Source organism: Flavobacterium cheniae (genome assembly GCF_004363695.1).
Lineage (GTDB): Bacteria > Bacteroidota > Bacteroidia > Flavobacteriales > Flavobacteriaceae > Flavobacterium > Flavobacterium cheniae.
Map to the genome: position 1 here is coordinate 57672 of NZ_SNZC01000006.1, position 55636 is coordinate 113307.

Below are 55636 nucleotides of genomic sequence, written 5' to 3' on the forward strand. Positions count from 1 at the left end.
ATTCTTGTTGTTTACATAAATTATTACCAGAAACATTAGAAATACATTCTCCAGGTTCAACTTCGTACTTAAGGCTTATTCCAGTATTAATTCTTGCGTAAGAAAAAAGTACAATTCCAGCAAATGAAAGGAACAACAACGCAAAATAAATTAATCTCTTCATTATTAATCTAATTAGGAGTATACATTTCCACTTTCCACTCGTCTGCTAACAAGTTTACATAGTGATAATGTACTTTATCATTTTTGTCAAATGCGCCGTTTTTGTTGATGTCTTCGATACATCTAAAATATAAACGGTTTTGTGCTTCAATAATGTTCCAATCTATTAATTCTTGAAATTCTTCTGAAAGTTTCGTGAGATTTTCGCCACTTGCCGTACTCAAATACAGTGATTTGATGTCGTTTTGATTGATTTTACCGTCTTTATTGGTATCCGCATCAACCAATGTATAAGCAATAATTTGTTTCTTGGTTTTTGAAGCAATTCCGTCTAAAAAAGTAGCAGTTTGAATTTGAATTTTTTTATCGGTTAAAGGTTTTACATTCGTAGAATCAATATGTTGAAAATTCAAATTATCAAAATATCCTGTAATTTCAAATCGGTTATAATTTGAAATCGCATAACTTACTTGGTTCGTTTTACTACTTCCGTATGCTCTACTATCGGTATCATACACACGAATATCGCCTACTGGATGAATCAAATATTTCGTTCCTTCCATCAAAATAGGCAAATCGGCAACTTTAAAAGACGTAGTATCTCTTGCGGTATTTTCTACCTTAGATTTTCCATCTTCGTAAATTACTTTTGGTGTTTCCTTTTCTTGCTTGCAACTGATAAGTGTAGTTAGCAAAACTATTGATGTGATAATGCGTTTCATGGAAAAGTATTTATAGTCAAATATACTAAAAAACATTGATTACAGCCTTGCAACCAATTTAATATTAAAAACTCGAGTGGTCATGTAATTTGGAATTCCGTATTGCGATTTCGTATACACATCGCGCACCCAAGTATTCGTAATGGCATTTTGATTGTTGAATAAATTGAAAATTTCTAATCCTAATGAAAATTCATTAAACGGTTTTAACCAAACTTTACTTGATTTGATTTTTTCATCTTTAAACACAAAAGAGAATCCAACATCGGCTCTGCGGTAATCATTCAAACGTAATTGATAAGCGTATGGGTCAGCATAAGCAGGCGAACCACCCGGCAATCCTGTATTATAAACCAAATTCAGATACAATCTCAAGTTTGGAATATTTGGCATATAATCTTGAAACAAAACTCCAAATTTTAATCGTTGATCAGTTGGGCGGGCAATAAAACCTTTTCCATCTTGATTTTCTTCGGTTTTTAAATAGCCAAAAGTAAACCACGATTCTGTTCCTGGTACAAATTCTCCGTTTAAACGAGCATCAAACCCATAAGCATAAGCTTCGGCATCGTTGTTGGCTCTGTAACGAATACGAACGTTATCAATTGTATACGTATTTACATCGGTAATATTTTTATAATACGCTTCAGAAACCAATTTAAACGGTCGTTTCCACATTTTAAAACTATAATCATTGCTCAAAACTACATGAACCGATTGCTGTGCTTTTACATTAGTTTGCACTACACCATCATAATCTCGTAATTCTCTATAAAACGGCGGTTGATGATACAATCCTCCTGATAATCGGAACAACATATCTTTATCCCAATTGGGCTTAAATGCAAACTGAACTCTTGGAGAAAACGTAATTTGGCTATCACCTTTTGGTCGCCCATCAGCATCAACTTGCCATTGATGTGCACGAATTCCAGCATTTACCCAATAGTCGTGTTCGCCTATATTTCCTCTGTAATTCCACTGTGCATAACCTGACAATCTATTGATTCTGGTGAAATTTGTAGCTCTTACATTTTGATAAGGTGCTAATGGACCAACATACGGATTGTAAGGTTGGTCATTTTGATAATCTAAAAGTGGGTTAGGTAATGAAAACCCAGCCGAATCTACAACTTCCCATTCTACAATTCTATCGCGAATATCTTCAAGTGTAAATTTTGCACCCCATTCAAATTGAGATTTTTCATTTAATTCGTGAAAACCTTTAACTTCTGCATTTACGATTAAAGCATCTAAATCGTTACGAGCATGATTTAACTGAGAACCAATTCCACGCGTAAAAACTACATCTCCAAAAGTTTCAGAACCAATATTAGCATCTACTTCACCTAGACGATATTGAGCCAAAATATCATAATATTCTTGTTCTTGTGTGTGATATCCTGAAAGGATAAACTTCAATTTATTTTTTTCGTTGTATTGATAAACGGCTTTTCCGGCACCAAAAAACGTTAGATATTTATCTTTTTCTTGTCCTTCATAAAAAACCAAAAGTGCAATTGGTTCATCGATAGTTCCAAAATTGGTTTGACGTGTTAAAGGTTCGTAATTGTATCTATTTTGCGAAATGTTTCCTAAAAAACTAAAATTCCATTTGGTTGAAGCATTGAAATTCAACAAAGTTTGAACATCAAAAAATGTGGGTCTAAAATTAGTTTCTGTTTCCTGACTGTTTACTAAAAGACTATTATCTCTATATCTAACACCAGTGATATTAGTCCATTTTTGATTTTTAGAAATTCCTTCTGCCGTTAAGCTTCCGCCCAATAAACTCGCTTCTAAACTTGCTGCAAATTGTTTTGGGTTTCGGTACGTGATATCTAAAACTGAAGACAATTTATCGCCATATTTCGATTGAAATCCTCCTGCGGAGAAATCCACATTTTGAACCATATCGGTATTCGTAAAACTCAAACCTTCTTGTTGACCAGAACGAATTAAAAACGGACGATAAACTTCAATTTCGTTTACATATACTAAGTTTTCATCGTAATTTCCTCCACGAACTGCATACGAAGTACTCAATTCATTATTAGAATAAACACCTGGAAGCGTTTTGATAATATTTTCGATTCCGGCATTAGCACCCGGAATTTTTCTAATGATTACAGGGTCAATTGTGGTGACACCCTCGATACGTTTTTTACTATTTCCTGTTACGAAAACTTCTCCAAACTCCTCTACTTTTGAATTCATAACCGGATTTAGCTCAAAATCTTCATTTGGCTTCAGATTCAATTCTAAAGTGATTTTTTTCAATGAAACGTGAGAAAAAGTTATGGTTACTTTTGTATTGGCTTCCAATTCCAAAAGGTAAAAACCATTTTCATTAGAAACAGTTCCCTTGTCTCCTACTTTTACAGTTACATTTTCAACAGGATTATTAAATTCGTCTAAAATAACACCTTTAACTCTGGCTTTTTGAGCCGAAACAGTCAAAGAAAACAAACCAATAATGAATACTAAAATTATATTTTTCAAAAGAATGGATTTTAATTATCTAAAAAAGTAAGATTCAAAGGTAGTAGAATTTTGTAAATTATCGGTAACAACAATCTTTAAATCGTTTCTACCTTCAACGCAAATTTTATCATCTAAATTGTGCACCAACTTTTTTGTTTTATAATCGTATTCTAATAAAATCCATTTTCCGTTCAAATAACCATTGTAAGTATTAATGTCAGATTGTAAATCGGTAACCGAAACACTTATTGTTTTTTGTGTTGACAAAGTTTTACCTTCTACAAAATTTACGTTGTAAATTCTTGGCGGTGTTACATCTTGAGCCAGTTTATATTTTCCTAATGTTTTGGTTTTTATTGAAAATGTATTTCCTTTTCGATACGTTTTATTGTAATCTAACTTATAACCATCTAATGTTGCGATATAGGTTTTTGCCAATTGTTCTTCCGATAACCCTTGTACATCATTAAAAGTAATTGTAATGTTTTTATGAACCGGAACACTATCATCATGCAACGTTAGGATATCGTTACTAACATCAAAATTTAAATAAAAATTAGAATAAAATGCATTTTCTGGAATTTGAACTGAAACATTATTTTTCTCAAAAATAGCTTCATTTTTAGCTTTTACGAAGTAAGGTGTTTTTTGAATCGCATTCTTAATTGTGGGTTGTGAATTAGCAAACTCTATTGGAATTACCAATTCTACTTTATTGCCATGAAAGTCGAATAACTCTACTCGATATGTATAATTTACACCAGGTTGTACTTTAATAATACCATCCTTTTTATTACCCGCTACGATAGAAAGTGGATAATCCGATATTTGAAATAATTTTTGTACACGTTGTCCCATCAAATGAAAACGTTCGTAATCGATAAAATTATTAATGTATCGTGATTCATCAAATGCAAAACCATCAAAACCATATTGGTACTGCAACACTCCGTTTAAATACGCTTTTACTTTGTATAATCCGTTTTTGTTGTAAGCATTGGTACAAAAATCGAAGGCGTTAATTCCAAAAGCAACTTTTCCGTTAGCCTTAACTTTCACTCCTAAATAACTTCCATCGGCTTGTTTAGAAAATGAAATATTAATGGGTTTTTGAGAATTATTAACCGTGGTTGAATCTAAAGGATAAGCTACAAGTCCTTGAATAACAGGTTTTCTTTCATCCTTAATGATTTTCTTGAAACCAAAATGCATCGGATTTAAAATTTCTTCCGATTTGGTGTTTCTAAATTCAAAATGCAAATGAGGACCGCCACTACCTCCTGTATTTCCAGAAAAAGCTATTACATCTCCTTTTTTTACTGGTAATTCTGTTGGGTACAAATACATTTCTACTTCATAAGATTGTTCTTTGTACTGTCTTGCTTTAATAAAAGATTCGATAGCACCATTGGCTTTTTGCAAATGTCCGTAAACTGATGTATAGCCATTTGGGTGCGTAACATAAATAGCTTTTCCGTAACCAAATGTTGAGATTTTAATTCTTGAAATATAACCATCACCTGCGGCATAAACTGGAAGACCTTCAACACCTTTTGTTTTAAAATCCAAACCGGAATGAAAGTGATTGCTTCGTAATTCACCAAAAGAACCTGATACATCAAGTGTTACATCTAAAGGTGATTGGAAATAATCTTGAGGATAATCCTGACTAAAAATTAAGAATGGGGTGAATAAAATGGCTAATACAAATCTCATAGTGCTTGTGTTTAGTGCTAAAATACTAAAATAATTTCATATAAAGTAAACAAAAACCATACCTATAATAATTATTTAATAATCAAATAGTTACAAATAATAAAAATTAATTCACAAAATTTAGTAAAAAGTATTGTTATTTTTGATTACTAATGCTAACTTTGTGAAATATTGAAATGAATTCTATCATTAATGAATGGATTATCTGAATTAATTGATTCTCTCGAAGTTAAATTTTTTAAGCTCAACCAGAAAGTGGCGCAGCTTGAAATGAAAAACCAAGAGTTGCAAGACGAATTGTTGCTTTCTAAAAAAAATCAACAAAAGCAATCAGGCGAAATTGAAACCCTGAAGAACCAATTAGATACTCTAAAAATGGTAAACTCATTACTAGGCAGTGAAGAAAATAAACGAGAAACGAAACTCAAAATAAATTCATTAATCAGAGAAATCGATTATTGTATAGCCCAACTTTCAGATTAGAAAGCTCATGAGTGAAAAACTGAAAATTAAAATATCAATAGCAGATCGTGTGTATCCCTTAACTGTGGAACCATCACAAGAAGAAGGACTAAGAAGTGCTTCAAAAAAAATAGATGCTATGATTAAACAGTTTGAACAAAGCTATGCCGTAAGAGACAAACAAGATGTTTTAGCCATGTGTGCTTTGCAATTTGCAGCACAAGTAGAGCAAAAACAAATTAGTAAATCTCAAGATAATGAAACTAACATAACCAGATTGCAAAATTTGGATAAAAAATTGAGCGAGTTACTCTCAAAATAAATACGTTCTTACATCATAAATACGATACTGCCTACATTAGTATATATTTGATAAACTCAACACTAACAAATTAAACGAGTGAATCTTTGCAACTATAACAGGCCCTTAAGTGGGAAGTTTGAACTGCAGGTTAGCTCAAATCTTGTATAACAGAGTTTATACAAACACCTAATGTAGGCTTTTTTTATATAATTTTTTAACACACATATGGACATACTAAGTATAATAATTGGAATTGTTGTTGGTCTTGCAGGAGGTTTTGGAATCGCTAAATTTTTAGAGAAAAGCAATGTTTCAAACCTTATTAAAAACGCAAAAAAAGAAGCAGGTTCAATTTTAAAAGATGCTAAAGCTGAAGCTGAAGCTACTAAAAAAGAGAAAATCCTACAAGCTAAAGAGAAGTTTTTAGAACTTAAAGCTGAACACGAACAAGTAATTTTAGCTAGAGATAAAAAAACTGCAGAGGCTGAAAAAAGAACAAGAGACAAAGAATCTCAAATTTCTAATGAATTAGCTAAAGCGAAAAAAGTAAATGACGAAGCCGAAGCTAAAATTGCTGAATACTCTAGTAAAATTGAGCTTTTAGACAAAAAACAACAAGAAATAGACAAACTTCACAAAAGTCAAGTAGAACAGTTAGAAGTAATTTCTGGTTTATCTGCTGAGGAAGCTAAAGAACAATTGGTAGAAAGCTTAAAAGCGGAAGCCAAAACAAATGCTATGTCATTCATCCAAGATACGGTTGAAGAAGCAAAAATGACAGCACACCAAGAAGCTAAGAAAATAATCATTAGCACCATTCAACGTGTAGGTACTGAAGAAGCAGTAGAAAACTGTGTATCGGTATTTAACATTGAATCTGATGATGTAAAAGGTAGAATTATTGGTCGTGAAGGTCGTAACATTAGAGCTTTAGAAGCTGCAACTGGAGTTGAAATCATTGTTGATGACACGCCAGAAGCTATCATCTTATCTTGTTTTGATCCGGTAAGAAGAGAAATCGCTCGTTTAGCATTACACAAATTAGTAACTGACGGACGTATTCACCCAGCTCGTATTGAAGAAGTTGTTGCAAAAACGGCTAAACAAATCGACGAGGAAATCATCGAAACTGGAAAACGTACGGTAATTGATTTAGGAATCCATGGATTACACCCTGAATTAATTAAAGTAGTAGGAAGAATGAAATATCGTTCATCTTACGGACAAAACTTGTTACAACACTCAAGAGAAGTAGCTAAGTTATGTGGTATCATGGCGGCTGAATTAGGATTAAACGTTAAATTAGCTAAAAGAGCTGGTTTATTACACGATATTGGAAAAGTACCAGATACTGAAAGTGAATTACCTCACGCAATCTTAGGTATGCAATGGGCTGAAAAATATGGTGAAAAAGAAGAAGTTTGTAACGCTATTGGAGCACACCACGACGAAATTGAAATGAAATCATTGATTTCTCCAATTATCCAAGTTTGCGATGCTATTTCTGGAGCTCGTCCTGGAGCAAGAAGACAAGTATTAGATTCATACATCCAACGTTTAAAAGATTTAGAAGATATTGCTTTCGGATTCAATGGAGTTAAAAACGCATATGCAATTCAGGCAGGTAGAGAATTACGTGTTATTGTAGAAAGTGAAAAAGTATCTGACGATGCAGCAGTAAACTTATCGTTCGATATTTCTCAAAAAATTCAAACTGAAATGACATATCCTGGTCAAGTTAAAATTACGGTTATTCGTGAAACTAGAGCTGTGAATATTGCAAAATAGTCTTAAGTTATAGAAAATTAAATGCCGTGTTAATTCATTTTAGCACGGTTTTTTTATGCCCATTTTTGTCATTCTGTTAGGAATCTCTTTAGTGAGTGATTATTGTTGTTTGTTTTAAACATATAAGTCATGTAAGTTTAATCTTGAACTAAATTCCGATTTGAAGTTCATAAAAGAGATGCTTTCAGCATGACAAACGTTGAGGAAAACTTAGCGACTTCGCGTCTTTGCGAGCAATACTCAAAAAAAGTAAAACGTCTCTGTGTAGCACTTAATCGACTCAAAGAAATTCAAAAAAACTCTGTGCATCTCTGTGTAAAAACAAACCCTACTTCCTCGGATGATAATTATTCAACACTTCCGAAAGGAATTTTCTATCCAAATGCATATACACTTCGGTTGTAGTAATCGATTCGTGACCGAGCATTAATTGTATGGAGCGTAAATCGGCTCCATTTTCCAATAAATGGGTCGCAAAAGAATGTCGGAATGTGTGTGGACTGATGGTTTTATTTAAGTTGATTTTTACTGCTAAATCTTTTATAATCGTAAAAACCATCGCTCGAGTTAATTGCCTTCCTCTCCTATTTAAAAAAAGCGTATCCTCATGCCCTTTTTGCACCGGATAATGCACTCGAATCAAATTTAAATAAGATGTAATATATTTGATTGTAGAGCCTCCTACAGGCACAAAACGTTGTTTATTTCCTTTTCCTGTGATTTTGATGAAACCTTCTTCAAAAAACAAATCAGAAATCTTTAAACCCACTAACTCAGAAACACGCAAACCACAACTGTATAACGTTTCTAACATAGCTCTGTTGCGTTCGCCTTCTGGAGTAGATAAATCTATTGCCGAAATTAACGCATCTATTTCCTCTGTGGCTAAAGTATCGGGTAATTTTCTACCGGTTTTAGGAACTTCAATTAATTCAAGCGGTGTGTCTTTTCGATAATCTTCGAAAACTAAGTAGTTGAAAAAACTTTTTAATCCAGAAATGACGCGTGATTGACTACGAGCATTGACTTTAGACGAAATTTCGTAAATAAATTGCTGAATAGTTTCTTCAGTAATAGTAATAGGAGAATCGGCAATATCGTGCTGATGTAAGAACAACACTAATTTTTCAATATCAAACGTGTAGTTTTCAATGGTATTCTTAGAAAGCCCACGCTCTAAACGCAGATAATTTTGATATTCTTTAATATACGATTGCCAAGTACTCATATTTCAAATGTAGGCAAATTATCGAAATAAAAAAACCCGAGCAATGCTCGGGCTAGGAATTATAATAAAAAACATGAAATTAGAATCTGTAACCTAAACTAAGTTGAAAAACGCTATTTTGTGCCTCAAAATCACCAGAATCTTCTAAAATATTTGACAACCCTAAATTATATCTTATTCCAGCAGAAACATTATCTGTAAAATTATAACCAAGACCAAAGTTCATTCCAAAATCAATCGATTTAAAATTATCTTTAACGTCAATTCCGTCTTCACTTTCAGAATAATCTACATCACCGTCTATGGTTTCTACATATTCATAATCCTCTTTAGCACTAACCAAAAAACCAATTTGTGGTCCTACCTCTAAACTAAACTTTGATGTAGCATAATATTTAGCCATTAAAGGTATATTCAAATAGGTAAGTTTTAAATTTGACTCTTCAGAAAATCCAAACTCAGTTCCACCAAAAATCTCTGATTCAGAATATTCATATTTAGCTCCTTGAGTTGAGATCAATAATTCAGGCTGGAATGAAAACTTCTCAGTAAATTTAATTTCAGCAAAAGCTCCAATGTGAAAACCAATTTTAGAATTTAAATCTTCAATATCTCCTGACAAAGTTGCTAAGTTTAAACCTGCTTTTGCTCCATATTTAACTTCTTGAGCTTGAGAAAATCCAAATGTTGCAATAGCAATTACGCTTAAAATAATTTTTTTCATAATATTTAAATAGTTTATATTTTTAACGCTACAAACATAAAATAAAAAAAACTCTCTAGTGTACGGATTTCCGTAAGGATAATTTATTTGTTATTCTAATAAGCATTAGAATATAAAAACATATACATTTAGAAAAAGATATAACAAAAAAATCCCGCCGAAGCGGGATTTTCTTTATTAAAAAGTTGAGATTAAAATCTATAACCTAAACCAATTTGAATACCTGCATTACCGAAGTCAGCTCCATCAATATCAGAAATATTAGATAAACCTAAGTTGTAACGAGCATCAAACATTAATCCGCTAGCTAATTCGTAACCAGCACCAAATCCTAAACCAAAATCCATTGATTTAACAGCTTCATCTGTAAAATCATCCTCAGCTGCAATTTTGAAAGCGATTTCTGGACCAGCTTGTAAAGAAAACCCTTCCGCTACATAATATTTAGCCATTACAGGAATTCTTAAATAATCTACACCTGCTTCATCAGCACCTTCAGTAGAGTACATTAACTCTGGTTGAACGTGAAATTTCTCAGATACAGCGAAATCTACTAAACCACCAATGTAAAAACCACCTCTAGCATCACCACCATCAGCATCACCTGTAAAGTTAGTTGAGCTATAACCAGCTTTAACACCAAATTTCATGTCCGTTGATCCTCCTTTAGAATCTTGTGCGTTAGCAAAACCAAAAGCTAATAATGCTACAGCAGATAATAAAACTTTTTTCATGTTACTATTTTTAAATGTTTGTCAAATGTAAGAAAACTTACTAATTAAGAAAATATATCCGATGAAATAAATAAAAAAATCGATAAACAGAAAAATCCCGCCGAAGCGGGATTTTTTACTTATTTGTTTTACAAATTAGAATTTGTAGTTAACTCCGAAAGTAACTGCTCTCCAATCACCTCCAAAAGAGAAAGTGTTAGTTTTGTCAGCACCATCTCCACCATTATCGTTAGAAGAGTAACCTAAAACAGCTACACCAGCTTCGATAGAGAAGTTAGAAGATACGAAGTAGTTCATACCAGCTCCTAATCCGAAACCAACTTCTTTGCTTTCAAAAGAACCTCCAGGAACGATGATAGATCCATCAGTGTCAATGAAATACTCATTGTCATAAGATGTATAATCTAATCCTAACTCAGCGAATAAAGAAAATTTACTAGCTGGAGTAAAGTAGTAACGTCCAAATGCACCTAATCCTAAACCAGAATTAGTTACATCATCACCACCTGCAGATAATTTGTCTGACATAAGACCAACTGAAGCACCAATAGCGATGTTCTCAGTTACAAAGTATCCAACTTTAGGAGCGATTTCAAAAGAATTTTCTTTGAAATCTCCAGTTTTAGCTGAGCTTAAAGTGAAAGCTCCTGAAACGAATACATCACCTTTAGCGAATCCACCGTTTCCTTTTTCTTCTTCTTGTGCGTTAGCAAAACCGAAAGCCAATAATGCTACAGCAGATAATAAAACTTTTTTCATGTTTAGTTTAAATTTAAAGTTAATAGGGCAAATTTATAGCATTTTTCTACACAAAATAACAAATTTTGTTATGTTATGAACAATTTTATTAACAAGTAAAATCGATATTGTTCATAATCAACAGGTTAAGAATTGTAAAAAATAAAAATTTAAAGTTTTTTTAATAAAAAAAACATCTCCAAAAAAAATGAAAAAAAACGCAAATAACTGATAATTAAATAATTCCAAAAAACGTTAAAATATGCATTTTGTCGTTAATTATACTAAAAAGCGCTAGCAAGCGTTACTTAAAAAAACAATTCGATATGAAAAGAACAATTGCAACATTGATTTTACTAGTTCTAGGAACTGGTTTTTCACAGGCTCAAATGCTGAAATTTGGTGTTAAAGGAGGTGTTAATTTTGCTAACTATACGGGTGGCGATATTTCAGGGGTAGATTTTAAAACTATAACCAGTTATCATGTTGGTGCCGTTATGGAGTTGAAAGTGTTTGAAAACTTTGCTATTCAACCTGAGCTTCTTTATTCTACTCAAGGTTCCGAATTAGAAAGTTTTGGCGACCAAATAAAAAATGAGCTTGGTTATTTATCTTTACCTGTATTGGCTAAATTTTATTTGACTTCTAATAAACTGAGTTTAGAGCTAGGGCCGCAAGCTTCTGTTTTAGTTAGCGAGCGCAATGAAGTTGACACAAACGACACTAATTCCTTTGATTTTGGCTTAGCCGGTGGATTAAGTTATAAAATAACAAATGGTTTATTTGTTTCAGGACGCTATGTAGCGGGATTAACTGAAGCCAAACAAGATGCCGATGTGAAAAACTCGGTAATTCAGTTTTCAGTGGGTTACATGTTTTAATACTAAAATTCACAATATTTTATTAAAACCATTCTCAAAAGGAATGGTTTTTTTATTTTTACAAAAACAATCTACATGAAAATCATCATTATAAACGGTCCCAATCTTAATCTATTAGGAAAAAGAGAACCTGAAGTATATGGAAATGAAACTTTTGAATCGTATTTCGAAAAATTACAAATTCAGTTTCCAACTATAACATTAGACTATTTTCAGAGTAATATAGAAGGAGAGATTATTTCTAAAATTCAAGAAACTAGTTTCGCTTACGATGGTATTGTTTTAAATGCTGGTGCTTACACACATACTTCTATAGGAATTGGTGATGCAGTAAAAGCCGTTACTACTCCAGTTATAGAAGTTCATATTTCCAATACTTTTTCTAGAGAATCTTTTCGTCATCAATCCTACATATCACCAAACGCAAAAGGTGTCATTATTGGCTTTGGATTGCAGAGTTATGAATTGGCTCTAAAATCTTTTGTCTAATACAACCTTTCTTTAGAAATAAACGTCTATTAAAATAAAAACCTCATGAATAAAATTTTATTTGTTTTATTTTTCGCTTTTTCAACTCTTTCTTTTGCTCAAATAAAAGGAACTATAAAAGACAAAGATGGAAATCCATTACCTTTTGTAAATATCTATATAGAGAACACCTATATAGGTACCACTTCAAACGAATTAGGTAAATACGAATTGAATACTAATGAGAAAGGTAACGTTCATTTAATTTTTCAGTATTTAGGATTTAAAACTCAGAAACATATTCTGGCTATTTCGCAATTTCCTTATGAATTTGATGTTGTGTTAATGGAAGAAGATTTTCAGTTAAAAGAAGTTGTTGTAATGAATGGCGAAAATCCAGCCAATGAAATTATTCGAAACGCTATAAAAAGTAAAAAGAAGAATGCTGCTAAAACCGATAAATTTGAAGCTGATTTTTACTCAAGAGGTGTTTTTAAAGCCAAAGACATTCCTAAAAAATTCATGGGCGTTGAAATTGGTGATTTAGAAGGTAACTTAGATTCTACCCGAAGTGGTATCATTTACCAATCGGAAACGGTTTCAAAAATTAAATTTCAAAAACCTGATAATTTAAAAGAAGAAATTATTGCCTCTAAAATTGCTGGTAACGACAACGGTTTTAGCTACAACACAGCACTAAATACCAATTATGATTTTTACGAAAATTATGTCGATTTCGGAATCAATATGGTCTCTCCTATTTCGGATAATGCGTTTAATTACTATAAATACAAATTAGAAAGTACGTTTTACGACGACAAAAACCAGTTAATCAATAAGATTTTGGTTACGCCTAAGCGCGATAAAGAACCTGTTTTTGAAGGTTACATTTATATAGTAGAAGACACTTGGGCAATTTATGGTATCAATTTAGATATCAAAGGCTATCGCATGCAACAGCCTATTTTAGAAACCATGAAACTGACACAAAATTTCAGTTACAATAGCGAGAATAAAATTTGGGCTAAAAACATCCAAACGTTAGATTTTAATGCTGGGATTTTCGGAATGAAATTCGCTGGAAAGTTCACCCATGTTTTCACCAATTATAATTTCAAAGATGCTTTTGAAAAGAAAACTTTTGGTAAAGAAGTCGTTACGTTTGCCGAAAACGCTAATAAAAAGGAAGCAACTTATTGGGAAACTTATCGCCCAGTTCCGTTAACGGAAGAAGAAACTACTAATTACGTTAAAAAAGATAGTATTCAAACCATTAGAAAATCTCAAGTATATTTAGACTCTATTGATTCCAAAGGCAATAAGTTTAAATTGCATAAAATCATTACGGGTTATAACTACAAAAACTCCTATAAAAATTGGAACTTCAACTATCAAGGATTAACCAATTTGAGCTCTTTCAGTTTTAATACAGTGCAAGGTTATAATTTAGATAGCGGGTTTTCTTTTAGAAAATGGAATGAAGAAACAGGAAAATTCACTTCTATTTCGTCAACCTTTAATTATGGCTTTGCTGAAGACAGACTTCGTGTAAACGGACGTTATTACCACCGATTTAACAACCGCAATAACGCATACATTAGTTTAACTGGTGGAAGCGCTATTAGTCAGTTTAACCCAAATGAACCAATTAGTAATTTGGTAAATTCGGTGGCGACTTTATTCTTTAAAAACAATTACATGAAATTGTATAATAAAGAATTTGCCGAAATTAACTATGGAAGAGAAGTTACCAATGGTATTTTTGCTTCAGGTAAATTATTGTACGAAAACCGAAGAGCGTTATTCAACAACACGGATTATACAATGATTAAAAATGATGATTTATATTTTTCTAATGATCCGCTGCAACCTGATAATTATACTTCGGTTCCGTTTGAAAAGCATCATATTATGAAAGCGAGTTTGGGAACGCGTATTCGTTTTGGTCAAAAATACATTTCGCGCCCTGATGGAAAGATTAATATTCAAAATGACGATTATCCAATATTGAGTTTCTATTACGAAAAAGCATTTGGTGCTTCTAACAGTAATTACCATTATGATTTTGTTACCGCAACCGTAGATTACAACAAAACCATTGGAAACAAAGGTGATTTTGGCTTACGATTTAAAGCGGGGAAATTCTTTAATGCCGATAAAATCTCATTCGTAGATTACAAACATTTCAATGGAAATCAAACACATGTGAATTTGTTGAACAATTCCTTGAACGCGTTTAATTTGCTTCCTTATTATACACATTCTACGAATGATGCGTATTTAGAAACCCATATTGAGCACAATTTTAAAGGCTACATTATGAATAAGATTCCGTTGTTGAACAAACTACAATGGAATTTAATAGGTGGTTTTCATCAGTTAAACATTCCTAATATGAAACCGTATCAAGAATTTACTGTTGGATTTGATAATATTGGTTGGGGTAAATTTAGATTCTTACGCGTTGATTATGTAAGAAGTTACCAAAACGGTTTTCAAGGTGATGGCGTGATGTTTGGTGTTAAATTCTAAAATAATAAGAAGCACTTCAATTAAAGGGGTGCTTTTTTATTTAAAAAACACATCATATCCAAAACGAATCAACGCTAATCCAACTACCAGTAAAAAGAAAACACGAATAAATCCGTTGCCTTGAGAAATAGCTAACTTAGCTCCAAGCCAAGCACCTATAATATTGCAAATTGCCATGGGTATGGCAACTGCCCAAATGATTTTTCCTTTAAGCACAAATAAAGTAATAGAACCAAAATTAGTAGCTAGATTAACTAATTTAGCATTAGCGTTGGCTTGTAAAAAGTCAAACCCAAGAACAGCAATAAAAGCCATAATTAATAAACTTCCAGTTCCTGGACCAATAAAACCATCATAAAAACCCAAAACAGCCACAATAAGTGATGCGTAAAGATAAAGTTGGTTTTTGGTTAAAATACTAATATGGAAATGACCAAAATCTTTCTTGTAATAGGTATAAATTAGCAATAGAATTAATATTACAAATAGAATTGGTTTCATGAAATCGTTTTTCATGACATTCAACAAACTTGATCCTAAAAAAGAAAAAGAGAACGAAATAATTGCCATAACAACAAACAACTTCCAATCAATTTTTACCTTTTTCAAATATTGATACGCTGCAATACTTGTTCCACTAAACCCTGGAATTTTCAATGTTCCTATAATAGACGCAACAGGTACATTAGGCAATAAAATTAAAGCTGCTGGTGTTTGAATTAGTCCACCACCACCCACAATAGCATCGATAAAACCGGCTACGAAGGAAGCAATGCAAAGAAAAATGATGATGTAGGTTTCCATTTTAAAATATCAAGTTCAAGGGCAAATTCAAATACAAAATCAAGTACAAAATTCAAATCTAAGCGCAAAAATAGGAACACTGATTGGAGAAATTGGTAAAATCTTAATAATTATTTTTAAATTGATAAATCAATAGCTCAAGAGATTCCTGACGGAATGACAAAGTTTGTGGAATATTTTGCTTTTATGGACTTTTTAAAGTAATTAACATGAACTTAAAACTTATGTGACTTATATGTTTAAATTTGAAGCTGAAACAAGTTCAGCTTGACAAAGCAGTAGTCATTTGGTTTATAATAAAAAAACCAAACTCCTTTTTACTTGGAATTTGGTTTTTCAGTTTTGAAATTTAAAATTATACTCTTACGATGTTAGCTCCAATTGCACGAAGTCTTTCGTCTATGCGCTCGTAACCTCTGTCGATTTGTTCGATATTTTGAATGGTTGACGTTCCTTTTGCAGTTAAAGCGGCAATTAATAATGAGATTCCAGCTCTAATATCTGGTGAACTCATCGTAGTTGCTTTTAATTGCGATTGGAAATTATGTCCCATAACTACAGCTCTGTGCGGATCACATAACATAATTTTTGCTCCCATATCAATTAATTTATCCACGAAGAACAAACGGCTTTCAAACATTTTTTGGTGAATTAAAACATCGCCTTTTGCTTGTGTACAAACTACCAAAACGATACTTAACAAGTCAGGTGTAAATCCTGGCCATGGCGCATCAGAAACAGTTAAGATAGAACCGTCGATATCGGTTTTGATTTCATATCCGTCTTTATGAGCTGGAATGTAAATATCATCGCCTTTTCTTTCTAAAGTAATCCCTAATTTTCTAAACACGTTTGGAATTTGTCCTAAGTTCTCCCAACTCACATTTTTAATCGTGATTTCACTTCTTGTCATAGCTGCAAGACCAATCCAAGAACCAATTTCTACCATGTCAGGTAAAATTCTGTGCTCGCATCCGCCTAACGTTTCAACTCCTTCAATCGTTAATAAGTTAGACCCTACTCCAGAAATTTTAGCTCCCATAGAGTTTAACATTTTACACAATTGTTGTAAGTAAGGTTCACAAGCAGCGTTATAAATCGTAGTTGTTCCTTCAGCTAAAACCGCTGCCATTACAATATTAGCAGTTCCGGTTACCGAAGCTTCGTCTAATAACATATAAGAACCTTGTAATCTTCCGTCGATTTCTACTCCATAGAAATGATCTTCTCTTTCGTATCTGAATTTAGCTCCTAGGTTAATAAAACCTTCAAAGTGCGTATCTAAACGACGACGCCCAATTTTATCACCTCCTGGCTTAGGAATGTATCCACAACCAAAACGCGCTAATAAAGGTCCAACAATCATAATAGAACCTCTTAAACTTCCACCTTCTTTTTTGAATGCTTCTGTTTTTAAGTAGTTTACATTTACCTCATCGGCTTGAAACGTGTAATCACCAGGTCCATTTTTTTGGATTTTAACTCCTAAATTACCTAAAAGCGTAATTAGTTTGTTAACATCAATAATATCTGGAATATTCGTTACTCTTACTTTTTCAGAAGTTAGCAAAACAGGACATAAAACTTGTAACGCTTCATTTTTTGCACCTTGTGGTGTAATATCTCCTTTTAATGCGATTCCTCCTTCGATTTTAAATGTTCCCATGCAACTGCCTATTTTTTAAATGTATTTTTATTTTGATTGTTCTTGTTCAAATGTCCTTTTGGATTGTTATTTTTCTTAATAATCCCCACTTTACTAGGACCAAATTGTGTTTTATTCGAAACTTTCTTATTCACTTTCATTAAATCGTGTGTATTCGAAAGCTCTTCATTTGATTTAGAAAGATTTAATTTTCCTCCCGAAAGTTCTAATAAATGTTCGAAAATCACCTCATCGGTTACCGTGTCTTTGTTCCAACTCAAGTAACATTTTTTCATGTGATTCGCAATTACTAAGACTAAAGCATTTTTTAAATCACTTTCTTCCCAGCTGTTTGCTACATCAATCATGTATTTGATGTTGTTTCCGTAGAAACGGTACTTTGGATAATTTTGAGGATATTTTAATCGCTCCGGTTTCTGAGTTAAAATATCTTTTGATGGAATTGGATAAGGCGAATCTACATCTAATTTAAAATCAGACATAATAAACAACTGATCCCAAAGTTTATGTTGAAAATCCAATACGTCTCTTAAATGCGGATTCAATGAACCCATAACCGAAATGATGTATTTTGCCGCTTTGTTTCGTTCTTCACGATCTTCAATTTCAGTGGCTTGGTCAATCAATTTCTGCAAATGTCTTCCGTATTCTGGAATAATCAAATGCGGACGTTCTGAATTATATTCTAAATAACTTACTTCTTCTTGCATGTTTTTTTTATAATGAAATGATGCCTTCGATATCCGAGACTTCAATGTATTTATCTATCACATTTTGAGGACTTGCCATAGTTACACTAATGGAAACACTGGTAAATTTCCCTGTTTTAGATTGTTGTGTAGTAATAACCGCGCCCATATCATTAAATGCCGCTTCTACCTTAGCAATACTATGCACATCAGAAGGCATAATAAACTTATACAAATACTCTGAAGGCCAAAGTGTTGAATTGGTTAACTCTTCTTTTAATCTTGCGTAAAAATCTTCTGTTTTCTTATCCATCATCATTTCGTATTGGAAAAGCAAATATACTTTTTTATGTTCAGAATTATATTGTAGTAACTTATAATTTTTTAAGTTGATTAGATTTTTAAAAAAACTTACTTTTGCGACTTAGTATTTCCAATATGAATAAAGAAATTGTGGTTTTAATTGGTGGACCAAGCTCTGGGAAAACCACCTTAATAGAGGCTTTAAAAGAAAAAGGACACACTTGTTATCCTGAAGTTTCACGTGAAGTAATTCGTGAAGCACAAGAGCAAGGAATAGAACAATTGTTCTTAGAAAAACCACTTTTATTCAGTGAGTTATTATTAGAAGGCCGAAAAAGACAATTCAAAGAAGCTTTAAATGAAGAAGCGAACATCGTTTTTTTAGACCGTGGTATTCCAGATGTTTTAGCCTACATGCATTACATTGGTGATTCGTACCCTGCGTTTTTTGATAAAGCTTGTCAAGATCATAAATACTCTGCCATTTTTGTTTTACCACCATGGAAAGAAATTTATGTAAGTGATGCGGAACGTTATGAAAATTACGAACAAGCAGTTTTGATTCACGAACATTTGATGGAAACTTATAAAAATTACGGCTATTCGATTACAGAAGTTCCAAAAGACACGGTTGAAAATCGTGTTGATTTTATTATGAAACATCTTGTTAAATAATTTTTTTGTATTTTAGTGTTTCTAAAAGCCAATTCACATGTCTGAAGCCTTACAAATTCTTCAAAAATATTGGAAACACGATAGTTTTAGAGAACCTCAAGAAGAAATCATTCAATCGGTTTTAAGTGGTAATGATACGTTTGCCCTTTTACCTACTGGAGGAGGAAAATCGGTATGTTTTCAAATTCCTGCTATTCAATTAAACGGAATTTGTTTGGTAATTTCTCCTTTGATTGCCTTGATGAAAGACCAAGTGCAGAATTTACAAAGCAAAAATATCAAAGCTATTGCCTTAACTGGTGGCGTTTCGCAAGATGATGTAATTGATATTTTAGACAATTGTCAATTCGGAAATTATAAATTCTTATATCTTTCTCCCGAACGTTTACAACACGACTGGATAGTTGAGCGCTTAAAACAATTACCCATAAACCTTATTGCTATTGACGAAGCGCATTGTGTGAGCCAATGGGGACATGATTTTAGACCGGCGTATTTGAAAATTTCGGCTTTAAAAGAACATTTTCCTACTACTCCATTTTTAGCATTGACGGCAACAGCCAATAAAAGAGTTCAGGAAGATATTTGTAAGAATTTAGCTTTGGTCAATCCAAAAGTATTTACAAAGTCATTTACTAGAGAAAATTTAGCTTATCATGTGATTAAAACAGAAGATAAGCTTTTCAAAATACAGCAGATTTTAACTAAAAATCCGCAATCTTCTATTATTTATGTCCGTAATCGTAAATCATGTGTTGAAACTTCACAACAGTTGAATCAATTGGGATTTAGTTGTACGTTTTATCACGGTGGATTACCTGCAAAAGAAAAAGAGAAAAACATGCAATCGTGGTTAGAGAATAAATCTCAAGTCATAGTAGCAACGAATGCTTTTGGAATGGGAATTGACAAACCCGATGTGAAAACGGTTATTCATATTCAACTTCCTGAAAACCTTGAAAACTATTATCAAGAAGCCGGAAGAGCTGGAAGAAATGGAGAAAAAGCATTTGGAATTATCTTAACCAATGCTACTGATATTGGTTACACCAAAGCACAATTTATTGATGTTTTGCCCGATAAAAAATTTGTTAGAGACGTTTACGTTAAACTGAATAATTACTTTCAAATTGCATACGGAGAAGGATATAACGAAAGTTTTGCTTTCAATTTGAACCAATTTTGTGCGCATTATCATTTTCCTGTAATCCCAACTTTCAATAGCTTACAATTTTTAGACCGACAAGGAATTCTGACGTTCCAAAGCGAATCTACAGAAAAAATAAGTTTGCAATTTATCATTCCAAGTAAAGAAGTGATTCGTTACATTAGTTTGCATCCACATGATGAACCCGTTATTACCACGATTTTAAGAACCTATTCTGGAATTTTTGAGGTAGAAACCACAATTAATCCGCACTTGGTAGCCAAAAAAGCGCACACTACTGAAGCACATGTGGAAGAAGTAATTGATAAACTAGCTGCAAGTCAATGTATAATTTTACACGCCAAAAACAACGACAGTAGCATCACTTTCAATGAAGTGCGAGAAGACGATTTGACAATTAATCGTGTAGCGAAATTTTTAGAACATCAAAACAAATTAAAACAAGATCAGTTTCAAAGAGTTGTACATTACATTTCTGACGAAAACACTTGTAAAAACAAAATGCTTTTGGCTTATTTTGATGAGATTACTAAAGAAGATTGTGGTATTTGTTCGTATTGCTTTTCAAAAAAAAAGGCTAATCCAACAGAAATTACTCAAAACGTAATTCAATTATTAAAAAAAGAGCCACTTTCCTCTAGAGAAATAGAAAACCAACTTCACATTTCTTCAGAAGCCACTATCTTTGCCATTCAATTATTATTGGAAAATAATCGAATCAAAATCAATTCAAACAATCAATATTACCTTATATAATGGAAAAACTTAGAATTGTATTCATGGGAACTCCCGATTTTGCTGTTGGAATTCTGGATACTATTTACAAAAACAACTATGATATTGTAGGCGTTATTACTGCTCCAGACAAACCAGCAGGTCGTGGACAAAAAGTAAGTATGAGTGCGGTTAAAGAATATGCTTTAGAAAAAAACTTACGCTTATTACAACCTACCAATTTAAAATCAGAAGAATTTTTAGCCGAATTAAAAAGTTTAGATGCCAATTTACAAGTCGTTGTTGCTTTTAGAATGTTGCCTGAAGTAGTTTGGAAAATGCCAAAATTAGGAACATTTAATCTTCACGCTTCTTTGTTACCTGAATATCGTGGGGCTGCGCCTATTAATTGGGCTATCATAAACGGAGAAACCAAAACAGGAGTTACTTCGTTCTTTATTGATGATAAAATTGATACGGGTGCGATGATTTTAAGTAAGGAAACAGAAATCGGAGCAAACGAAACTGCTGGCGAGTTACACGACCGCTTGATGCATTTAGGAAGTGAGACAGTTTTAGAAACATTACAATTAATTGAATCTGGAAAAGCGACCACTACATTACAGGAAAACAATCCTGATGTTAAAACGGCTTACAAATTAAATAAAGAGAATTGCAAAATTGATTGGTCGCAATCAGGAAATACGATATTTAATTTAATCAGAGGTTTATCTCCTTATCCAGCAGCTTGGACTTTTATAAAAGATGGTGACCAAGAATGGAATGTAAAAATCTATTTAGCGAATTTTGAAGAAAAAACACATTCGGAAACTATCGGAAAGATTACAACTACTAAAAAAGAGATTTTTATTGCTACAAAAGATGGTCTTTTAAAAATTGAAAGTTTACAATTCCCAGGAAAGAAAAGAATGTTGGCTCATGAATTATTAAATGGAATTTCGTTTTCAGAAAATGCGATAGCGCTTTAAGCCTTGAAAACACTATATTTAAGGATGAAAATTAAAAAAACAAACAATGTTATTAACATTTAATCTAATTTATCAACATTTTAGTCGAAAAATAGCACGAATACTTGCGTAGTTCAACAATACCGCTAAATTTGTGATAAATAATTAAGTTTAACCAATTATAAATAACTTTAATCATGAACAAATCAGAATTAATCGATGCAATGGCAGCTTCTGCTGGTATTACAAAAGCAGCTGCTAAATTAGCTTTAGAATCATTTTTAAGCAATGTTGAAGGAACTTTAAACAAAGGTGGAAGAGTGTCTTTAGTAGGTTTCGGATCTTGGTCAGTATCTAAAAGAGCTGCAAGAGATGGTAGAAATCCTCAAACTGGTAAAACTATCAAAATTGCTGCTAAAAACGTAGTAAAATTCAAAGCTGGTGCTGAATTAGAAGGTGCAGTAAACAAATAATATTTTTGTTACATCAAAATAAGAGAGTCTCGATGCAAATCGGGACTTTTTTTTGCATTTCATCGAGAATATTTTGAATTTGTAATTTTTTTTTGATAACTTTAATTAATTAACTACAGAAATATGATATCAACTTTACCAAAAAAAGGCCATCTGTTAATTGCAGAACCTTCGATTTTAGGAGATGTTTCTTTTAATCGCTCTGTGGTCTTATTAGCGGAACATAACGATGAAGGCTCAATTGGTTTTATCTTAAATAAACCTTTGAACTATACCATCAATGATTTGCTTCCGGAAATTGAAGCTTCTTTTAAAATATACAATGGCGGACCTGTTGAACAGGACAATCTGTATTTCATTCACAATATTCCAGATATTATCCCAAATAGTGTTGAAATTTCAAATGGAATTTATTGGGGTGGCGACTTTGAAACCACCAAACAATTGATAAACGAAGGAAGAATTACGAAAAATCATATTCGTTTTTTCCTTGGCTATAGTGGTTGGAGTGTTAACCAATTAGAAATGGAGATGCAAGAAAATTCGTGGATTGTAGCTGAGAATACACTCAAAAACAAACTACTTTCAAAAGCAAGCACTTTATTTTGGAAAGAAAAGATAATTGAACAAGGTGGTGAATACGTGTTATTTTCAAATGCACCGGAAAACCCAATGCTTAACTAAGTCGGATTTTAGCATTCAATCTTTTAAGTACATCTGAAGCAAATTCAGCAGTGTATTCTTTTTTACGGTATTTAGTTATAGGTTGAATTCCCGAAATTACATTGGTCAAGAATAACTCATCCGCTTTTTGCAAATCAAAAGGAGAAATAGAAGCTTCTTTAACTTCGATTCCTTCTATTTTTTTCAATAGTTCTAGTATTTGTTTGCGCATAATCCCGTTTAAACAACCATCAGAAACTGGTGGAGTTACTACTACATTACCCGTTTTCATAAACAAGTTACTTTGCAAAGCTTCCACCACATTCTTTTCGTCATTTAAAACCAAACAATTATCATAACCATTTTCGTCTGCAAAAATACTTCCGGTGATTTGAAGCATTTTATTATTGGTTTTTAAAGTGGAAAGTAATTGTTTTGAAACATAGAAATCTTTGTATAATTCAACTTCATAAGATTCTTTATCAATTGCATATAAATCGGAATTTAATGACGAAGCAGCAACTATAAATTGTACATTTCTCGTTTTTGGCAAATAAAAACCATCTGAATCTCTGTAAACAGAAAAGCGAACACGATATGAATTAGAATCTGAAAATGTAGCAATTAGTTTTAAAATTTGCTCTTCAAAATATTCCATGGTAAAATTCATAGGAATTTCCATGCGGCAAATTCTCATTGAAGCCATTAATCTAAAATAATGATCTTCAAGAAAAAGTACTTTATTATCTAATACTTTAATGGTTTCAAAAACACTATCTCCAAACAAAAAACCTCTGTTTGAATCAATAAGAATTGCGCTATTTTCCTGAATATTTCCGTTACAATTTACCATAAAAAATCCCGATTTTTAAATCGGGACAAATATAACTTATATAATTGATTTTTTAAACGGAACCTAACACATGTTTTAAGTCAGAAATTTGATTTTCCCACAATAATTTAGATTCGTCTAATTCATCTTCGTGAGCAAAATCTGAAATTACAATAGAAACGTCTTTAGTAATTTCATCTTCCATAATTTTTAGTTCAAAAAAGTAATCGGTTTCAGTATTATCTTCTTCTAACCATCTGAATTTAATACGTTCACCTGTTTTCTTAGAGGCTAATTTTGCTTTCTCTTCCGAGTCATCCCAAATAAAAGTAAAAAACTCACCTCTCGAATTTACGTTATCGGCAAACCATTCAGACAAACCTGATGGTGTAGAAATGTATTGATATAGTAGCTGTGGCGAAGATTGAATGGGGAATTCTAATTCATATTTTACTTTTGTACTCATTATTGTAATATTTAAGTTGGAAATATATATAGAATTAATTGAATATACAAAAAAACATTTTATTTATTTTTTTTACAAAATTATATTTGCAAAGAATAGAAATAGTTTTATATTTGCACCCGCATTCAACAAGGATGTCACACCGACCTTTGGCGAGGTAGCTCAGTTGGTTAGAGCGCAGGATTCATAACCCTGAGGTCACGGGTTCAACTCCCGTCCTCGCTACGAAAAACAAGTGTTTAAAAATCAACGGATTAGTGTTTACTAATCCGTTTTTTTTATGTCTAAATATTTCTTAGTTTTACAAACAGTAAACAAAACAGTAAACGATTTTACCTCTAAATCAGCGAATTTACTCACCATGAAAAGAAATTATTCTGAACCAAAAATTTATACTGGAGGTGTAGATGTAACCCAATGGAATAAACTTACATCTAAACAAAAAAAGGAAGCTTTAGAAAAAGATTGGTTTATCTATTACGGTTTTAGAGATGAAAAAACAGGCAAACTAAAAAGAATGCCTCATGTAAAAGCTGGCGCAAATCGTTACCACACAAAAGATGAAAGGCTAGAATATCTTAAAGTGATGAAAAAAGCACTAGAGGCTATTTTAGAAAAAGGACTAAACCCTTACGAAGATAATACTGCTAAAATAATTGAACTAAACCTACAACCCAACAAAAATAAAGTAGAAGAAACTATTGTAAATACTAATCTAAAAATTGTAACCGAAGAATCTAATGAATTAACCATTCAGGAAACTTTAGATTTTGTATTCAGATTAAAGAAAAAAACTTTGTCTGGCACTTCTTTTAGAAACTTTGAAAACAGAATAAATAAATTCGCTAGTAACTTTGATAAAAGTAGCCCTATTTCGTCTATAGATAGAAAGGCTGTTAATGATTACTTGAATGACATTCTAGTTAAAAACAGCGCACGAACAAGAAACAATCACAGAACCGATTTAAGTAGTTTTTTTCAAACTTTAGAAGATAACGACATTGTGGCAAGCAACTTTGTAAAAAAAATCAAAATACTTAGTTCAAAAGCAGAAAAAAACAAAACGTATACCTCCGAACAAGAAAAAGAAATTTTTGAATATTTAGAGAAAAACGATCCTTTACTCCTTTTGTACATCAAATTCATTAGCTTTAACTTTTTAAGACCAGTTGAAGTAAATAGATTATTAGTAAAAAGTATAAATTTAAAAGAGAAAAAATTATCTGTTAAAACCAAAACGAATAAATTAAAAACAAAGATAATTCCTGATATTTTGCTTCAAGAACTTCCAGATTTATCGCAACTAAATCAAGACAATTATTTGTTTACTCCTAATGGTTTAGGTTTAGAATGGGTAGCAGAAGAAAACAATAGAAGAGACAGCTTTTCAAAACGTTTTAAAACCGTAATTAAAGATCATTTCAATCTGGGTAGCGAATACGGATTGTATAGCTTTAGACACACCTTTATAACCAAACTGTATAGAAATTTAAGAGAAAACAAGTCTCCTCATGAAACCAAGGGCATTTTGATGAACATTACAGGGCACGTGACTATGGATGCGCTTGAAAAATACTTACGTGATATAGATGCTGAACTTCCAGAGGATTATTCTAATTTGTTTAGATAGTTACCTTTGTTTCCTAATCATATAATATAGAAATGGAAACAAAATTAATTCAAATTGAAACTGTAAGTGCTGAGGAATTTAAAACGGAAATTGTAAACGCAATTTTAGAGCAACTAAAGCCTTTATTACAAAAGGAAAAAATTGAAGACAATAAAAAAGAAATGATTACAAGAACCGAAGCGGCAGACTTATTAAATATCTCTTTGGTTAAGCTTTGGGAAATCACAAAGAATAATCTAATACCAAAATATAAAATTGGAGGCAAGGTATTACACAAGAAAATTGATGTTCAACGTTTTATAAACGAAAGTTTTAAATCTTAGTTGCAATTGGTTGCAACTAGTTGCAACCAAATATTTTAATTTAAATTAACAATGACTGATAAAACAGATTACATAGATAATATAAAATATTTAAAAGATAATCTTAATAGAATGATGCTTTACGGCTTCGTAAAAAAATCAATTTTTGATTCACATGTATTTAGTGACATAAAACCTAGTACTGAAGAGCCTATTGAAAAAATTAATCTTGTATTACGTACTAAAGATTTATCATTAAAAGACGATGTTAGCCTAGACGATTATTTAAATTTACTAGACAAACGGGAATTGTTAAGGTCTAATATATTTCGTCTTCTAAGTCTCCAAGAAAACTTAAATTCCAATTCATTTAATTTTTTAGTTAGTGAATACAAGAAATTTTTAGAAGATACTATAAAAAAAATAGACAAATTAAATAGAGATAACAAGTATACTGATTTAAAAAATTCCGATATTATTATAAAATATCTTGATTTACAGCAAGAATTACTGAATTCACATCTAGAAGAAATCAATAATATTTTTTTTTCTGCAAAATTCAAGTCCGAATTACCAAAATCTACAATTCCAATACAAGAATCTAAATCCAAACTGAAAGATTTAATTATTAAAGGAAATGCCGAAGCAATTGAAAAAGTTATAATAAATGAATTTAAAAACAGTAATAATATAACAATAAACAGAATGTTTACAGCCCTTAGTAGTCTAGGTTATATTATTGATGAATATGGTAATAAAAAAAAATTAATTGAATGCCTTAATAATAGTATTGGTTCTGAAAAATACATTTCTAGACTTGTTTTTATTAATAAAATTAATGTCTATAACGACAAAAAATACATTCAATTAAGAACCAAAATTTCCAACCTTCTTGAAAAACTATGATTTGTTTTTCAAGAAGTAATAATTCTTAAAAAGTAATCAAAACATATTTTTAATTTTTGAAAACAATACTGCTGGCTAAGGGAAAAATCCTACATAATCCTACATAATCCTACATAATCCTACATAATCCTACATAATCCTACATAATCCTACATAATCCTAAATCCATATTTTAGATTTAACTGAATTTTACCAAAAGAAATTCATTGTTATAAATAATTCAATTTGAAAGTTTCTGGAAAACCAGAAAGTAATTTGAAAGTTTTAATAAAAAACCAGATTTTCCTTGAAACTATCAGAAAGCAATTGAAAAATAATGAATTAACCAATTATCTAGAGTTTAATATAAAAACTCAAACTATACTTTTGGTCTTGTAAATTCATTGTTATGGAAAATTTGACGGAACTAAAAAACACCCTAATTAAAGAATTAGGCTCTGAAAATAAAAACAATCAATTCATTATCAAAACCGCTAATGAGTGGATTGAAGATGCAAAAGCCAGACCAATACCTAAAATGTTATTTGGTGAACTTTGGTTTGAAAATGAAGTTTGTATTCTTTTTGCAGACACCAATTTAGGTAAATCTATTTTAGCCGTTCAAGCTGGGGAAAGCATAGCTTCTGGAAAGTCTACATGTGGGCTAAAAAATGAAGTTGAAGCCCAAAAGGTGCTTTATTTCGATTTCGAACTATCTGACAAACAATTTGAAAATCGATATTCAAACGATTATTCAGAACATTACCAATTTCCATCAAACTTTATTCGTGCAGAAATAAACGACGAATTCATGTGCAATAACTTTGTAGATTTCGAAAAAGAATTTATAAAATCTTTAGAGGTTACAATTATTGAAAAAAACATTAAAATTATCATCATTGATAATCTTACCTACTTAAAAAACGAGACTGAAAAAGCTAAAGATGCTTTGTCTTTGATGAAAGAATTAAAAGCTTTAAAAAATAAGCACAATCTTTCCTTGCTAATTCTAGCTCACACTCCTAAAAGAGATTCATCAAAACCTCTAACCAAAAACGATTTATCAGGAAGTAAAATGTTGATTAACTTCTGTGATAGTGCTTTTGCTATTGGCGAAAGTGCAAGACAAAGCAAGTTGAAATATATCAAACAAATTAAGCATCGTAATACAGAACAACGCTATGGCACTGAAAATATAATCCTTTGTCAAATCGAAAAGATTAACAGCTTTTTACAATTTAGCTTTATTGATTTTGATAATGAATACGAACACCTCAAAACTGTTGAAATTGCAAGTAAAAGCGATAGAAACGATTTAATACTTGAACTTCACAATCAAGGAAAAAGTAATGTTGAAATTGCTAATGAATTAGGAATCGTTGAAGGTACTGTTCGATATGTATTAAACAAATTGAAATCCTAATTAAGCATCCATGAAAGCCAATGTTGCATATGAAGTATTTAAAGCTCTTTCCGATGAGGAAAAAGGGCACTTCATGACATTGGTTCAAAATGACGAATATAATCTGAGAATCGTCACTCCAAAAAATAAAAAGACTAAAAAAGTGTTGATTTCAAAACAAGAAGCCATTGAACTATTAATAAAAACTGTTTTCTCTAAACCTAAAAACCGCAATTCGTAAAAATCGTAAACATTTTTCTTTACGATTTTTACGAATGTAACGAACAAATACTATGAATTTTAAATTTTCACTTGATATTTCTAGTAAAAAATTCAATTGCCCTTCGTGTGCAAAAAAACGATTTGTGCGATATGTGGATAATGAAACGAAAAACTATCTCTCTGATGAATTTGGCAGATGTGATCGTGAAAGCAGTTGCGGTTATCACTTACCTCCTACTTCAAACCCAACTTTGGTTGACAGTTCTACAATAAAACCATTGCAACCGATTTCTACAATAGATTCAAGATTTGTTTCAGCCTCAGAAACTAAATATGATGAAAACTATTTATTCCAATACTTAACCCAACATTTTAAAAAGGAAGAAATTTTACAATGTTTCAAAAAATACAGAGTAGGAACCTCAAAACATTGGAAAGGTGCTACCGTTTTTTGGCAAATTGACCAAAACAACAAAGTACGTAGTGGTAAAATAATGCTAATTAACCCGAGGACTGGCAAACGAGTAAAAGAACCTTTTCCGCACATTAATTGGGTGCATAAAGTTTTAGGCTTGCAAGATTACAATTTAAAACAATGTTTATTTGGCGAACATCTAGTTGCGAAATCATTGCAACCCCTTGCAAATAAACCAACTATTGCCATTGTAGAATCGGAAAAGACGGCTATTACTATGAGTTTGTTTTTAAAAAACACGTTGTGGGTTGCAACTGGCAGCAAGCAAAATCTAAAACATGAATTACTTCAAAGCTTAAAAAATTACAACATTATTTTATTTCCTGACTGTGGCGAATATGAAGACTGGAATAAAAAAACATTGGAATTAACTAAACTGGGCTATACTATTAAATGCAGTAAGTTGTTAGAGGGTTGCAACTACACTACAGGAACAGATTTAGATGATATTTATTTTAATTTAAACGAAAAAAGTAAAACCGAAATTACAAACGAATTCCAATTATCAGAGACCGAAAAACAGTTGCAACGAATTGCAACGAAAAATCCACTCATCATTGAACTAATCAAAACCTTTGATTTAATTGACGAAAAAGGTGGAGGGATTAGAACCGATTTATTAACCTAAAAAACAAACCAGTAAACCTTAAATAAAAATTAGAGTCGAAATTCTATCCCATCTCAAAAACAAATTGCACTTTTTTAATTTTAATAACGATTTAATTTATTAAATCTAAACTGAAACAGAAGTTGCTATTCTTAATTACCAAATTATGGTTTTCATGATAAAAATCAGCAACTAAACGGAATGTTTTTTTTAAATTTGTTATAGCATGTTATGGTACTCTAAATTACTAAAAGTGAACCACAAAAGATGGTATTGGTAATTCTTAGAAACCATAAAAAGAAATATTAATGTTTATACAAAAAACATAACATGAAAAAACTATCCATTATAATGTTTCTCATTTGTATTAGTCATTTTCATTTGTTTGCACAAATAGGAACATATACAAAAGCCAAATCAGAGTTGATAGAACTCATCATTAGCAATAAAATTCGCGTAGATGAAAAAATAAACGCTACGACATTTAACTATTTGATTCAAATCGAAAAAGTTGAACTAAAGTATGATACCCTTATTATAGTTGCTAAACCCACAAAGTTTAAAGTGACTTTGAGTGGTAAGGCTAAAATCCTATCAGAGGGAGAAAAAGCTCCAACTAAAACTTTTAAAACCTCAATACTTAATAAATTTGAAGACTATTATCCAAAAAGTGTTGTTTTGGGAAATTTATCATTTAACGAACCTACTTTTGAAGAAGGTGAGAATTTGAAAAAATTTGCTGATAATATTGTAATTCTTAGAGAAAACTATAGCAAGGAAATAGAGAAAAATGAAAAGTCAAAATTCTTAGATAGTTTACTTATCGATTTTGAGAAAAAAATCCAAAATAACCAGAACCAAAAAAACAATTCAGAGGAAATCGAAAAACAAAGAGAATTAATGGTTCAAGCTAATTTGTTTTTTGATCAAAAGCAATACAACAAAGTAATTGAATTGTATGAAGAAGCTATCAATATCAACTTAAAGTCCTATCCTCCATTATACTACAACCTAGCATTGGTTTATGCTCTTACAGAAAATTACCAATTTGCTATTTATAACATGAAAAGATATTTAATTGTGGAGCCTAATGCAGAAGATAAAAAAGAAGTACAGGACAAGATAAGTGAGTGGAAAATAAATTTAAATAACTAGATATGAAAAAATCATCCTTTAAAAATAAAATATTTTGCATTTTAACCATCCTTAGTTTAATAATGCTTAATACAACTGACGTTTTTAGTCAGGTTCCACCTGTAAGTGGTGCTCAATGTGTTTCTTGTAAAATGATGAATGGGGCTCACGCTACCGACTGCCCATATAACAACAAAGGTAAACAACAAAAACAACCCGCATTACCAAGTTCAAATCAATCTCAAGAACAAAAAATGCTGTTTGATTTGTTATTCCAAATAAACAACGAAATAGATGCTTGGGTTGAGAAAGAGGAAGCTATACAAGCTTCAATTAACGAAACTCGTAAACAAACTAAACAGAAAGTACAAGATTCATTAGCAAAAATAAATCATAACACTACAAAACAACAGTTAAAAGGATTGCCAGTATCAAATAAATCAAGTGGGAATATTATAAAAAAAATTTCAGGCTGTAAAACTTCAGGAAATGGATTTAAAATTTATAGTGATGGGAGATGGAAAATTTACAATGATTGTTCAGAAATAAACAATATAAATTTTAAAGGCGGTGACAGTATTAAAACTGAACAAGGGACTGAATTAATTATTATGCTTGAAAATGAAAAAAAAGTAAAAATAAATCAAAGTACAACTTTTATTATTCCCGAAAACGAGCTAAATGTTTTAAAATTAATTAAAGGTGGATTGTGGGCTATAATAAGTAATGACCCTCAATTATTAAGAACTATTCAACGTAAGTTTTCTATAAGAACACCTACATGTGCTCTTGCTGAAAGAGGTACTATATATAAAGTTGAAATCAGCTCAAATAGTTATACTGAGGTATTTTTAATAGAAGGAGAACTTGAAGTAGAAACATTAAACAAAGAAGAAAAGGTAATTCTTACACCTGGCAAAAAAATTTCTATAACGTCAGAAGGAAAAATTGATGCTATTTCAAAATTAGATATAGAGACACTAAAAGAATTAATAAAAGAATTTAACAATCAAGATAAATAAATAGTATGTTTAGCTAATAGTTCGATTAGTCTTTCTAACCCACATTTTTGAAAACTACCTTAATCCCCAAACCTCTTTTAAACCACTTTAAAAGAGGTTTTTTATCCATAGATCATACCCTTTTTATAGAATAAAATTTTTTTTGTCTTTACGGATTTCCGTACGGATATGATTTTTTTTAATTTTAATATTGTGAAAGCATAAAAACAAATTATGTTATAATAATTGAAAAAAGTTTTTTTAAACTTTATTGTATAAATTTCATAGTTTATAACTTTAAGAAAACTAGTATTTATTTAAAGATATTTACTATTCATGCTTAATTTTAATAACCAATAAACCAAATAAATATGAACAAGATATTTTTTTCAACTCTGCTATACTTAACAATTACTACGATTGCACATTCGCAAACATTACACTTATATGGAGGAAAAAATCACGATGTATATTTAGGCTGTTTAAATTGTGATGAATACAATTCCGATTCTATTTGGAATACATACGGAACTTATGGTTCTAAATACAATACCAATTCTATTTGGAATGCATATGGCACTTATGGTTCTAAATATAATTTATACAGTCCTTGGAATGCATATTCAAGTGACCCTCCAGTTGTAGTTGACAAGGATGGAAAATTCTATGGTTACTTCACAGTAAATGCTTATAAAGAAAAACGAGCCGACTTTGATTTAGCTTTGACTATTTACAAGTATTATGATTTAATTATGGATGACGTATCAAAATGGTATGATAAAATTTTTGAATGATGATTATGAAAAATAACACATCAAGAACAGGCTTTTGAAATAAAAATTATACGGAATTTTAAAATCAGTAACATTAAATATTAATAAAATGAGTAACACATCAAAAATTTTAGTAACGATTGGTATTATTATTGGCTTTATTTTTTTCTTTGGTTTATTAACCGCATCAAGAAGTAGTAGCGGAAATAAAACACCTGGTATTTTTGGAATTATACTTCTTGTTGGAATGATTGCTGGCATCAAAGCTGTTTGGAAAAAAGAAAAAGATAATGACGATAATCATCAATTAGACAAGAAATAATGTTTGTTGATTATTATAAAATTCTTGAAATAGAAAAAAATTCTACTCAGCAAGAGATTAAAACTGCATTTAGAAAACAAGCTATAAAATGGCATCCAGATAAAAACCCAAATATAGATGTAAATGAAAAAATGCAACTTATAAATGAAGCCTATTTAATTTTAAAAGACGAAGAGGCAAGATACCATTATGATATTGAATATACAAAATTCTATGACTTTTATAATTCAAGAAAAGAACAGAAATCTGGTTCCGACTTTAGTAAAAAAGAAAAACAAAAAGTTTACGAGGAATACAATTTCGAAGATGAAACGCTAAAAAAGTGGATGCAAAATGCAAAAAAACAAGCTATAGACTTAGCCAGGCAAACAATCCGAGAAATGGGAGAATTAAGTTTGAAAGCTACTAAAGAAGCAGGTTCAAAAATGTTAGAAACATTTATTTACTATGCAATTGCAGGAATTATAATTATGTTGCTTTTAAAAGCTTGCAACTAACTAAAAAAAAAAAAAAAAAATGAAAAAAATTATTTTAATATCAGTCTTAGCATTTTTTGTTTCTTGTAAGAATGAAAATCATACCACTCAAATAGAAACTAAAGTGGATTTTACAGAAATTTTAAATTCAGAGGAACTTTTAAAAACTGGAAAATCTATTAGTGATCCAATCGAAAAATATAATTTTTACCAACATCTTTTCTTTGTTAATCAACTAGAAACCTTTGAAAAAAATGAAGATCAACAATTTGATTTTTTAAAAAAATACCCAAAAACTGTTATTCAAGATTTAACAAAAATTGTGGTTTCTGACTATACAAAAAAAATCACTGAAAAAGATTTGGACAAAAAAGTAGAATATGAAGATTTGACTCTAAGACAGAAAATTTCAACACTTGATAGTTTATTAGTAAAAAATGATGAACAGTTTGAAAATAAACTTTATGAGTTATTTGTAGGAACTTTAATGGGAGGAACTACAATTGAAACAATTGAAAACAATATTGCAACAATATATTCTGATTTTGGAAGTGCTGCAAGCATAAAAAGAAAATACATATTAATTGAAGACAACAAATTAACTGATTTAGGAAATGGATACGATAAACTATCTAAAATTGAATTCGAAAATTTGGAAAAAATCATTAAAACTAAAGTAAAAAATTATATGTGGATTTCAGGCAGATCAGGAACTGAATTCATAAGAAAACCAAATGGGAATTTTATTATTAAGTTTAATATTCTTGCTGATGAAGATTCCGAAGCTTCAGGAGGTAGTTATAACGTTAGTTATGAAACCAAAGATTTAAAAACATTTTTACCTTCAAGTGTTAAAGTAGAGAAAATCAATAATTAAATCTTAGGGTAACACAGAAAACTTTCACACAATCATTAATTTCTCAAAACAATCTTATAACCTCTTTTAAACCACTTTAAAAGAGGTTTGGGTTTTACATCAAGTTATAAAAATTAATTACCTAATAAAATTCTCAAAAAACCAATCCATTTAATTGCTCATCCCAATTAAATCAAATAAATTTGAAATCCACACAAAATACAAAACCAATCCAAAATGTCTGAAGACCAAAAACGAGTATTAGAACAACAACTATGGGGAATTGCCAACCTTTTACGTGGCAAAATCAGTGCAGACGACTACCGTGATTACATTCTAGGATTCATTTTTTACAAATACCTTTCCGAAAAACAATATTTATACGCTAACGACTTATTAGAAGGCGAAGAAGTAACCGATTACGCTAAAGTAACCGACAAAGAAACACTTCAAGCTATTGAAGAAGAATCGTTACTGAAACTAGGCTATTTCCTAAAGCCAACCGAACTATTCTCAGTAGTTGCCGCTAAAGGAAACGCCAATACCGAAGTACAAAGCAATTACATCATCGACGATTTAAAAGCCGTTTTAAATCACATTGAGTTGAGTACAATGGGAACCGAAAGCGAAGACGATTTCAATGCGTTGTTCGAAGATTTGGATTTGAATTCCACTAAAATTGGAAGAACGCCCGAAGCTCGAAACACGATTATCGTTCAAATTTTAAATCATTTAGACCAAATCGATTTCAAGCTAAAAGACATTGATTCGGATGTTTTGGGTGATGCTTACGAATACTTAATTGCAAAATTTGCCGCTGGTGCTGGAAAAAGTGCTGGCGAATTCTATACACCACAACAAGTGTCTAAAATTTTAGCACAAATTGTAACTACTGGAAAAACCAAAATCAAATCGGTTTATGATCCTACTTGTGGTTCGGGATCGTTGTTGTTGCGTGTGGCAAAAGAAGTGGAAGTAAGTGAGTTTTACGGACAAGAACAAAACCGTACGACCTACAACTTGGCTCGAATGAACATGATTTTGCACGATGTCCATTTTCGTGAATTTGACATCAAACATGAAGATACGCTAGAACATCCCAAGCATATAGACCTACGTTTTGAAGCGGTGGTAGCCAATCCTCCATTTTCGGCACATTGGAAAGGCGATGCTAGTCCGTTGTTTAGTACCGATGAACGTTTTAGCCAATACGGAAAGTTAGCCCCAAAAACCAAAGCCGATTATGCTTTTTTATTACACATGGTACATCAATTAGCCGATAATGGAATTATGGCAACCGTTGTGCCACATGGTGTTTTGTTTCGTGGTGCTGCCGAAGGTGTTATTCGTGAATATTTGATTAAAGAATTGAATTATTTGGATGCCGTAATTGGTTTACCTGCCAATATTTTCTACGGAACTTCTATCCCAACCTGTATTATGGTATTTAAAAAATGCCGTGAAAAAGACGATAGCATTTTATTTATTGATGCTAGTGGCGATGAAAATTTTGTAAAAGAAGGCAACCAAAATGTATTGCGTCATCAAGATGTAGAAAAAATAATTGCAACTTACCGCAACCGTACTGCAATTGATAAATACAGTTATGTTGCAACGCTTGACGAACTAAAAGAAAACGATTACAACCTGAACATTCCTCGTTATGTATATACGTTTGAAGAAGAAGACAGTATTGACTTAAATCAAGTTGCAACCGAATTAGTGAGCCTTGCAACCGATTTAAAAGCAAATGAAACTACTATTGCTGACTATTGCAATCAACTAAATATTAAAACGCCTTTTTAAGTATGGAAAAATTAGTTCCAAAACTACGTTTTCCTGAGTTTGATGGGAATTGGGAAATAAATCAATTAGGAAAAGTTACAGAGATTAATCCGAAAAACGGAATTTTACCTGATAATTTTATTTACATAGATTTAGAAAGTGTAAATAATGGAATTTTAGAAAAAGAAAATTATATATCAAAAGAAACTGCACCAAGTAGAGCTCAAAGAATATTAAAAAAAGATGATATACTATATCAAACAGTAAGACCTTACCAAAAAAATAATTTATATTTCGACAAAGGAACAGGTAATTATATTGCTTCTACAGGATATGCTCAATTAAGAACAAAAAATAATAGTAAATTTCTATATCAGTTTTTACATACAGATAAATTTGTTTCTAGAGTATTATTACATTGCACAGGAACAAGCTATCCATCAATAAATTCCTCAGATTTATCTGAAATTCAAATTTCATTACCAAAACCAGAAGAACAACAAAAAATCGCCTCCTTTTTAACTTCTGTAGATGAGCGTTTAACGCTTTTAGCCCAACAAAAAGAAAAATTAGAGTTGTACAAAAAAGGCGTTATGCAACAAATTTTCTCTCAAAAACTACGATTCAAAGATGAAAACGGGAATAATTATCCTGATTGGGAAGAGAAGAAATTGGGGGAGATTGGTAAATTTTATGCTGGAGGTGATTTAGATAAATTAAAATATAGCAAATTAAAGAATGATGAATTTGTTTATCCAATTTATGCTAATGGAGCTGGCGAAGGTATTTACGGATATGCAACAACTTATCAATATAAATCTAATAGCGTTACAGTCAGCGGAAGAGGTAATTTAGGATTTGCTAAAGTAAGAGAGCAAAAATTTAATGCAATTGTTAGATTAATAGTAATTGAACCTAATGAGAATATTAAACCTAAATTTTTAGAAGAAATAATTAATCAAACAAAATTTGCTATTGAGAGCACAGGTGTACCACAATTGACAGTTCCTCAAATTAAATCTTATAAAATAAACGTTCCATCTCTTATAGAACAGCAAAAAATTGCTTCATTTTTATCGGCTATCGATGTTCAAATTGAGGGTGTTAGCAAGAAAATAGAGCAAACGAAATTATTTAAAAAAGGGTTGTTGCAGCAAATGTTTGTGTAGGTCATATTCAATTTACACTCATTTTTTTACAAAACCACCGTTTTACACTCATTTTTTGAAACTTACACTTATTTTTTTAATTTTAGCGAATGACATCACAACCTGAACAAATATTAGAAAACAATCTTGTTGCACAATTAGTAAAACTAGGTTACAAAAAAGTCGAAATCAAAGATGAAACCGATTTGTTAGCCAATTTAAAAGTGCAACTGGAAATTCATAATAAAGTCACCTTAACCGATAGCAGTTTTCAGCAAATTTTAAACTACATCAACAAAGGAAACATTTACGAAAGAGCGCAAATCTTACGTGACCGTGTTCCTTATACTGATGAACATGGTGAAACCAAAACTATTGAGTTAATCAATCAAATTCACTGGTGTCAAAATCAATTCCAAGTTACCCAGCAGGTAAGCATGGAAGGAAAATATAAAAACCGTTACGATGTTACTATCTTAATCAACGGTTTGCCCCTAGCCCAAATTGAATTAAAACGAAGAGGATTAGAACTAAAAGAAGCATTTAACCAAATCAACCGCTACGAAAGACATTCGTTTACGGCTGGTTTTGGTTTATTTCAATTTGTGCAATTGTTTGTCATTAGCAACGGTGTAAACACTAAGTATTTTGCTAATGCACCCATAAAAGCACGTTCGTTCAAGCAAACTTTTTATTGGACAGACGTTAATAACAATCTAATTACTCAACTACCCGATTTTACCGATTTATTTTTAGAGCCGTGTCATTTATCCAAAATGATAACCAAGTACATTGTCTTAAATGAATCGTATCGCATGTTGATGGTTTTACGTCCGTACCAATTTTATGCTACCGAAGCCATTGTCGAACGAGTAAAAACAACTACTAAGTTTGGTTACATTTGGCATACAACAGGTTCAGGAAAAACGCTAACATCGTTTAAAACCGCCCAAATCTTAACCAATTTACCCGAAGTTTACAAAGTAGTTTTTGTAGTAGATAGAAAAGATTTGGATTACCAAACCACCAAAGAATTCAACAGTTTTTCCAAAGGTAGCATCGACGGAACCAACAACACCAATACGCTAGTAAATCAATTGGCTGATCAAACTAAATTGATTGTTACCACTATTCAAAAATTAAATACGGCTATTTCAAAAACAAATTATTTAAACCGTATTACTCATTTAAAAGACCAACGCATTGTTTTCATTTTTGATGAATGTCACCGTAGCCAATTTGGAAAAACGCATGACGACATCAAAAACTTCTTTACAGCAAGTCAAATGTTTGGTTTTACTGGAACACCTATTTTTGAAGAAAATGCGGGTTCTAATGAATTTGGTAAACGTACCACTGCAATGCTATTTGAAAAATGTTTGCACAAATATGTAATTACGAATGCCATTAAAGACGAAAACGTTTTAAAATTTTCGATAGAATACATTAGTACATTCAAAAGAAAAGACCAAATTTTAGACATTGAAGTGGAAGCCATTGACGAAGCCGAAGTAATGGAAGCACCGCAACGTTTAAACAACATTGTGGATTACATTATTGCAAATCATGGTCGTAAAACACATAACAAATCATTCACAGGAATGTTTTGTGTTTCAAGTGTCGAAACTTTAATCAAGTACTACCAATTGTTTCATCAAAAAAGACAAGAAGGCTTGCATAATCTAAAGGTTGCAACCATTTTTTCGTATGCAGCAAACGAAGACGATGCCGAAGCTAAAGGGCTTTTTATTGATGATGAATTTTCAGAGGAAAACCCAACAGAATTATTAATTGCAGCCGAACCAAAAACAGCTTACAATTCAAAACATACTAGAGAATATTTAGACGATTTTATTTCGCATTACAATAAAGATTTCAATACAAATTATTCAACAAAAGATAGTATTTCGTTTTACAACTACTACAACGATATTGCCAAACGAGTAAAAAACAAAGACATTGATATTTTGCTTGTCGTAAACATGTTTTTAACTGGATTTGACAGCAAAACATTAAACACACTATACGTAGATAAAAATTTAAAATATCACGGCTTAATTCAAGCGTTTTCGAGAACTAACCGAATTTTAGACGAAGTAAAATCGCAAGGAAATATAGTTTCATTCAGAAATTTAAAAAGAGCTACAGATGATGCCATTCAGTTGTTTTCCAATTTGGATGCCAAAGAAATTATTATCATGGAGCCTTATGAAGACTACATTAAACTATTCAATTTAGCTTATGCCGAATTACTTGAAATTGCTCCTACGGTTGACAGTGTAAATGGTTTTGTTACGGAAGAACAAGAATTGGAATTTGTAACTGCGTTTAGAGAATTAATGCGTTTAAAAAACAAATTAATCACTTTTACCGAATTTAGTTTTGATAATCTACAAATGGAAGAACAAACCTTTGAAGATTACAAAAGCAAGTATTTAGACTTGTATGATAAAACCAAATCGGATGGGAAAAAAGAATTAGTATCCATTTTAGACGATATTGACTTTGAATTGGAACTAATCCACCGTGACGAGGTAAACGTTTCTTATATCATGCGATTATTAACCCAATTGAAAGATGAAACGTCAGAACAGGAACTCGAAAAACAAAAGCAAAAAATTATAGACATTATTGCTGGAGAAAGCCAGTTGAGAAGCAAACGAGAATTAATTGAAAAATTCATCAACAATCACTTACCACAAATTGAAGATAACGACTTGGTTGAAGAAAAATTTGACGAGTATTTAAAAGAAGAAAGAAAAGCTGCTATTGAAGAATTAAGTAACGAAGAAAACTTAAATCAAATAGTTTTAGAGCAAGTTATTGGAAACTATCTCTTCACCAACAAAACACCTTTACGTGATGAAATCATTGCAACCATGCAACAACGACCTTCACTAAAAGAACGTGCTTCAACAACCGAACGAATTACGAATAAAATAATCCACTTTGTAGAAACGTTTATTAGTGGGTTTGCGGGATAATAATTTAACCGCAACTAAAGGTTGCAACCTCTAGTTGCACCAAAATCATATAAGCAGTACGTGAAAGTACGTGAATGGAACGTGAAAACAAATCACGTGGAACGTGAATGGAACGTGAATGGAACGTGAAAACAAATCACGTGGAACGTGAACGGAACGTGAATGGAACGTGAAAACAAATCACGTGGAACGTGAACGGAACGTGAAATAATTTACGTAGTCATAAAACAAATCAAATGGTACATGCAGTTTTGAAAATAAAAATCGTGGTAAAACCTTTTAAAAAAGGAAAAGGAGAATAGTAAACTATACTCCTTTTTCCTAACCAAATCTAACAGTTTTCACTAGTTAGATTACAAATATATTTATTTTAACTTACAGTATGCTAAATTAATTTAAAAACTAGATTATCTAATTCTAAAAATCAACATAATGTGTTTTGATTACAATCAAAAAGAGAGAATATTTCATATTCTCCCCTTTCTTTACCCCGTAATATTATTAAAAAAAATTACTCGTTAAAAATACAGTAAATTTTAATAAAATTCTTACTTATAACTGAATTTTAACACAATGGTTATTTCTTTAATTGGTAATAAAAAAAGCTGTCTAAAAGACAGCTTTATAACTAATTAATCTACTAACACGATTTATTAAGTTAGAACAAATGTTTTAACCTAATAACACTATTTTTAGCTTTATCTTTTATAGAAATGATAAGTGGCTGATTGTTTTTTTGAATTGAGTTTATTGACAACTCGTTTTGATTGTTATTTGTATTTTGATACAATACTCTTCCTAGTACATCATGTATTACAATTTCATTTGATTCAATTCCATTTAAGTTAATGTTGATACCATTTTGATTATTGAATACAATAATTTGATTGTTTGCTACCTCATCATTGTTTGAAAGTGTTTCGTTTGTATAACGAACTACGAATCTGTTATTGATTTCTCCGCTATTAGCAGCTGTAAATGAATACGGTGCATTTTTCAAATTATGAATTACATTTAATTGTAAATCTTCTAAATAAATAATTTGATTACCATTAAACATTCCATCAATAGCAGCAATAGCAATTGTATAGTTTCCTGCGGTAGGAACATTTACTCCAAGGCTTACTCTATCATTTACATCAAATGGTAATGGTCTTCCTTGAATTGTTAATTTATCTTGCTCTACTACTGTATATATTTTTAAGAAAGATGGCATTACACTAGTGATTGCATCAAACAATCTGTCTTTTCCTGGAGTAGCAGATTCTACATATCCAATAAGTGTTCTGTCTGAAATGTTGCTTTGATTGCTAATGTCTAACCAAATACGGTGTTTTTCTAATTCGCTTGAAGTTGCGTTACTAGCAGTTCTGTAAAACTGACTGTTATTATAAGCTCTACTTCTTAATGAATTGTTGAAAGTAATGTTTTGAGTTGTAGCTGCTCCATCGTTCATATTTACTAAAAATCCTTGGCCACCTGCTATATATCCATTAAACCCTGCTGGACCACTTACTGTTCCTAAACCATTGTATGTAATGTAGTCGTTTGGTGTATAGTTGGCTGCAAAAGAACCATAAAATGGATTTGGAATCGCTGATGATAACGGAGTATTATGTGTCCATAATCTTACCGCACCTTCAATATTTGTATTCAGTGTTAAAAAATCTAATACATTAATTGAAGAAGGATAAGGATTTCCTACTAAATTATAATTGTCGTTAAATCTTGTAATGGTAATTCCGTTAGTTCCTGCATAATCAGTACCTATATAGCTTCCTCTAGATATTGCAGGTTGGATTATTCCGTTTCTAGGCTGTCCAACAAAAGTTCTTGAAAAAATATTTCTCATAATATAGCCTACACCTGGTAGCATAGCTGTATTAGCCGCTACGACCCAGTTTCCTTGACCCCCATTTGTATTTGCTATATCAGCATCCCATGTATAAATGTATCCCGAAGGTGTATTTACTCCATTTACTGGTGATGACCAATATACATAGTCGTTTGTATTACCAGTAGTCGTTCTTTGATACGAAATTGAACCCGTATTCGTAGCCCCATCGTTTACTTGAATAAGAGAACCATCGTCTAATACATTAAAAGTACCCGATACCGTAAGGTTATTGTTTACTTGGATGTAGTTGTTAGGACTAACCGTTGCTGTTCTTCCTGGACTTACTGTTAGGTTACCTGTTGCAATTAAGTTGTTTGAAATGTTAGTTGTAAAATTGTTATTTAAAACCACATTATGAAAAACTTCAGTACCAACTGGAGCTACATTATTAATGATTTGATTTGTAGTACCCACAAAATGTACAGTACTGTTTCCTTCTAGGAATTCAGTTTCGGTACGATTGTTTGTCCAATTCCCAAATAAATACAAAGTACCATCAGCTGTAGCAGGATTACTATCCTCCATATCTAAAATACCTGTGCTGTCTAACGTTAGGTTTCCGTTTACTTCTAACACATTATTTGCATTGCCTTCTATGATTAAACTACGGTCGGCAATGTCTATGTTGTTAGCTTCTGCCAGGTTGCTGTAAGTAACTGCTAATGGCGATGCTATATCAATTACTGCATCGCGGATTGCATAAGTGTTGTTTATGTTTACATTTATAGTATTGTTAGGTACTTCAAGCGTTTGCCAGTTTGAACAATCGAACCAATCTGTACTTCTTGTACCTGTCCAAATCCCATCGATGTAAACTCCACCTGTTACTACCGTATACGTTTGTCCTACGTGTGTTCTTAAATAACCTGCACAAGTTAGTCTGTTTGTCCAGTTAGTAGGATTATTTAATCTAGCAATCCAATCTAATTTAGTGGCAGGTGTTGTTGGACCTGTGTATTCTAAAAAGTCTGTTGCTGAACCTGGTAACAAACTAAAACAGTTTAAATTAATAGGTAAACCTGATTGTTGTGTACTGTTTAAAAATGAGTTCCAACCTGTATTGGTATTAAATCCATATACATATTCCCCTCCTGAGTAGGTAGCGTTATGAGTGCCCGCAGGATTTGTCCACGTTCCTCCTTGCATAAAAAAGATTTGATCACCACCTGAGTTCATTACTAAATTACCACCGAAACCTGCTACTTTATTGAAAACCCAAGCTCCATCGGGAGAATTGAATTCAACGAATGGAATTGTATTTAAAAATCTAAATGTAATTACTGTACCAGCAGGAATTGTTCCCCCTGTTCTGGTGAATAAATACACTCCTTCTGTATCTCCCCACTCGTTTGCTGTAGCTCTTTGGAAACCATTATCGGTCATGTAAAAAGAATCTCCATTTAAAATATCTTTAAACGTAATGAATGAAATTTCATCATCACCATCACCATAAACCCCATTTGGCCCTGGAGGGTAGCAGTTAATATTAGAATTTACTGCAATTACAGCAAAATCTCCAGGTGTAAATACTGTACTTGGATTTGTTACACTTCCATTACATACTACATTTTGAGTAGATGCGCCAGTACTTGTTGCGGTAATTGTTTCTCCATTATAGGTGTTTACGGCTAAACCTGCTCTAAGACGCACATAAACTGTAGTTAGAGGCACTACTCCAGCTACTTGCGTTAAAGTTAAAGAAGAACTAAACACCCCACCAGAAGTTAATGAAATTTCATAATTTGTTGGAGCGGTAAGTGTAATATTATTTGTTAAGCTTGTACCGATAACGGTAAAAGATTGTTCTGCAGAAGGACCACTTCCTACTACATATAAAAACCCTGATAAACTTGCAGGAGTAGTTGTGATTGTTGGACTAGCAACGGCTGGATTTACTGTTCCTCCAATTTGCAATCCATAAACACCAACTGCTGATGAAAAAAATCCCCAACCACCAGTAGTCGTTTGACCACTTGCGTAATATCTAAAAGTAACTGTAGTACCTGCTGAAACGTTTTGAAGTGCAGGTATAGCAGACAAGTCTATTTGTGGAAGGACAGCTGGAGTACCAATGGTTACAGTGGGAGAACCAATTAAAGTGAAATTAACACCATCTAAGCTGTATGCAAATTGACAACTTACTCCAGGACTAGCTGCGAATGTTCCAGTACCTGCAAATCTAGCATCAATTGTTGTTAAAGAAAGTGAATTTCCAATAGAAGCAGAAAGTGTAAATTGAAAATAATCGGTATTAGCTGTTGAAATTCCATTGTTTTGAAAACCTACCGTTCTAAACGAATTAGCCCCAGCCGATGGGTTAGCCCCAGCCCCTCTTGTTAATAAATTTGAGGAATCTAGATTTAAATTATAAACCTCTGCTGCAGAAGTTGCTAAAGTATTTTCACCAGTAAAATCCCATGCAGCAATTTGTGCCCAACTAATAAAAGAGCTAAATAGTGTTATAAAAAGTAATTTTAATTTCATGTAATTTGGTATTATTGTTTTGGGGGTATTATCTACAAAACAAAATTAATATTCCTTTAAGTAATTATGTTTTTTAATTGTTTTATCAAATTATTATTAAATCGTTTTAAAAAATTGCCTTTTTAAATACTACTTTTCCATTATTCAATACTATTTTTATTAGTAATGGTTGCTTTTCAGAACTAAAATGTTGGAATTCAAATTCATTTGAATTAATGTCTATTTCAGCTGCTAAAGTTCTTCCTAAAATATCAAAAACTAGTATGTGTTGGATTTCATGAATTGAAGAACTTACAATTAGATTGTTATTTGTGTTGTACACCACAATTGTGTTTTCATCTATGATTTCATTACTTTCTTTTTGGTACACTAATTCGAATCTGTTTTTTACATCACCTACCTCAGAATTAAATTGATAATATCCGTTTGCTAAATTGTGCACTATTCCTGTTACGTTATCTTTTAAATAAATTGTTTGCATGTTCTCAAATAATCCATCTTTTCTATCTATGCTTATTTTGTAGTTTCCTGCCTCGTTTACTTTGATTCCTAAATTTACTTTATCTGAAGTTTCAAATGGTAATGGTCTTGCTTGGATAACATAATCTCCACTTTGCTCAATTGTTGAATACAGGTGTGTCATTGAAGTATCCATTGTTTTGCCATCAAATGCTAAATCAAAACCATAAGTTCCGGCATTTGAATATCCTACTAAAATTTGGTTGAACGAATTAGTTGCACTCTCCAAGTTTAACCAAATTCTGTGTCTTTCAATGTTATCTGTAATCTCTTGATTTCTGAAAAATTGATTGTTAGCCGTTTTTATTCTTTGTCCATTATGGAAAAGTACTTGTTCGTTCTCAGAAGAATACACGTAAAACCCTTGACCTGGTTTGATGGTCCCATCTGGCACTAAACCACCTGCTGCTGCAGCTACACCTCCCATAGTGGTATATGAAGCAAAATTGTTTACAGGATAAACACCGCCTGAAGCTGGAGCTGTATGTGTCCAGAAATACAATGTTTCAATAGTTCTGTTGTTTGCAATGAATTCATTAGCCGTTATGGTTGAAGGATATGGATTACCTAACATATTGTAGCCCGTTTGTAATGCTGCTGCGTACTTTCCGTTATTTGGCACTCCTGTAAACTGACCTGTATACACTGTTGCTGATGTAGCCCAATTATTAGGTGCTCTTATTATGTATCCTTTAGCTGGTTGAAAATTGTTTGTAAGCGGGTCTATAATATTGTAAGCAGTAGCCGTTGTAGTACCTGCTGGGTTATAGGTATAAAATCTATTGTTAAGCGTATTAGGTGAAAATGATTTTAAATTTTGACCTGCAACTGGAGCACTCCAAGATGTATAATCTAATCTTACTAAAGGAGCTGAGTTTTTAATAACTGTTATGTTTCCTGTATTTGCTACCTCATTTATCTGAATTAAATTCGCATTGTTTTGAATTGTTAAGTTAGCTGTACTGTTTACATTAATACCTCTTACAACTGTTAAATTGAATCCAGAAGGGACTAGCATGTTTACCCCTGAAGCAATAGTTAAAGCGCACATTTCTAAGTCGGTTGCTAAGGTGTAATTTGCATTAACTACAGCAGATACTGATTTATTAGGCACACCATTACTCCATGTTGAACCGTTCCATGTAGTGGTTAGGGTACACGTTAACGTATTCCAAGTATCTGGAGCTTGTGGACCACCCCAAATTACTGTTGCTAAATAAGGATTATCAATAAAAGGGTTGCGATTGCCTTGAATACCTTGTAGCACATTATTTCTGTTCATTTCAACCGTAGAAACTGGGTCTTCAATATTCCATTCAAGAAACACATTTGGCATATCGTTTAATGGGCTGTAAGCTCTACTACCTGCACCAATTGTACTTGCTGGAGTTGTAGCACCGTAACGCACGTATAAATACATCATCATTCTAGCTACATCCCCTTTCCATTCATCGCCAGGATACCATGTGGTTGCCCCCATTGAAATTGCATCTCCTTGCCCATCAGTAAATATTTTATTACCTCTGGTGCTATTAAATTGACAATCTGCCGCTCTAAGATGGTGTATGTCGGTACTAACTCCGGGTATACCTGTATCCATAGGAGGATTAGCGAGCGATTGCGGAAATGTATGCTCGCGATTCCAAAACCCAATACAAGACGCTGTACCCATAAGATTTTTAGCTCTTGATCTGTCATTATTAGTTGCAGCATCAAAATCGTTATAACCATACAACATATATAATTCTGTAGTACTTCCGTTTTCTAAATCGGTTTGTTGAATGACATCCCAAGTATCTAGAGATGATGAGGTATACGGCAACATTGTTGTGTGCGTATTTGTAATTAGCGTTGCTAATTGCGTTTTAAGATTTTCACCCGTTTGTGTAAAATTAATTCCAGAGTAATACGCAGGGATTTGCGCATAGAATATGGTAGGTAGTAATAAAAAAAGTAGTTTTTTAATCATAAATTTGGGGAATTTAGTTAAAATCAATATTTCAAATATATCTATTGTTTTAGAATACCACAAACATTATTTGATTTTTATTAGATTATTTTCAACAGAATTGCCGTTTTTAATGCAAAATATTCAGCAAAAGTTATAATTATAACAAAATATAGCAATGTTGTTTATAAACTTATGTTTAAAATCATTTTTAGTACTACAACAGTTACTCATTAAGAAAAATTCACAGGAATTATTTATAAAATCAATTGAATTTGAAAAACATTTTATTTCACTTTTTTATTAAAAATAAAGTTGTATTTTTGGTCTTATAACCGTAAACACTACAGTAAACGATTTTGTCAAAAAACACCTATTTTTCGGGTAAAAAATAAATATTGGGGCAATTCATAACCCTGAGGTCACGGGTTCAACTCCCGTCCTCGCTACGAAAAATAAGTTTTTAAAAATCAACGGATTAGTAAATACTAATCCGTTTTTTTGTGTCTTTAAAATAACTTAAAGTTTAAAATACTTTAAAACAAAGGTTTTACAAGGTCATCTTGTATTGTATTATTTTATTGAATAAAAACTAAATCAAAATAGAGAGTAACGGTTCCTTTTCATTTAAATATTGAAATTGAAAGCCTTTATCTTGCATTTTAGCTTTAACAAAAATAATATCTTCTTCATTTTTCACTTCTAAACCCACAACAACAGGACCAACATCTCTGTTATTTTTTTTAATGAATTGAAAATAAGTAATATCATCTGTATCTCCTAAAACATTGTTTACAAACTCTTTTAATGCACCAGGTCGTTGCGGAAATTGAATCATAAAATAATGCTTTAAACCTTCATAAATTAGCGAACGTTCTTTTATTTCTTCTGTACGTTCAATATCGTTATTGCTTCCACTAACTACACAGACCACAGTTTTACTCTTAATTTCATTCGCTATAAAATCCAAAGAAGCAATAGCTAATGCTCCTGCGGGTTCAACTACCATAGCTTCTTCATTGTACAATTTTAGAATTGTAGAACAAACTTTTCCTTCGGGAACTAAAATCATTCTATCTAAAGTATTTTTACATATAGAAAATGTTTCATTTCCAACTTGTTTCACTGCTGCTCCATCTACGAATTTATCAATACTATCCAATGAAATAGGGCAATTTTGATAAATAGCGTGTTGCATGGAAGGAGCTCCTTCTGGTTCTACCCCAATTATTTTAGTATTGGGGCTTAAGTGTTTGAAAACAGTAGAAACACCTGCTGCCAAACCTCCTCCACCCACTGGAAGTAAAAGATAATCAATTGATGGTACTTTTTCTGAAAGAATTTCTAATCCAACCGTTCCTTGACCTGCAATTACTTCTAAATCATCGAAGGGATGTATAAATTCTAATTGATTTTCGTTTGAAAATTGTTTAGCCGCATGAAAAGCATCATCAAAAGTATCTCCAATCAAAACAATATCAACAAATGATTTTCCGAACAATTGGACTTGCTTTATCTTTTGCTTTGGAGTTGTTTTAGGCATGTAAATTTTGCCCTGAATTTGCAATAATTGGCAAGAGTAAGCTACACCTTGCGCATGATTTCCAGCACTTGCACAAACAATTCCTTTTTCTTTTTGAACCTCATCTAAATGACTAATTTTATTGTAAGCTCCCCTAATTTTATAAGAACGGACTTGTTGTAAATCTTCTCGCTTCAAATATACCGAAGCTTGATATTTTTCAGACAAATTGATACTGAATTGGAGTGGTGTTTTAATTACCACTCCATTCAAATTATCTTGAGCTTTTACTATATTTTCAAATAAGGTCATTAGTTTAATTTTGGTCTTAACTTTCTAACTGCTGCTCCTGCTTGCCATAATTCAGATTCGCGGATTTCAGTTAATTCTACTTCTAATTTTTGACGGTAATCCGTTTTACTTCCTTCAGAAATCACTCGATTCGCTTCTCTTCCTGAAGACACTTCATCATATAAATTTTCAAAAACTGGTGTTGTAGCATCTCTAAACTTACCCTTCCAATCTAAAGCGCCACGTTGAGCGGTTACTGAAGTATTAGCAAACATCCAATCCATTCCGTTTTCTGCTACTAAAGGCATTAAACTTTGGGTTAATTCTTCCACAGTTTCATTAAATGCTTCTGATGGCGAATGTCCGTTTTTACGTAATACATTATATTGTGCTTCGAACAAACCCGCTAAAGCACCCATTAAAATTCCTCGTTCTCCGGTTAAATCAGAATACACTTCTTTTTGAAAATCTGTTTCGAATAAATAACCAGAACCGACTCCAATTCCCAATGCGATGGCTTTATCTTTTGCTCTACCTGTGGCATCTTGAAAAACAGCGATACTAGAATTAATTCCTTCGCCTTTTAAAAACAATCTTCTTAAAGAAGTTCCAGAACCTTTTGGTGCGACTAAAATTACATCAACATCTGATGGTGGCACAATTCCTGTTTTCTCATTAAATGTTATTCCGAAACCATGTGAAAAATATAGTGTTTTACCCGCAGTCAAGTATTTTTTAACCGTATTCCAAGCTTCAATTTGACCAGCATCTGAAAGCAAATACTGAATGATTGTAGCATTATCGCAAGCTTCATCAATATCAAATAAAGTTTCTCCTTCAATCCAACCATCTGCAATCGCTTTTTCCCAGCTTTTTCCACCTTTACGTTGACCAACTATTACATTAAATCCGTTATCTCTTAAATTTAAAGATTGTCCAGGACCTTGAACGCCATAACCAATTACAGCAATTACTTCATGTTTTAATGTGTCTTGTGCTTTTTCTAATGGGAATTCGTCTCTAGTGATGACTGTTTCATTAACTCCTCCAAAATTTATTGTTGCCATATTTTTTCTTTTTAAATTTTAATTTACATTTGAAATACTTGATCCTTTTTATCTAAAAATTCGTTGTTTATTGTTTGTAAAGCTGGATTTTTTAGTTCCATTTCTACTACTTTTTTATGAATACCTTCGCTTGCGTTAATAATGGCTATTCGGGAACTTCTAACGAATTCTATTAAACCAAACTTGTCTAGCTTTTTCAATAACTTATTGATTTCTTCTCCCTGACCTGTGGCTTCAAAAACGGTATAATCATTTCGAATAACAACCGCTTTTGCACCATATTCTCTAAGCAAACGCTCTACTTTAACTTCTTTAATGATAACTTCAGTAGGTACTTTATACAATGCCATTTGTTGCCAAACAATCTCATCATTTGTATTGCAATAGACCTTGAAAACATCTACAATCTTTTCAATTTGCTTTACCAAATTCTTCACGACAGCTTCTGCTTCAACAACTACAATAGTGAATCTATAAATATTAGGCACTTCACTTGGTGAGGTATTGAAACTTTCTAAACTTATTTTCCTTCTCGAAAACATGATGGCTATTTTGTTAATCAAACCCACATGATTTTCGGTATATATGGTTAAGGTGAATTCTTTTTTCATCTTCTTACATTTAAATATCTTCTTTACACAATACAATTTCCGAAACCCCTTTTCCTTGTGGCACCATTGGAAACACGTTGTCTTCCATACGAACCGCTACTTCAAGTAAATACGATTCTGGATACGTTAACATTTCTTCAAGAGCTGATTCTAAATCTTCTCGTAAGGCTACTTTATTTCCTTTGATTCCATATCCTTTTGCAACTTGTACAAAATCGGGACTTTGGATATCAGTAAAGGAATATCGTTTTTCATGAAATAATTCTTGCCATTGACGCACCATTCCTAAAAAACTATTATTTAAAATCAGAATCTTTACATTAGGTTTGAACTGCATAATGGTTCCCAATTCTTGAATATTCATTTGCGCACCACCATCGCCCATGACTGCAATAACAGTTCGTTCTGGTGCTCCATATTTTGCACCAATAGCCGCTGGTAAAGCAAACCCCATAGTTCCTAAACCACCACTAGTGATATTACTTCTGGTTTTGTTTTGATGTGAATAGCGACACGTTATCATTTGGTGTTGGCCTACATCAGTTACCATTACAGCTTCTCCGTTTGTTAATTCATTTACAAGTTGGATTACTTCACCCATTGTTATTTCACCTTCTTCAGGAAATAATTCTGGTTCAATTAGTTTTTCAGTTTCAATGGCTATAGCTTGATGAAATTTGGATATCCATTCTTGATGTGATTTTTGTTCTACTCTTTCCGTCAACAAAGGCAAAGTCTCTTTACAATTTCCCCAAACTGGAACGTTTACTAACACATTTTTATCAATTTCGGCTGGATCAATATCCAAATGAATAATTTTTGCTTGTTTCGCATATTTGTCCAAACGACCTGTCACCCTATCATCGAAACGCATTCCAATGGCAATTAAAACATCGCATTCATTAGTAAAAAGATTAGGTGCATAATTTCCATGCATACCTAACATACCTACTGCTAAGGGATGATTCGTTGGAATAGCACTCATCCCCATAATCGTCCATGCTGAAGGGATTCCTGCTTTCTCTATAAATTGTAAAAACTCCTTTTCTGCATTTCCTAAAATTACGCCTTGACCAAAAATTATAAACGGTTTTTTAGCTTGGTTGATTAGTTCGGCTGCTTGTTCTACATATGAAATTCGGATATCAGGTTGTGGTTTATAACTTCTGATGAAGTCGCACTTTTTATAACCTTCATAATCAAATAATTGCAATTGCGCATTTTTGGTGATATCAATTAAAACCGGACCAGGTCGGCCACTTTTTGCAATATAAAAAGCCTTTGCTAAAACTGATGGAATTTCTGAAGCATCTGTAATTTGATAATTCCATTTCGTCACTGGCGATGTTATGTTTACGATATCTGTTTCTTGAAAAGCATCAGTTCCTAACAAATGCGCAAAAACTTGTCCCGTGATACAAACCAATGGTGTAGAATCTATCATAGCATCAGCTAAACCTGTAACTAAATTAGTTGCACCTGGACCGCTTGTTGCAAATACAACTCCGGTTGCACCACTCACTCTCGCAAATCCTTGAGCGGCATGAGTAGCGCCTTGTTCATGACGCACTAAAATGTGATTAATTTGTTGTTTATAATCAAACAAAGCATCATAAATTGGCATAATGGCGCCACCTGGATATCCAAAAATAGTGGTAACATTTTCCGCTAATAAGGCTTCTATAACAGCAACACTTCCTGAAACTAATGTCTCAGATTTCTGTTTTTCTGTTTCTTTTATTTCTAATGTATTCATCTTCTAAAATTCATCGGTTACACAACCATTTGAAGCATCGGTTACTAACTTTGCATATTTCAATAAAACACCGTTTGTAACTTTTAATTTGGGCTGTATCCATTTACTTTTTCTAACTGCTAATTCGTAATCACTTAGATGTAAGTGAATGGTGTTGTCAACAGCATTTATCTCGATTATATCCTCATCTTCAACTAAGCCGATAGTTCCTCCATCAAAAGCTTCAGGCGAAATGTGTCCCACTACAAAACCATGAGTTCCTCCACTGAAACGACCGTCGGTAATTAATGCTACACTTTTTCCTAAACCTGCACCAATTAAAGCAGATGTAGGTTTTAACATTTCTGGCATTCCTGGCCCGCCTTTTGGTCCGACATAGCGAATAACCACGACATCACCTGCTTTTATTTTTTTATCTTCAATACCTTTGATTAATTCTTTTTCGCCATCAAAAACTCGAGCTGGACCTTTGAAAAATTCACCTTCTTTCCCAGTAATTTTAGCAACAGAACCTTTAGGCGCAAGATTTCCATATAAGATTTGAATATGGCCTGTTGGTTTTATAGGAGTTTCAATAGGTTTTATAATATTCTGAGTTTCGAAATCGATATCTGGAACCTCTTGTAAATTTTCTCGAATTGTTTTTGATGTTACGGTTAAACAATCTCCATGCAACATTCCTTTGCTTAATAGATATTTTAAAACCATTGGAACGCCGCCTTTTTCGTGAAGGTTTTGCATTAAATAATTTCCACCTGGTTTAAAATCTGCAATCAAAGGTGTTTTGTTGCTAATTCTTTGAAAATCGTCTTGAGTAATAGTTACTCCAACACTTCTAGCCATAGCAATCATGTGTAAAACGGCATTTGTACTTCCGCCAAGAGCAATTAAAACAGTCAATGCATTTTCAAACGCTTCGAAAGTCATGATGTCTTTAGGACATATATTTTGCTCCAAAAGTTGCTTCATATAAAACGAAACTGATTCACATTCTTGAATCTTCTCGGCGCTTATCGCTGGATTAGAACTTGAATAAGGCAAACTCATTCCTAAGGCTTCAATCGCAATAGCCATTGTATTTGCCGTATACATTCCGCCACAAGCACCCGCACCTGGACAAGCATTTTTGATGATATTCTTATATTCGTCTTCCGAAATTTTACCGGCAATTTTTTCACCTAATGCCTCAAAAGCAGACACAATATTCAAATCTTTTCCTTGGTATTTCCCTGGCGCGATAGTTCCTCCATAGACCATTATGGAAGGGCGATTTAATCTTCCCATAGCAATGATACTTCCTGGCATATTTTTATCGCAACCTGGTATCGCTATAACTCCGTCGTAATAATGTCCTGAAACAACACTTTCGATACTATCCGCTATAATCTCTCTGCTAACTAATGAATATCGCATACCATCAGTTCCGTTTGTAATACCGTCACTAATTCCAATGGTGTTGAAAATTAAACCCACCATTTCATTTTTGTTGACTTCCTTTTTAATCAAAGAAGCCAAATGATTCAAGTGCATATTACAAGTATTTCCATCGTATCCCATTGAGGCAATACCTACGAAAGGCTGACTCAATTCTTTTTCTGTTAATCCAATACCATACAACATCGCTTGAGCTGCAGGTTGGGTAGGATCTTGAGTGATTGTTTTACTATGTTGATTTAATTCCATTACAAGTACACGTTTTGATATTCATTATGAGCGACTCTTCTTTTATATTTTTTCTGAATTACAGCTCCTATTGAATCTTCCCAATCCAAAGGAAATTTGTATTCATTTACTGATTCTATTCCAATAACTTCAGCAGCTGTTCCACAGAAAAAGGCACTATCCGCTGTAAAAATCTCATCAGGCGTGAAATATTTTTCTTCGATTTCGTAACCTAATTCTTTTCCTATTTCTAAAACCGTTTGACGCGTTATTCCTGCTAAGATATTTCCTAATGGAGCTGTAAATAATTTTCCGTCTTTTTCAATAAAGAAATTGGCGCCAGGACCTTCTGCAACATATCCATTCATATCTGTAAGTAAAGCTTCGTCGTAACCTTTAGATTTGGCTTCTGTTGTAGCTAAAATACTGTTGGTATAATGACCTACTACTTTTGCTTCAACAAAGCATGATTTTGGATTTGGTCGTTGGAAAGAAGACAGCATAACTCGCAATAGTTTATCGCCTAGATATTTCCCCCACTCCCATGCCATAATTACCACATGAACTTCATCAGTTGGAGTTAATGACATATTATCTCCTAAATAAACTAATGGACGTATATAGGCATCTTTTAATCCATTTAATTCCAAAAGTTTATAGCTAATAAGTTCTAATTCTTTTACTGAATATTGTAAATTAATATGCATAACTTCAGCCGAATAATGCAATCTTTCATAGTGTTCCTTTGCTTTGAAAATTCGGACACCATCTGGAGTATCGTAGGCTCTAATACCTTCAAATACGCCATTACCATAATGCATTGTTTGATTGTAAATACTTACTGGGGCATCTTTTACTTTTACAAATTGCCCATTTAAAAAAATGGTGGTGTTTTCGTTGTAATACATAATTTTTAAAATTTTTAAATAAAAAAAGCCTTTCCCTAAAAACGGAAAAGGCTTATAATAATCAAACCAATCCGTCTATATAACACGAATATTTTTTATAATAATAATTGCAATATTTATATTTTTCATTTGTTAACTACACTTAATAATTAGAACTAAAAGTCCAATCGAAATAATGGTATTTATTACGATTACGATTTTGTTCCATATATTAGGACTTGTTTTCATTTATCTTATTAATGAGAAATGCGCTTTAAACTGTTTAGCGACTCCATTTTCCATGTAATCTAATGAGAACCAGTAATCGGTTGCTGGAAGTAATTCTTGATTATATGTTCCATCCCAACCCTCGCTATCGTCTGTAGCGCTTAGTTGTTTTACTAATTTACCATAGCGGTCAAAAATGTATAACTTAGCTCCTGGTTGGTTTAATCCTCTGATATTCCATATATCATTGATACCATCTCCATTCGGTGTGAAGTAATTTGGATAGTCGATTATGGTTACTATTTGTGTCATAAATGTACATCCTTCTGTATCAACAACAGTTACTAAATGTTCCCCAGCACTTACTCCTGTAAACACATTAGAAGACTGCAGTGGAC

General features: G+C 32.2%; 48 protein-coding genes and 1 tRNA gene. 27 read left to right on the forward strand and 22 right to left on the reverse strand.

The window, feature by feature from the left end:
• Positions 1 to 170 precede the first annotated feature (170 nt).
• From C8D80_RS12220 to C8D80_RS12230, 3 genes are read right to left on the reverse strand one after another with little or no spacing between them, the layout of a single operon-like run.
• Positions 171 to 884, reverse strand: a complete 714-nt coding sequence (locus C8D80_RS12220) for a hypothetical protein (RefSeq protein ID WP_133610808.1) — start codon at positions 882 to 884, stop codon at positions 171 to 173.
• A gap of 39 nt (positions 885 to 923) precedes the next feature.
• A complete protein-coding gene (locus C8D80_RS12225; protein WP_394364583.1) occupies positions 924 to 3392 on the reverse strand; it encodes a TonB-dependent receptor in 2469 nt (822 codons plus the stop codon).
• Positions 3393 to 3401: 9 nt separating this feature from the next.
• Positions 3402 to 5084 carry a M23 family metallopeptidase gene (locus tag C8D80_RS12230; protein ID WP_133610810.1) on the reverse strand — a complete coding sequence of 561 codons (1683 nt, stop codon included), beginning with the start codon at positions 5082 to 5084 and terminating at the stop codon, positions 3402 to 3404.
• A gap of 192 nt (positions 5085 to 5276) precedes the next feature.
• On the opposite strand from C8D80_RS12230, the gene C8D80_RS12235 reads away from it, so the two are divergent.
• From C8D80_RS12235 to rny, 3 genes are all read left to right on the forward strand, one after another.
• Positions 5277 to 5567: a hypothetical protein gene (locus tag C8D80_RS12235; protein ID WP_133610812.1), complete on the forward strand. Its 291-nt coding sequence runs from the start codon at positions 5277 to 5279 to the stop codon at positions 5565 to 5567.
• A gap of 7 nt (positions 5568 to 5574) precedes the next feature.
• Positions 5575 to 5868, forward strand: a complete 294-nt coding sequence (locus C8D80_RS12240; RefSeq protein WP_133610814.1) for a cell division protein ZapA — start codon at positions 5575 to 5577, stop codon at positions 5866 to 5868.
• 207 nt (positions 5869 to 6075) lie between these two features.
• Positions 6076 to 7638: a ribonuclease Y gene (rny, locus tag C8D80_RS12245; protein WP_133610816.1), complete on the forward strand. Its 1563-nt coding sequence runs from the start codon at positions 6076 to 6078 to the stop codon at positions 7636 to 7638.
• Positions 7639 to 7966: 328 nt separating this feature from the next.
• On the opposite strand, the gene xerD is transcribed toward rny, so the two are convergent.
• The 4 genes from xerD to C8D80_RS12265 form a co-directional block, all read right to left on the reverse strand.
• On the reverse strand, positions 7967 to 8866 hold the full coding sequence (gene xerD, locus C8D80_RS12250) for a site-specific tyrosine recombinase XerD (RefSeq protein ID WP_133610818.1): 900 nt from the start codon (positions 8864 to 8866) through the stop codon (positions 7967 to 7969).
• A 79-nt stretch (positions 8867 to 8945) separates the two neighbouring features.
• Entirely contained in the window at positions 8946 to 9590 is a 645-nt protein-coding gene (locus C8D80_RS12255; protein WP_133610820.1) for a porin family protein, read from the reverse strand.
• Between the two features lie 191 nt (positions 9591 to 9781).
• Positions 9782 to 10324: a porin family protein gene (locus C8D80_RS12260; protein WP_133610822.1), complete on the reverse strand. Its 543-nt coding sequence runs from the start codon at positions 10322 to 10324 to the stop codon at positions 9782 to 9784.
• A 135-nt stretch (positions 10325 to 10459) separates the two neighbouring features.
• Positions 10460 to 11083 carry an outer membrane protein gene (locus C8D80_RS12265; protein ID WP_133610824.1) on the reverse strand — a complete coding sequence of 208 codons (624 nt, stop codon included), beginning with the start codon at positions 11081 to 11083 and terminating at the stop codon, positions 10460 to 10462.
• 305 nt (positions 11084 to 11388) lie between these two features.
• On the opposite strand from C8D80_RS12265, the gene C8D80_RS12270 reads away from it, so the two are divergent.
• From C8D80_RS12270 to C8D80_RS12280, 3 genes are all read left to right on the forward strand, one after another.
• On the forward strand, positions 11389 to 11943 hold the full coding sequence (locus C8D80_RS12270) for a porin family protein (RefSeq protein WP_133610826.1): 555 nt from the start codon (positions 11389 to 11391) through the stop codon (positions 11941 to 11943).
• 75 nt (positions 11944 to 12018) lie between these two features.
• On the forward strand, positions 12019 to 12432 hold the full coding sequence (gene aroQ / locus C8D80_RS12275; RefSeq protein ID WP_133610828.1) for a type II 3-dehydroquinate dehydratase: 414 nt from the start codon (positions 12019 to 12021) through the stop codon (positions 12430 to 12432).
• A gap of 45 nt (positions 12433 to 12477) precedes the next feature.
• On the forward strand, positions 12478 to 14943 hold the full coding sequence (locus tag C8D80_RS12280) for a DUF5686 and carboxypeptidase regulatory-like domain-containing protein (protein WP_133610830.1): 2466 nt from the start codon (positions 12478 to 12480) through the stop codon (positions 14941 to 14943).
• Positions 14944 to 14979: 36 nt separating this feature from the next.
• Here C8D80_RS12280 and C8D80_RS12285 read toward each other — a convergent pair whose 3' ends face one another.
• From C8D80_RS12285 to C8D80_RS12300, 4 genes are all read right to left on the reverse strand, one after another.
• Positions 14980 to 15747 carry a sulfite exporter TauE/SafE family protein gene (locus tag C8D80_RS12285; RefSeq protein ID WP_133610832.1) on the reverse strand — a complete coding sequence of 256 codons (768 nt, stop codon included), beginning with the start codon at positions 15745 to 15747 and terminating at the stop codon, positions 14980 to 14982.
• 355 nt (positions 15748 to 16102) lie between these two features.
• Entirely contained in the window at positions 16103 to 17413 is a 1311-nt protein-coding gene (gene murA, locus C8D80_RS12290; protein WP_133610834.1) for a UDP-N-acetylglucosamine 1-carboxyvinyltransferase, read from the reverse strand.
• 8 nt (positions 17414 to 17421) lie between these two features.
• Complete coding sequence (locus tag C8D80_RS12295; RefSeq protein WP_133610836.1) at positions 17422 to 18123, reverse strand: DUF4290 domain-containing protein; 702 nt, start codon at positions 18121 to 18123, stop codon at positions 17422 to 17424.
• Between the two features lie 7 nt (positions 18124 to 18130).
• Positions 18131 to 18415, reverse strand: coding sequence for a DUF493 family protein (locus C8D80_RS12300; RefSeq protein ID WP_133610909.1), 285 nt, complete (start codon positions 18413 to 18415; stop codon positions 18131 to 18133).
• 125 nt (positions 18416 to 18540) lie between these two features.
• Here C8D80_RS12300 and C8D80_RS12305 point away from each other — a divergent pair, with 125 nt between their 5' ends.
• The 5 genes from C8D80_RS12305 to C8D80_RS12325 all read left to right on the forward strand — a co-directional run bounded on the left by C8D80_RS12305 (position 18541) and on the right by C8D80_RS12325 (position 23087).
• Entirely contained in the window at positions 18541 to 19080 is a 540-nt protein-coding gene (locus C8D80_RS12305; RefSeq protein WP_133610838.1) for an AAA family ATPase, read from the forward strand.
• A 37-nt stretch (positions 19081 to 19117) separates the two neighbouring features.
• The gene (locus C8D80_RS12310) at positions 19118 to 21004 is read left to right on the forward strand and encodes a RecQ family ATP-dependent DNA helicase (RefSeq protein ID WP_133610840.1); all 1887 of its coding nucleotides are present in this window, start codon (positions 19118 to 19120) and stop codon (positions 21002 to 21004) included.
• Positions 21004 to 21951: a methionyl-tRNA formyltransferase gene (gene fmt / locus C8D80_RS12315; RefSeq protein ID WP_133610842.1), complete on the forward strand. Its 948-nt coding sequence runs from the start codon at positions 21004 to 21006 to the stop codon at positions 21949 to 21951. Before C8D80_RS12310 ends, fmt begins: the two co-directional genes overlap by 1 nt.
• A gap of 176 nt (positions 21952 to 22127) precedes the next feature.
• Positions 22128 to 22403 carry an HU family DNA-binding protein gene (locus C8D80_RS12320; RefSeq protein WP_008256752.1) on the forward strand — a complete coding sequence of 92 codons (276 nt, stop codon included), beginning with the start codon at positions 22128 to 22130 and terminating at the stop codon, positions 22401 to 22403.
• Between the two features lie 123 nt (positions 22404 to 22526).
• A complete protein-coding gene (locus tag C8D80_RS12325; RefSeq protein ID WP_133610845.1) occupies positions 22527 to 23087 on the forward strand; it encodes a YqgE/AlgH family protein in 561 nt (186 codons plus the stop codon).
• On the opposite strand, the gene C8D80_RS12330 is transcribed toward C8D80_RS12325, so the two are convergent.
• The gene (locus C8D80_RS12330) at positions 23080 to 23919 is read right to left on the reverse strand and encodes an aminotransferase class IV (protein WP_133610847.1); all 840 of its coding nucleotides are present in this window, start codon (positions 23917 to 23919) and stop codon (positions 23080 to 23082) included. The two genes, C8D80_RS12325 and C8D80_RS12330, sit on opposite strands and share 8 nt — an antisense overlap.
• A 52-nt stretch (positions 23920 to 23971) precedes the next feature.
• Positions 23972 to 24364 carry an START-like domain-containing protein gene (locus tag C8D80_RS12335; RefSeq protein ID WP_133610849.1) on the reverse strand — a complete coding sequence of 131 codons (393 nt, stop codon included), beginning with the start codon at positions 24362 to 24364 and terminating at the stop codon, positions 23972 to 23974.
• A 151-nt stretch (positions 24365 to 24515) separates the two neighbouring features.
• On the opposite strand from C8D80_RS12335, the gene C8D80_RS12340 reads away from it, so the two are divergent.
• The 16 genes from C8D80_RS12340 to C8D80_RS12415 all read left to right on the forward strand — a co-directional run bounded on the left by C8D80_RS12340 (position 24516) and on the right by C8D80_RS12415 (position 40366).
• A tRNA-Met gene (locus C8D80_RS12340) sits at positions 24516 to 24589 on the forward strand.
• A 55-nt stretch (positions 24590 to 24644) separates the two neighbouring features.
• Positions 24645 to 25994: a tyrosine-type recombinase/integrase gene (locus tag C8D80_RS12345; protein ID WP_133610851.1), complete on the forward strand. Its 1350-nt coding sequence runs from the start codon at positions 24645 to 24647 to the stop codon at positions 25992 to 25994.
• A 32-nt stretch (positions 25995 to 26026) separates the two neighbouring features.
• Positions 26027 to 26317, forward strand: a complete 291-nt coding sequence (locus C8D80_RS12350) for a helix-turn-helix domain-containing protein (RefSeq protein WP_133610853.1) — start codon at positions 26027 to 26029, stop codon at positions 26315 to 26317.
• 51 nt (positions 26318 to 26368) lie between these two features.
• Positions 26369 to 27202, forward strand: coding sequence for a hypothetical protein (locus C8D80_RS12355; protein WP_133610855.1), 834 nt, complete (start codon positions 26369 to 26371; stop codon positions 27200 to 27202).
• A 388-nt stretch (positions 27203 to 27590) separates the two neighbouring features.
• Complete coding sequence (locus C8D80_RS12360) at positions 27591 to 28604, forward strand: AAA family ATPase (protein ID WP_133610858.1); 1014 nt, start codon at positions 27591 to 27593, stop codon at positions 28602 to 28604.
• Between the two features lie 10 nt (positions 28605 to 28614).
• The gene (locus tag C8D80_RS12365; protein WP_133610859.1) at positions 28615 to 28824 is read left to right on the forward strand and encodes a hypothetical protein; all 210 of its coding nucleotides are present in this window, start codon (positions 28615 to 28617) and stop codon (positions 28822 to 28824) included.
• A gap of 52 nt (positions 28825 to 28876) precedes the next feature.
• Positions 28877 to 29908 (forward strand): DUF6371 domain-containing protein, encoded by a 1032-nt coding sequence (locus C8D80_RS12370; protein ID WP_133610861.1) that lies wholly within the window; start codon positions 28877 to 28879, stop codon positions 29906 to 29908.
• Between the two features lie 309 nt (positions 29909 to 30217).
• Positions 30218 to 31042 (forward strand): tetratricopeptide repeat protein, encoded by an 825-nt coding sequence (locus C8D80_RS12375; protein WP_133610863.1) that lies wholly within the window; start codon positions 30218 to 30220, stop codon positions 31040 to 31042.
• Positions 31043 to 31044: 2 nt separating this feature from the next.
• Entirely contained in the window at positions 31045 to 32043 is a 999-nt protein-coding gene (locus C8D80_RS12380; protein ID WP_133610866.1) for a FecR domain-containing protein, read from the forward strand.
• Positions 32044 to 32393: 350 nt separating this feature from the next.
• Entirely contained in the window at positions 32394 to 32816 is a 423-nt protein-coding gene (locus C8D80_RS12385) for a hypothetical protein (RefSeq protein WP_133610868.1), read from the forward strand.
• Positions 32817 to 32904: 88 nt separating this feature from the next.
• The gene (locus C8D80_RS12390; protein WP_133610870.1) at positions 32905 to 33117 is read left to right on the forward strand and encodes a hypothetical protein; all 213 of its coding nucleotides are present in this window, start codon (positions 32905 to 32907) and stop codon (positions 33115 to 33117) included.
• Positions 33117 to 33614, forward strand: a complete 498-nt coding sequence (locus C8D80_RS12395; RefSeq protein WP_133610872.1) for a DnaJ domain-containing protein — start codon at positions 33117 to 33119, stop codon at positions 33612 to 33614. The genes C8D80_RS12390 and C8D80_RS12395 overlap by 1 nt, the downstream gene beginning before the upstream one ends.
• 19 nt (positions 33615 to 33633) lie before the next feature.
• Complete coding sequence (locus tag C8D80_RS12400; protein WP_133610874.1) at positions 33634 to 34470, forward strand: hypothetical protein; 837 nt, start codon at positions 33634 to 33636, stop codon at positions 34468 to 34470.
• 216 nt (positions 34471 to 34686) lie between these two features.
• Positions 34687 to 36255 (forward strand): type I restriction-modification system subunit M, encoded by a 1569-nt coding sequence (locus C8D80_RS12405; RefSeq protein WP_133610876.1) that lies wholly within the window; start codon positions 34687 to 34689, stop codon positions 36253 to 36255.
• Positions 36256 to 36257: 2 nt separating this feature from the next.
• Positions 36258 to 37403: a restriction endonuclease subunit S gene (locus tag C8D80_RS12410; RefSeq protein ID WP_133610878.1), complete on the forward strand. Its 1146-nt coding sequence runs from the start codon at positions 36258 to 36260 to the stop codon at positions 37401 to 37403.
• 89 nt (positions 37404 to 37492) lie between these two features.
• On the forward strand, positions 37493 to 40366 hold the full coding sequence (locus tag C8D80_RS12415; RefSeq protein WP_133610880.1) for a type I restriction endonuclease subunit R: 2874 nt from the start codon (positions 37493 to 37495) through the stop codon (positions 40364 to 40366).
• A 658-nt stretch (positions 40367 to 41024) separates the two neighbouring features.
• On the opposite strand, the gene C8D80_RS12420 is transcribed toward C8D80_RS12415, so the two are convergent.
• The 9 genes from C8D80_RS12420 to C8D80_RS12460 form a co-directional block, all read right to left on the reverse strand.
• Positions 41025 to 44747, reverse strand: a complete 3723-nt coding sequence (locus C8D80_RS12420) for a hypothetical protein (RefSeq protein WP_133610882.1) — start codon at positions 44745 to 44747, stop codon at positions 41025 to 41027.
• A 106-nt stretch (positions 44748 to 44853) separates the two neighbouring features.
• A complete protein-coding gene (locus C8D80_RS12425; RefSeq protein ID WP_133610884.1) occupies positions 44854 to 47235 on the reverse strand; it encodes an endonuclease in 2382 nt (793 codons plus the stop codon).
• 571 nt (positions 47236 to 47806) lie between these two features.
• A complete protein-coding gene (gene ilvA / locus C8D80_RS12430; protein ID WP_133610886.1) occupies positions 47807 to 49048 on the reverse strand; it encodes a threonine ammonia-lyase IlvA in 1242 nt (413 codons plus the stop codon).
• Positions 49048 to 50094 carry a ketol-acid reductoisomerase gene (ilvC, locus tag C8D80_RS12435; RefSeq protein WP_133610888.1) on the reverse strand — a complete coding sequence of 349 codons (1047 nt, stop codon included), beginning with the start codon at positions 50092 to 50094 and terminating at the stop codon, positions 49048 to 49050. Before ilvC ends, ilvA begins: the two co-directional genes overlap by 1 nt.
• Before the next feature lie 23 nt (positions 50095 to 50117).
• Entirely contained in the window at positions 50118 to 50705 is a 588-nt protein-coding gene (ilvN, locus tag C8D80_RS12440) for an acetolactate synthase small subunit (protein ID WP_133610890.1), read from the reverse strand.
• A 10-nt stretch (positions 50706 to 50715) separates the two neighbouring features.
• Complete coding sequence (gene ilvB / locus C8D80_RS12445) at positions 50716 to 52461, reverse strand: biosynthetic-type acetolactate synthase large subunit (RefSeq protein WP_133610892.1); 1746 nt, start codon at positions 52459 to 52461, stop codon at positions 50716 to 50718.
• Positions 52462 to 52464: 3 nt separating this feature from the next.
• Positions 52465 to 54144 (reverse strand): dihydroxy-acid dehydratase, encoded by a 1680-nt coding sequence (ilvD, locus tag C8D80_RS12450; protein WP_133610895.1) that lies wholly within the window; start codon positions 54142 to 54144, stop codon positions 52465 to 52467.
• Positions 54144 to 55031 (reverse strand): branched-chain amino acid transaminase, encoded by an 888-nt coding sequence (locus C8D80_RS12455; protein WP_133610897.1) that lies wholly within the window; start codon positions 55029 to 55031, stop codon positions 54144 to 54146. Before C8D80_RS12455 ends, ilvD begins: the two co-directional genes overlap by 1 nt.
• Positions 55032 to 55259: 228 nt before the next feature.
• Positions 55260 to 55636, reverse strand: a 377-nt coding sequence (locus C8D80_RS12460) for a T9SS type B sorting domain-containing protein (protein WP_133610899.1), incomplete at its 5' end; no start/stop codon positions are given.

Coding starts and splice junctions, on each gene's coding strand:
- C8D80_RS12220 (WP_133610808.1), bottom strand. CDS start 884: ATGAAACGCATTATCACATCAATAGTTTTGCTAACTACACTTATCAGT.
- C8D80_RS12230 (WP_133610810.1), bottom strand. CDS start 5,084: ATGAGATTTGTATTAGCCATTTTATTCACCCCATTCTTAATTTTTAGT.
- C8D80_RS12235 (WP_133610812.1), top strand. CDS start 5,277: ATGAATGGATTATCTGAATTAATTGATTCTCTCGAAGTTAAATTTTTT.
- C8D80_RS12240 (WP_133610814.1), top strand. CDS start 5,575: ATGAGTGAAAAACTGAAAATTAAAATATCAATAGCAGATCGTGTGTAT.
- rny (WP_133610816.1), top strand. CDS start 6,076: ATGGACATACTAAGTATAATAATTGGAATTGTTGTTGGTCTTGCAGGA.
- xerD (WP_133610818.1), bottom strand. CDS start 8,866: ATGAGTACTTGGCAATCGTATATTAAAGAATATCAAAATTATCTGCGT.
- C8D80_RS12255 (WP_133610820.1), bottom strand. CDS start 9,590: ATGAAAAAAATTATTTTAAGCGTAATTGCTATTGCAACATTTGGATTT.
- C8D80_RS12260 (WP_133610822.1), bottom strand. CDS start 10,324: ATGAAAAAAGTTTTATTATCTGCTGTAGCATTATTAGCTTTTGGTTTT.
- C8D80_RS12265 (WP_133610824.1), bottom strand. CDS start 11,083: ATGAAAAAAGTTTTATTATCTGCTGTAGCATTATTGGCTTTCGGTTTT.
- C8D80_RS12270 (WP_133610826.1), top strand. CDS start 11,389: ATGAAAAGAACAATTGCAACATTGATTTTACTAGTTCTAGGAACTGGT.
- aroQ (WP_133610828.1), top strand. CDS start 12,019: ATGAAAATCATCATTATAAACGGTCCCAATCTTAATCTATTAGGAAAA.
- C8D80_RS12280 (WP_133610830.1), top strand. CDS start 12,478: ATGAATAAAATTTTATTTGTTTTATTTTTCGCTTTTTCAACTCTTTCT.
- C8D80_RS12285 (WP_133610832.1), bottom strand. CDS start 15,747: ATGGAAACCTACATCATCATTTTTCTTTGCATTGCTTCCTTCGTAGCC.
- murA (WP_133610834.1), bottom strand. CDS start 17,413: ATGGGAACATTTAAAATCGAAGGAGGAATCGCATTAAAAGGAGATATT.
- C8D80_RS12295 (WP_133610836.1), bottom strand. CDS start 18,123: ATGCAAGAAGAAGTAAGTTATTTAGAATATAATTCAGAACGTCCGCAT.
- C8D80_RS12300 (WP_133610909.1), bottom strand. CDS start 18,415: ATGGATAAGAAAACAGAAGATTTTTACGCAAGATTAAAAGAAGAGTTA.
- C8D80_RS12305 (WP_133610838.1), top strand. CDS start 18,541: ATGAATAAAGAAATTGTGGTTTTAATTGGTGGACCAAGCTCTGGGAAA.
- C8D80_RS12310 (WP_133610840.1), top strand. CDS start 19,118: ATGTCTGAAGCCTTACAAATTCTTCAAAAATATTGGAAACACGATAGT.
- fmt (WP_133610842.1), top strand. CDS start 21,004: ATGGAAAAACTTAGAATTGTATTCATGGGAACTCCCGATTTTGCTGTT.
- C8D80_RS12320 (WP_008256752.1), top strand. CDS start 22,128: ATGAACAAATCAGAATTAATCGATGCAATGGCAGCTTCTGCTGGTATT.
- C8D80_RS12325 (WP_133610845.1), top strand. CDS start 22,527: ATGATATCAACTTTACCAAAAAAAGGCCATCTGTTAATTGCAGAACCT.
- C8D80_RS12330 (WP_133610847.1), bottom strand. CDS start 23,919: ATGGTAAATTGTAACGGAAATATTCAGGAAAATAGCGCAATTCTTATT.
- C8D80_RS12335 (WP_133610849.1), bottom strand. CDS start 24,364: ATGAGTACAAAAGTAAAATATGAATTAGAATTCCCCATTCAATCTTCG.
- C8D80_RS12345 (WP_133610851.1), top strand. CDS start 24,645: ATGTCTAAATATTTCTTAGTTTTACAAACAGTAAACAAAACAGTAAAC.
- C8D80_RS12350 (WP_133610853.1), top strand. CDS start 26,027: ATGGAAACAAAATTAATTCAAATTGAAACTGTAAGTGCTGAGGAATTT.
- C8D80_RS12355 (WP_133610855.1), top strand. CDS start 26,369: ATGACTGATAAAACAGATTACATAGATAATATAAAATATTTAAAAGAT.
- C8D80_RS12360 (WP_133610858.1), top strand. CDS start 27,591: ATGGAAAATTTGACGGAACTAAAAAACACCCTAATTAAAGAATTAGGC.
- C8D80_RS12365 (WP_133610859.1), top strand. CDS start 28,615: ATGAAAGCCAATGTTGCATATGAAGTATTTAAAGCTCTTTCCGATGAG.
- C8D80_RS12370 (WP_133610861.1), top strand. CDS start 28,877: ATGAATTTTAAATTTTCACTTGATATTTCTAGTAAAAAATTCAATTGC.
- C8D80_RS12375 (WP_133610863.1), top strand. CDS start 30,218: ATGAAAAAACTATCCATTATAATGTTTCTCATTTGTATTAGTCATTTT.
- C8D80_RS12380 (WP_133610866.1), top strand. CDS start 31,045: ATGAAAAAATCATCCTTTAAAAATAAAATATTTTGCATTTTAACCATC.
- C8D80_RS12385 (WP_133610868.1), top strand. CDS start 32,394: ATGAACAAGATATTTTTTTCAACTCTGCTATACTTAACAATTACTACG.
- C8D80_RS12390 (WP_133610870.1), top strand. CDS start 32,905: ATGAGTAACACATCAAAAATTTTAGTAACGATTGGTATTATTATTGGC.
- C8D80_RS12395 (WP_133610872.1), top strand. CDS start 33,117: ATGTTTGTTGATTATTATAAAATTCTTGAAATAGAAAAAAATTCTACT.
- C8D80_RS12400 (WP_133610874.1), top strand. CDS start 33,634: ATGAAAAAAATTATTTTAATATCAGTCTTAGCATTTTTTGTTTCTTGT.
- C8D80_RS12405 (WP_133610876.1), top strand. CDS start 34,687: ATGTCTGAAGACCAAAAACGAGTATTAGAACAACAACTATGGGGAATT.
- C8D80_RS12410 (WP_133610878.1), top strand. CDS start 36,258: ATGGAAAAATTAGTTCCAAAACTACGTTTTCCTGAGTTTGATGGGAAT.
- C8D80_RS12415 (WP_133610880.1), top strand. CDS start 37,493: ATGACATCACAACCTGAACAAATATTAGAAAACAATCTTGTTGCACAA.
- C8D80_RS12420 (WP_133610882.1), bottom strand. CDS start 44,747: ATGAAATTAAAATTACTTTTTATAACACTATTTAGCTCTTTTATTAGT.
- C8D80_RS12425 (WP_133610884.1), bottom strand. CDS start 47,235: ATGATTAAAAAACTACTTTTTTTATTACTACCTACCATATTCTATGCG.
- ilvA (WP_133610886.1), bottom strand. CDS start 49,048: ATGACCTTATTTGAAAATATAGTAAAAGCTCAAGATAATTTGAATGGA.
- ilvC (WP_133610888.1), bottom strand. CDS start 50,094: ATGGCAACAATAAATTTTGGAGGAGTTAATGAAACAGTCATCACTAGA.
- ilvN (WP_133610890.1), bottom strand. CDS start 50,705: ATGAAAAAAGAATTCACCTTAACCATATATACCGAAAATCATGTGGGT.
- ilvB (WP_133610892.1), bottom strand. CDS start 52,461: ATGAATACATTAGAAATAAAAGAAACAGAAAAACAGAAATCTGAGACA.
- ilvD (WP_133610895.1), bottom strand. CDS start 54,144: ATGGAATTAAATCAACATAGTAAAACAATCACTCAAGATCCTACCCAA.
- C8D80_RS12455 (WP_133610897.1), bottom strand. CDS start 55,031: ATGTATTACAACGAAAACACCACCATTTTTTTAAATGGGCAATTTGTA.